This is a genomic window from Mycolicibacterium sichuanense (assembly GCF_033741125.1).
Taxonomy (GTDB): domain Bacteria; phylum Actinomycetota; class Actinomycetes; order Mycobacteriales; family Mycobacteriaceae; genus Mycobacterium.
Map to the genome: position 1 here is coordinate 339,253 of NZ_JAWQPU010000004.1, position 57,202 is coordinate 396,454.

55 protein-coding genes (2 of these 55 running past the window's edge) are annotated in these 57,202 nt (G+C 69.2%); 42 read left to right on the forward strand and 13 right to left on the reverse strand.

Annotated elements, in window-relative coordinates; genetic code table 11:
- The 7 genes from SBI80_RS14975 to SBI80_RS15005 all read right to left on the reverse strand — a co-directional run.
- Positions 1 to 236, reverse strand: partial view of an SDR family NAD(P)-dependent oxidoreductase gene (locus tag SBI80_RS14975; protein WP_318975565.1) — the start only. Its footprint begins 538 nt before the window's first position; 236 of the gene's 774 nt are visible here — the first part of the coding sequence; it begins with the start codon at positions 234 to 236; its stop codon lies beyond the left edge, outside the window.
- On the reverse strand, positions 236 to 1,333 hold the full coding sequence (locus SBI80_RS14980) for an ABC transporter ATP-binding protein (protein WP_318975566.1): 1,098 nt from the start codon (positions 1,331 to 1,333) through the stop codon (positions 236 to 238). The genes SBI80_RS14975 and SBI80_RS14980 overlap by 1 nt, the downstream gene beginning before the upstream one ends.
- A gap of 20 nt (positions 1,334 to 1,353) precedes the next feature.
- Entirely contained in the window at positions 1,354 to 2,169 is an 816-nt protein-coding gene (locus SBI80_RS14985) for a carbohydrate ABC transporter permease (RefSeq protein ID WP_318975567.1), read from the reverse strand.
- Positions 2,166 to 3,017, reverse strand: a complete 852-nt coding sequence (locus tag SBI80_RS14990; protein WP_318975568.1) for a carbohydrate ABC transporter permease — start codon at positions 3,015 to 3,017, stop codon at positions 2,166 to 2,168. Before SBI80_RS14990 ends, SBI80_RS14985 begins: the two co-directional genes overlap by 4 nt.
- A 63-nt stretch (positions 3,018 to 3,080) precedes the next feature.
- On the reverse strand, positions 3,081 to 4,415 hold the full coding sequence (locus tag SBI80_RS14995) for an ABC transporter substrate-binding protein (protein ID WP_318975569.1): 1,335 nt from the start codon (positions 4,413 to 4,415) through the stop codon (positions 3,081 to 3,083).
- Positions 4,416 to 4,431: 16 nt separating this feature from the next.
- On the reverse strand, positions 4,432 to 5,931 hold the full coding sequence (locus SBI80_RS15000) for an FGGY-family carbohydrate kinase (protein ID WP_318975570.1): 1,500 nt from the start codon (positions 5,929 to 5,931) through the stop codon (positions 4,432 to 4,434).
- Positions 5,928 to 6,734, reverse strand: a complete 807-nt coding sequence (locus SBI80_RS15005; RefSeq protein WP_318975773.1) for a DeoR/GlpR family DNA-binding transcription regulator — start codon at positions 6,732 to 6,734, stop codon at positions 5,928 to 5,930. The genes SBI80_RS15000 and SBI80_RS15005 overlap by 4 nt, the downstream gene beginning before the upstream one ends.
- A 220-nt stretch (positions 6,735 to 6,954) precedes the next feature.
- Here SBI80_RS15005 and SBI80_RS15010 point away from each other — a divergent pair, with 220 nt between their 5' ends.
- The 8 genes from SBI80_RS15010 (at position 6,955) to SBI80_RS15045 (ending at position 18,265) form a co-directional block, all read left to right on the forward strand.
- Complete coding sequence (locus tag SBI80_RS15010; protein WP_318975571.1) at positions 6,955 to 10,269, forward strand: transglutaminase family protein; 3,315 nt, start codon at positions 6,955 to 6,957, stop codon at positions 10,267 to 10,269.
- Complete coding sequence (locus SBI80_RS15015; RefSeq protein WP_318975774.1) at positions 10,269 to 12,950, forward strand: circularly permuted type 2 ATP-grasp protein; 2,682 nt, start codon at positions 10,269 to 10,271, stop codon at positions 12,948 to 12,950. The genes SBI80_RS15010 and SBI80_RS15015 overlap by 1 nt, the downstream gene beginning before the upstream one ends.
- Complete coding sequence (locus SBI80_RS15020; protein WP_318975572.1) at positions 12,947 to 13,873, forward strand: transglutaminase family protein; 927 nt, start codon at positions 12,947 to 12,949, stop codon at positions 13,871 to 13,873. The genes SBI80_RS15015 and SBI80_RS15020 overlap by 4 nt, the downstream gene beginning before the upstream one ends.
- Complete coding sequence (locus SBI80_RS15025; RefSeq protein WP_318975573.1) at positions 13,866 to 14,927, forward strand: zinc-binding metallopeptidase family protein; 1,062 nt, start codon at positions 13,866 to 13,868, stop codon at positions 14,925 to 14,927. The genes SBI80_RS15020 and SBI80_RS15025 overlap by 8 nt, the downstream gene beginning before the upstream one ends.
- Before the next feature lie 110 nt (positions 14,928 to 15,037).
- Positions 15,038 to 15,343: a DUF4333 domain-containing protein gene (locus SBI80_RS15030; RefSeq protein ID WP_318975574.1), complete on the forward strand. Its 306-nt coding sequence runs from the start codon at positions 15,038 to 15,040 to the stop codon at positions 15,341 to 15,343.
- 190 nt (positions 15,344 to 15,533) lie between these two features.
- On the forward strand, positions 15,534 to 16,370 hold the full coding sequence (locus SBI80_RS15035; RefSeq protein WP_318975575.1) for a DUF3097 domain-containing protein: 837 nt from the start codon (positions 15,534 to 15,536) through the stop codon (positions 16,368 to 16,370).
- 70 nt (positions 16,371 to 16,440) lie between these two features.
- Positions 16,441 to 16,896: a TM2 domain-containing protein gene (locus SBI80_RS15040; protein ID WP_318975576.1), complete on the forward strand. Its 456-nt coding sequence runs from the start codon at positions 16,441 to 16,443 to the stop codon at positions 16,894 to 16,896.
- A gap of 37 nt (positions 16,897 to 16,933) precedes the next feature.
- Positions 16,934 to 18,265: a replication-associated recombination protein A gene (locus SBI80_RS15045; RefSeq protein ID WP_318975577.1), complete on the forward strand. Its 1,332-nt coding sequence runs from the start codon at positions 16,934 to 16,936 to the stop codon at positions 18,263 to 18,265.
- 62 nt (positions 18,266 to 18,327) lie between these two features.
- On the opposite strand, the gene SBI80_RS15050 is transcribed toward SBI80_RS15045, so the two are convergent.
- On the reverse strand, positions 18,328 to 18,615 hold the full coding sequence (locus SBI80_RS15050) for a GlsB/YeaQ/YmgE family stress response membrane protein (protein WP_318975578.1): 288 nt from the start codon (positions 18,613 to 18,615) through the stop codon (positions 18,328 to 18,330).
- Between the two features lie 78 nt (positions 18,616 to 18,693).
- Here SBI80_RS15050 and SBI80_RS15055 point away from each other — a divergent pair, with 78 nt between their 5' ends.
- The 10 genes from SBI80_RS15055 (at position 18,694) to aroQ (ending at position 28,465) form a co-directional block, all read left to right on the forward strand.
- On the forward strand, positions 18,694 to 19,122 hold the full coding sequence (locus SBI80_RS15055; RefSeq protein WP_413232725.1) for a secondary thiamine-phosphate synthase enzyme YjbQ: 429 nt from the start codon (positions 18,694 to 18,696) through the stop codon (positions 19,120 to 19,122).
- 128 nt (positions 19,123 to 19,250) lie between these two features.
- Complete coding sequence (alaS, locus tag SBI80_RS15060; RefSeq protein WP_318975580.1) at positions 19,251 to 21,941, forward strand: alanine--tRNA ligase; 2,691 nt, start codon at positions 19,251 to 19,253, stop codon at positions 21,939 to 21,941.
- 5 nt (positions 21,942 to 21,946) lie between these two features.
- Positions 21,947 to 22,516: a Holliday junction resolvase RuvX gene (gene ruvX / locus SBI80_RS15065; RefSeq protein ID WP_318975581.1), complete on the forward strand. Its 570-nt coding sequence runs from the start codon at positions 21,947 to 21,949 to the stop codon at positions 22,514 to 22,516.
- Positions 22,509 to 23,762, forward strand: coding sequence for an endolytic transglycosylase MltG (locus SBI80_RS15070; protein WP_318975582.1), 1,254 nt, complete (start codon positions 22,509 to 22,511; stop codon positions 23,760 to 23,762). Before ruvX ends, SBI80_RS15070 begins: the two co-directional genes overlap by 8 nt.
- The gene (locus tag SBI80_RS15075) at positions 23,759 to 24,553 is read left to right on the forward strand and encodes a shikimate dehydrogenase (RefSeq protein ID WP_318975583.1); all 795 of its coding nucleotides are present in this window, start codon (positions 23,759 to 23,761) and stop codon (positions 24,551 to 24,553) included. The genes SBI80_RS15070 and SBI80_RS15075 overlap by 4 nt, the downstream gene beginning before the upstream one ends.
- A gap of 33 nt (positions 24,554 to 24,586) precedes the next feature.
- A complete protein-coding gene (locus SBI80_RS15080; protein ID WP_318975775.1) occupies positions 24,587 to 24,994 on the forward strand; it encodes a prepilin peptidase in 408 nt (135 codons plus the stop codon).
- Between the two features lie 124 nt (positions 24,995 to 25,118).
- On the forward strand, positions 25,119 to 26,324 hold the full coding sequence (gene aroC / locus SBI80_RS15085; RefSeq protein ID WP_318975584.1) for a chorismate synthase: 1,206 nt from the start codon (positions 25,119 to 25,121) through the stop codon (positions 26,322 to 26,324).
- Positions 26,324 to 26,968 carry a shikimate kinase gene (locus SBI80_RS15090; RefSeq protein ID WP_318975585.1) on the forward strand — a complete coding sequence of 215 codons (645 nt, stop codon included), beginning with the start codon at positions 26,324 to 26,326 and terminating at the stop codon, positions 26,966 to 26,968. Before aroC ends, SBI80_RS15090 begins: the two co-directional genes overlap by 1 nt.
- Positions 26,961 to 28,040: a 3-dehydroquinate synthase gene (gene aroB, locus SBI80_RS15095; RefSeq protein WP_318975586.1), complete on the forward strand. Its 1,080-nt coding sequence runs from the start codon at positions 26,961 to 26,963 to the stop codon at positions 28,038 to 28,040. Before SBI80_RS15090 ends, aroB begins: the two co-directional genes overlap by 8 nt.
- Positions 28,037 to 28,465: a type II 3-dehydroquinate dehydratase gene (gene aroQ / locus SBI80_RS15100; protein WP_318975587.1), complete on the forward strand. Its 429-nt coding sequence runs from the start codon at positions 28,037 to 28,039 to the stop codon at positions 28,463 to 28,465. Before aroB ends, aroQ begins: the two co-directional genes overlap by 4 nt.
- Before the next feature lie 12 nt (positions 28,466 to 28,477).
- On the opposite strand, the gene SBI80_RS15105 is transcribed toward aroQ, so the two are convergent.
- Positions 28,478 to 29,044, reverse strand: a complete 567-nt coding sequence (locus SBI80_RS15105) for a B-4DMT family transporter (protein ID WP_318975588.1) — start codon at positions 29,042 to 29,044, stop codon at positions 28,478 to 28,480.
- Positions 29,045 to 29,077: 33 nt separating this feature from the next.
- On the opposite strand from SBI80_RS15105, the gene SBI80_RS15110 reads away from it, so the two are divergent.
- The 4 genes from SBI80_RS15110 (at position 29,078) to SBI80_RS15125 (ending at position 31,672) form a co-directional block, all read left to right on the forward strand.
- Entirely contained in the window at positions 29,078 to 30,169 is a 1,092-nt protein-coding gene (locus SBI80_RS15110; protein WP_318975589.1) for an aminopeptidase P family protein, read from the forward strand.
- Between the two features lie 22 nt (positions 30,170 to 30,191).
- Positions 30,192 to 30,755 (forward strand): elongation factor P, encoded by a 564-nt coding sequence (gene efp, locus SBI80_RS15115; protein WP_318975590.1) that lies wholly within the window; start codon positions 30,192 to 30,194, stop codon positions 30,753 to 30,755.
- A gap of 32 nt (positions 30,756 to 30,787) precedes the next feature.
- Positions 30,788 to 31,270: a transcription antitermination factor NusB gene (gene nusB, locus SBI80_RS15120; RefSeq protein ID WP_318975591.1), complete on the forward strand. Its 483-nt coding sequence runs from the start codon at positions 30,788 to 30,790 to the stop codon at positions 31,268 to 31,270.
- 75 nt (positions 31,271 to 31,345) lie between these two features.
- The gene (locus tag SBI80_RS15125; protein WP_318975592.1) at positions 31,346 to 31,672 is read left to right on the forward strand and encodes an SDR family NAD(P)-dependent oxidoreductase; all 327 of its coding nucleotides are present in this window, start codon (positions 31,346 to 31,348) and stop codon (positions 31,670 to 31,672) included.
- A 1-nt stretch (position 31,673) separates the two neighbouring features.
- Here SBI80_RS15125 and SBI80_RS15130 read toward each other — a convergent pair whose 3' ends face one another.
- Positions 31,674 to 32,882, reverse strand: a complete 1,209-nt coding sequence (locus SBI80_RS15130) for a serine hydrolase domain-containing protein (RefSeq protein WP_318975593.1) — start codon at positions 32,880 to 32,882, stop codon at positions 31,674 to 31,676.
- 124 nt (positions 32,883 to 33,006) lie between these two features.
- Between SBI80_RS15130 and pyrR the strand changes: the two genes are divergently transcribed.
- The 7 genes from pyrR (at position 33,007) to pyrF (ending at position 41,723) form a co-directional block, all read left to right on the forward strand.
- The gene (pyrR, locus tag SBI80_RS15135; RefSeq protein ID WP_318975594.1) at positions 33,007 to 33,582 is read left to right on the forward strand and encodes a bifunctional pyr operon transcriptional regulator/uracil phosphoribosyltransferase PyrR; all 576 of its coding nucleotides are present in this window, start codon (positions 33,007 to 33,009) and stop codon (positions 33,580 to 33,582) included.
- Complete coding sequence (locus SBI80_RS15140) at positions 33,579 to 34,529, forward strand: aspartate carbamoyltransferase catalytic subunit (RefSeq protein ID WP_318975595.1); 951 nt, start codon at positions 33,579 to 33,581, stop codon at positions 34,527 to 34,529. Before pyrR ends, SBI80_RS15140 begins: the two co-directional genes overlap by 4 nt.
- The gene (locus tag SBI80_RS15145; protein ID WP_318975596.1) at positions 34,526 to 35,818 is read left to right on the forward strand and encodes a dihydroorotase; all 1,293 of its coding nucleotides are present in this window, start codon (positions 34,526 to 34,528) and stop codon (positions 35,816 to 35,818) included. The genes SBI80_RS15140 and SBI80_RS15145 overlap by 4 nt, the downstream gene beginning before the upstream one ends.
- A complete protein-coding gene (locus SBI80_RS15150; RefSeq protein WP_318975597.1) occupies positions 35,815 to 36,315 on the forward strand; it encodes a PH-like domain-containing protein in 501 nt (166 codons plus the stop codon). The genes SBI80_RS15145 and SBI80_RS15150 overlap by 4 nt, the downstream gene beginning before the upstream one ends.
- Positions 36,312 to 37,469, forward strand: a complete 1,158-nt coding sequence (carA, locus tag SBI80_RS15155) for a glutamine-hydrolyzing carbamoyl-phosphate synthase small subunit (protein ID WP_318975598.1) — start codon at positions 36,312 to 36,314, stop codon at positions 37,467 to 37,469. The genes SBI80_RS15150 and carA overlap by 4 nt, the downstream gene beginning before the upstream one ends.
- An 88-nt stretch (positions 37,470 to 37,557) precedes the next feature.
- Positions 37,558 to 40,911, forward strand: coding sequence for a carbamoyl-phosphate synthase large subunit (gene carB, locus SBI80_RS15160; protein ID WP_318975599.1), 3,354 nt, complete (start codon positions 37,558 to 37,560; stop codon positions 40,909 to 40,911).
- Positions 40,908 to 41,723, forward strand: a complete 816-nt coding sequence (pyrF, locus tag SBI80_RS15165) for an orotidine-5'-phosphate decarboxylase (protein ID WP_318975600.1) — start codon at positions 40,908 to 40,910, stop codon at positions 41,721 to 41,723. Before carB ends, pyrF begins: the two co-directional genes overlap by 4 nt.
- A 61-nt stretch (positions 41,724 to 41,784) precedes the next feature.
- On the opposite strand, the gene SBI80_RS15170 is transcribed toward pyrF, so the two are convergent.
- Positions 41,785 to 42,135, reverse strand: a complete 351-nt coding sequence (locus SBI80_RS15170; RefSeq protein WP_318975601.1) for a hypothetical protein — start codon at positions 42,133 to 42,135, stop codon at positions 41,785 to 41,787.
- Between the two features lie 668 nt (positions 42,136 to 42,803).
- Between SBI80_RS15170 and mihF the strand changes: the two genes are divergently transcribed.
- From mihF to SBI80_RS15210, 8 genes are all read left to right on the forward strand, one after another.
- Positions 42,804 to 43,127: an integration host factor, actinobacterial type gene (gene mihF / locus SBI80_RS15175; RefSeq protein ID WP_057165041.1), complete on the forward strand. Its 324-nt coding sequence runs from the start codon at positions 42,804 to 42,806 to the stop codon at positions 43,125 to 43,127.
- 29 nt (positions 43,128 to 43,156) lie between these two features.
- A complete protein-coding gene (gene gmk / locus SBI80_RS15180; protein ID WP_318975602.1) occupies positions 43,157 to 43,726 on the forward strand; it encodes a guanylate kinase in 570 nt (189 codons plus the stop codon).
- A 52-nt stretch (positions 43,727 to 43,778) separates the two neighbouring features.
- Positions 43,779 to 44,075, forward strand: a complete 297-nt coding sequence (gene rpoZ, locus SBI80_RS15185) for a DNA-directed RNA polymerase subunit omega (protein WP_149479183.1) — start codon at positions 43,779 to 43,781, stop codon at positions 44,073 to 44,075.
- Between the two features lie 14 nt (positions 44,076 to 44,089).
- Positions 44,090 to 45,346 carry a bifunctional phosphopantothenoylcysteine decarboxylase/phosphopantothenate--cysteine ligase CoaBC gene (gene coaBC / locus SBI80_RS15190; RefSeq protein WP_318975603.1) on the forward strand — a complete coding sequence of 419 codons (1,257 nt, stop codon included), beginning with the start codon at positions 44,090 to 44,092 and terminating at the stop codon, positions 45,344 to 45,346.
- Between the two features lie 118 nt (positions 45,347 to 45,464).
- The gene (metK, locus tag SBI80_RS15195) at positions 45,465 to 46,673 is read left to right on the forward strand and encodes a methionine adenosyltransferase (protein WP_318975604.1); all 1,209 of its coding nucleotides are present in this window, start codon (positions 45,465 to 45,467) and stop codon (positions 46,671 to 46,673) included.
- Positions 46,674 to 46,783: 110 nt separating this feature from the next.
- Entirely contained in the window at positions 46,784 to 47,797 is a 1,014-nt protein-coding gene (locus SBI80_RS15200; protein ID WP_318975605.1) for an acetamidase/formamidase family protein, read from the forward strand.
- 10 nt (positions 47,798 to 47,807) lie between these two features.
- Positions 47,808 to 48,545, forward strand: coding sequence for an SDR family NAD(P)-dependent oxidoreductase (locus SBI80_RS15205; RefSeq protein WP_318975606.1), 738 nt, complete (start codon positions 47,808 to 47,810; stop codon positions 48,543 to 48,545).
- Positions 48,546 to 48,834: 289 nt separating this feature from the next.
- The gene (locus SBI80_RS15210) at positions 48,835 to 49,302 is read left to right on the forward strand and encodes a cupin domain-containing protein (RefSeq protein ID WP_318975607.1); all 468 of its coding nucleotides are present in this window, start codon (positions 48,835 to 48,837) and stop codon (positions 49,300 to 49,302) included.
- A gap of 4 nt (positions 49,303 to 49,306) precedes the next feature.
- Here the strand turns inward: SBI80_RS15210 and SBI80_RS15215 are convergent, their stop codons facing one another.
- Both SBI80_RS15215 and SBI80_RS15220 read right to left on the reverse strand, forming a co-directional pair.
- The gene (locus SBI80_RS15215; protein WP_318975608.1) at positions 49,307 to 50,788 is read right to left on the reverse strand and encodes a flavin-containing monooxygenase; all 1,482 of its coding nucleotides are present in this window, start codon (positions 50,786 to 50,788) and stop codon (positions 49,307 to 49,309) included.
- A 76-nt stretch (positions 50,789 to 50,864) separates the two neighbouring features.
- Positions 50,865 to 51,824 (reverse strand): alpha/beta hydrolase, encoded by a 960-nt coding sequence (locus SBI80_RS15220; RefSeq protein WP_318975609.1) that lies wholly within the window; start codon positions 51,822 to 51,824, stop codon positions 50,865 to 50,867.
- Here SBI80_RS15220 and SBI80_RS15225 point away from each other — a divergent pair.
- The 5 genes in view from SBI80_RS15225 to fmt are tightly spaced (at most 28 nt apart) and all read left to right on the forward strand, a layout consistent with a single transcriptional unit that may run on beyond the window.
- Positions 51,778 to 52,554 (forward strand): lysoplasmalogenase, encoded by a 777-nt coding sequence (locus tag SBI80_RS15225; RefSeq protein ID WP_413232726.1) that lies wholly within the window; start codon positions 51,778 to 51,780, stop codon positions 52,552 to 52,554. The two genes, SBI80_RS15220 and SBI80_RS15225, sit on opposite strands and share 47 nt — an antisense overlap.
- Positions 52,551 to 54,548, forward strand: coding sequence for a primosomal protein N' (locus SBI80_RS15230; protein WP_318975611.1), 1,998 nt, complete (start codon positions 52,551 to 52,553; stop codon positions 54,546 to 54,548). The genes SBI80_RS15225 and SBI80_RS15230 overlap by 4 nt, the downstream gene beginning before the upstream one ends.
- 28 nt (positions 54,549 to 54,576) lie before the next feature.
- Positions 54,577 to 56,388: a DUF2207 domain-containing protein gene (locus tag SBI80_RS15235; RefSeq protein ID WP_318975612.1), complete on the forward strand. Its 1,812-nt coding sequence runs from the start codon at positions 54,577 to 54,579 to the stop codon at positions 56,386 to 56,388.
- A complete protein-coding gene (locus tag SBI80_RS15240; protein WP_318975613.1) occupies positions 56,382 to 56,918 on the forward strand; it encodes a LemA family protein in 537 nt (178 codons plus the stop codon). The genes SBI80_RS15235 and SBI80_RS15240 overlap by 7 nt, the downstream gene beginning before the upstream one ends.
- A 3-nt stretch (positions 56,919 to 56,921) precedes the next feature.
- Positions 56,922 to 57,202, forward strand: the 5' end (the start) of a protein-coding gene (fmt, locus tag SBI80_RS15245; RefSeq protein ID WP_318975614.1) for a methionyl-tRNA formyltransferase. The gene runs 646 nt beyond the window's last position; the window shows 281 of its 927 coding nt (coding positions 1–281); its start codon is at positions 56,922 to 56,924; the stop codon falls past the right edge of the window.

The window sequence follows — 57,202 nt, forward strand, 5'->3', positions numbered from 1 at the left end:
CCTAGCCGGTCGGTCACGTCGAAGGCAACCGTCGCCGCGTCGGTGGGTGAGCTCACGTTGAGCACCGCCGACTCGTGGCGGGCGCCACCCTCTTCGGGGAGCGAGGCCGCCACGCTGGCCGCGGCGTCGGCGTCGATGTCGGTGACCACGACCTGCCAGCACCGCTCGGCGAGGGTCGTCGCGATCGCGCGGCCAATACCGGAACCCGCACCGGTCACCACAACTGTCTTCGTCATCAGTGGACTCTGTTCCCGTCTGTCGTCTCGAACTGGTCGTCGCCGACGATGCGCCGGCCGGTCTTGGGGTCGAAGACGTGCACGGCACCGGGTCTGGCGGACAGCGACACCCGCACCCCCTCGGTGATGCCGACCATTCGCGAGGTCTCGACGACGCTGGTCAGTTCGGTACCGTGCGCGTCGAGCGTCACGATGGCTCGTGGCCCCAGCAGTTCGACGAGCTTCACGGTGGCGCCGGCACGATCGGTCGTGGTGAGCACCAGATCATCGGGCCGGACGCCGAGCGTCACCGGGCCGCGCGCGCTGGCTCCGCTCACGTCGATGGCGAAACCACTTGGCAGGGTGAAGGTCTCACCACTGAGCTCACCGTCGAGCAGGTTCATCTTCGGGCTGCCGACGAACGATGCGACGAAGGTGTCGACCGGTGTGTCATACACCTGCAGTGGAGTGCCGACCTGGGCGGGGCGGCCGTCGCGCATCACCACCATCCGGTCCGACAGCGTCATCGCCTCCTCCTGGTCGTGGGTGACGTAGAGGCAGGTGATGCCGAGCCGGCGCTGGATCTGCAACAGCTCCGTGCGGGTCTCCACGCGCAGCTTCGCGTCGAGGTTGCTCAGCGGTTCGTCGAAGAGGAACACCGAGGGTTCGCGGATGATGGCGCGCCCGATCGCGACGCGCTGCTGCTGCCCACCGCTGAGGTCCTTTGGCTTGCGGCCCAACAACTTCTCCAGGCCCAACGATTGCGCCACCTCGTCGGCCCGCTTCAGCGCGGCCGCGCGTGGCGTCTTGGACGCACGCAGCGGGAAGGCGATGTTCTCCCGCACGCTCAGATGCGGGTACAGCGCGTAGTTCTGGAAGACCATCGCCACGTCGCGGTCGCGTGGCTGCAGATCGGTGACGTCGCGGTCACCGATCATGATGGTGCCGGAGGTGACGGTCTCCAGCCCTGCGAGCATGCGCAGTGACGTCGACTTGCCGCACCCGGACGGGCCGACCAGGACGTTGAACGATCCGTCGGGCAACTCCAGGTCGAGATCGGTGACTACCGAGATCGACCCGTAGGCCTTGTTGACGCCTTGGAAGCGGACTGTTGCCATGAGCGGGGGAGACCTACCTTCTAGAACTTCACCGCGCCACCGCTGATGCCCTGCACCAGCCTGCGCTGGATGAAGAAGCTCGCGATGACGACGGGGACGACGGCGATCAGGATGGCGGCGCTCATCGAGCCGATCTGAACTCCGCGGAACGTGTTGAAGCCGGCGATGGCCACCGGCAGGATGGCCGCCTTGCCCGGCGCCAGGATCAGGCCGTAGAACAGGTCGTTCCACGACAGGGTGAAACCGAAGATGGCCGCGGCGCCCATGCCGGGGAACACCTGGGGCAGCACGACCAGGCGGAAGGCCTGGAACCTGGTGAAGCCGTCGACCTGGGCCTGCTCCTCCAGCGAGCGCGGCACCGCCTCGAAGAATCCGATCAGGAACCAGGTCACCACGGGCAGAACGAAACTCAGGTGCGCGAAGATCACCGGAATCAGGGTGTCATTGAGGCGAAGGGCGTAGGCCATGGTGAGGAACGGGAACACCAGCACGGCCGGCGGCAGCACCTGAGCGGCGAGCATGCCAAATCTGGTCGCCGTGCCGCCGGCGCGGAAGCGCGCGATGGCATATGCCCCCATGCTGCCGACCACCACGCTGATGCCGACGGTCACGATGGCGACGATGGCGCTGCGACCGGCTGCCTCGAGGATGCCCGACGACAACACGTTGCGCCACGCCGCCAGCGTTGGGGTGAACGACAGCAGGAACGGGTCGTTGAGTTGGTCGGGGCTCTTCACGCTCGCCAGCGCGATCCATGCCACCGGGAAGAGCACCGAGATCCCCGCAGCCCACAGCAGGGCCACCCGGCAGATGGTCAGTGCACGCGAGTTCCTCATGACTGCTTGGCCTTCTCCATCCGCCGGAACGCGATCACGATGATCGTCAGCACGACCAGCAGGACCACGAACGCCATCGACGACGCGGAGCCGAGGCGGAAGAACTGAATTCCGGTCTGGTACACGAAGTACTGCAGCGTCTGGGTCTCGGTGCCCGGGCCGCCGCGGGTGGTGGCGAAGACGTACTCGAACACCTTCATCGCGTCCAGGCACCGCAGCAGGATCGCCACGACCAAGACCGGGGCCAGCAGCGGCAGCGTCACCCGGCGCAGCACGTACCACCCGCTGGCACCGTCGACCCTGGCCGCCTCGAGCGGTTGCTTCGGGATCGACTCCAGACCGGCGAGCAGCAGGAGCACCATGAACGGCGTCCACTGCCAGACGTCGATGAAGGCCAGCGTGAAGATCGCTCGGCCCGGTCCGAAGAAGTCGTAGTCGAGGCCCACCGCGTGCAGCAGGTGCGGGATGGCGCCGATCTGGTCGTTGAGCAGGAAGCGGAAGATCAATCCCACCGCGATCGGGGTGATGAACATCGGCGCCAGCAACATGGACCGGGTGAGATCGCTTGCCCAGCGCTGCTTTTGGAGTGCCAGTGCGATGGCCAGACCGATCAGCAGCTCCAGCCCGACGGCCACCGCGACGAAGAGGGCGGTGGTGCCGAACGCCTGCCAGAACGCGGCGTCGCCGAAGGTGGCGACGTAGTTGTCGGCGCCGACGATCCTGGGCGTGCCGCGGCTGGTGAGCTTGTAGTCGGTGATGCTGAGGTAGAACGCGTAGGCGAGAGGGAAACCGACCACCCCGACGAACAGAGCGACCAGGGGGGTGACCATGCCGTGCTTGAACTTCACGGTTGGCGTCGCTCCCTTCGTGGGGTGGTCGGTTTCATGTGGGTTGGCCCGCAGGGGGTCGGGCTAGCCCTGGATCTTCTCGGCCGCGGCCTGTGCCGCGGCGAGAGCGTCGTCGACGCTCTTGGTGCCGGCGACCGCCTCGTTGAGCTCGGTGCCGACGGCCTGGATCATCTCCTCGCCGCTGGGGCCCTGGCTCAGCGGAGCGGCGTTGCCGAGCATCTGCTCGACGGTCTTGTAGTAATCGGCACCGAGCGGCCCGCTCAGCACGGCCGGATCCTGAAGCGTGCTCTGCCGGATCGCGGCGCCACCCTTCTCGACGCGCTGCACGTCGTGCGCCTTGGCGGTGAGCCAGGACGCGAACGCCCACGCGGCGTCCGGGGCACCGGAGTTGGCGGGGATCGACCAGCTCCACGAGCCGAGCACCTGCTTGCCGCCGGGGATCGGCGCCAGCTTGTACTTGCCCGCCGAGGGGCCCGAGCCGGGCGCGTTGAGTGCGGGCAGGTTCCAGTTGTAGCTGATCATCGAGGCGGCCTGGCCACTGGACACCGAGCGGAACGCCTCGTCGAAGGCCCAGTTCAGGCTGTTCGGCGGCGCGGCAGTCTTGTAGGTGTCGATGTAGGCGTTCAGCGCCTGCTTGGCCTGCGGGGTGTTCAGGGTTGGCTTGCCGTCGGGGCCGTAGATGGAACCGCCCGCGGCGAATAGCCAGTTGCCCCACTCCTCGAAGATCTTGTAGCCCCGCTGCGGCTGCATCGCGATGCCGGCACGGTCGCCGACCTTGAGCGCCTTGGAGGTGCTCACCAACTGGTCGAGGTTCGTGGGCACCTGCAACTTCGCCGTCGCGAGATCGTCGGAGTCGTATAGGTATCCCAGTGCGTAGTTGTAGAAGGGGACGCCGTAGCGCACGCCGTCGACCGTGGCGATGTCGGTCAGCGGCTTGAAGAAGTCGGCGTAGTCGTAGTCGGGCGTGCTGTCGATGCGAGAGTCCAAGGGCTGCAGGAACTTCGCCTTGGCGAAGTCGACCATCCACGGGTTGTCGACGATGATCAGGTCATAGGTCGGCGAGGAGGACTGGAAGGACGACACCAGCTTGTCGCGCATCTGGTCGTAGGTCAGGGTCTCGATGTCGACCTTGACGTTCGGATAGTCCTTGTTGAACTCGGGCACCATCGACTTGACGACGTCGGTGTCGGGGACGTTCTCCATCAGGATCCGGACGGTGCCGGAGACGTCCTTTGACACCTCGCCGGTGCCGGTTGCCTGCGGCTGTTCGGGGCCGCCGCTACCCGCACACGCGCTGACGAGCAACGCAAGCACGGCAAGGAGCGCGACGATGGGCGTGGCCGACGACCGCCGTCTGCGCCGTGGTGTCGGGGGTGTGGTGTCCTGCCTGGTGTTCATAGCGGCGTGGTTCCCTTCACTTGTCGGATCCTTCTCCTCGGGCACTTCTCGCCATCGCATGCGAGATCGGTGCCACTGCGGCGCCGAGGTCGCGCCAGTTGCGGTAGGCGTCGTCGTAGATCGCGTTCCGACCGGCGTCGGGGACGACCGGGGGGTCGAGGGTGATGAAGCGGGCGGTGTCGGACCAGCCGTCCAGCGCACCGACCCCGATCGCGGCGATCACCGCCGCACCGAGTGAGGCGCCGGGATGGCCTCGGACGGGGCGCATCTCGATGCCGAGCACGTCGGCGTGAATCTGCTTCCACAGCGTGGACTTCGAACCGCCGTTGGTGATCATCACCCGAGTCAAGGCGATGCCGATGTCGGTGAAGACGTCGACGTGATGCCGGAACCCGAAGGCGATGGCCTCGAGCACCGAGCGGTACATGTCGGCGCGGTCGTGCCCGAGGTGCAGCCCCGCGAACACGCCCCGCAGATCGGGATCGTGGATGGGGCTCTTCTCGCCGAGGAAGTACGGCAGGCACAGCACCTCGGCCGGTGCGGACGTGGTCGCCTCCGCGTCGAGTTCGGTCAGCTCGGTGCCGCCGACGAGTGCCTGGAACCAGCGGATCAGGCTGCCGCTGGTTGCCATGCAACCGTTGGGCAGCCAGTGCCCGGGCACCGGGTGGGCGTCGAGGTAGAGCCGCTCGTCGACCACGCGGGTGTCGCTGGCCACCAGGATGTCACCCGCACCGCCGAGCTTGACGAGCGCGTCGCCGGGGGCGTTCACTCCAGCAGCAAAGGCGGACAGGACGTGGTCGGCACCCCCGACTACGAGGGCGGTGCCCACCGGTAGGCCGGTCGATTGTGCTGCGGCCCTGCTGATTCCGCCGACCCGGGTGCCGGGGCGGTGCACCGGGGCCAGGATGCGCGGGTCGAGCCCCGCAGCGTCCAGTACCGGGGATGCGACGTCACCGTCGATGGTGAACAGCCCGGATTCCAGCGCCCAGTTCTGCTCGACGTGCACGTCGGCGCCGAGTGCGGTGAGCACCCAGTCGTAGGAGCCGACGTAGTGCTTCGCACGGTCGTAGACGTCGGGTTCGTTGGCGCGCAACCACGCCAGCGTCGGTGCGACCGACTGCTGCGTCAGCGCCGAGCCCGTCATCGAGACGAGGTCGACGTCGGCCAGCTTCAGCGCGAGCTCGGAGACCTCCCGATGCGCCCTGGCGTCGTTCTGAAGGATGGCCCGCCGCAACGGTTCTCGGTCGCCGTCGAGCGGCACTACCGCGGGCACCATGCCCGAGACGGCGACGGCCGCGACGGCATCGCCACCGATGCCGCTGGTGCTCAATACCTCTCGGATGGATTCGACGACGTTGCCGCGCCACTGGGCGGGGTCGGCCTCGGCGAATCCGGGTCCGGGGGAGTGTAGGGCCGTCTCGCGCGTGGCCTGGGCGACGATGCCCCGATCCGTGTCGAGCAGCACGGTCTTGGTTCCCGTGGTGCCGACGTCGACGCCGATCGTGTAGGCGCTCAACGGTCCGCCTCGAGTGCGCTGGCGGCGATGCCCGCCACGCAGATCACCTCGACGCCTGCTGCGCGCGCGGCGACGAGGGTGGGGTGCTGCGGATCGCCATCGGTGATGATCACGTGCACGTCTGCCAGCGCCGCGATGCTGGTGAACGTGACCCGGCCGAGCTTGCTCTGGTCCGCCGCCACGATCACGCGATCGGCACGCCGGGTCGCGGCCCGCTTCACCCGGCTGTCGGCCTGGTGGTAATCCGAGATGCCACGGTTGCCGTCGATGCCCGCCACGCCCATCACGAAGGTGTCGCAGTTGTAGTTGGCCAAGGTGTCCTCGGCCGCGGGGCCGATCAGGCTGAGCTCACCGGGGCGCAGTTCACCACCGGTCAGCACGACGGTGGTGTCTGCCTCGTCGACCAACTCGAGCGCGGCGAGCACGCTCGGGGTCAGGACGGTCAGGCCGAGTTGACGGCCGCGCAGGGACTGGGCGACCGCCAGGGCGGTGCTGCCGGAGTCGAGGATGACGGTCTCCGCCGGGCCGATGAGGTCGGCCACCGCGTCGGCGATGTGGCGCTTCTCCTCGGCGGCGTCGGCCACCCTCGTCGCGAACGACGGTTCGTTGTCCTTGCCCTTCATCGCGATTGCGCCGCCGACCACCCGCCGCACCACGCCGAGGGTCTCGAGGGCCTCCACGTCCCGCCGGATGGTCATCTCCGAGACGTCGAACTCCGCAGCGAGGTCGGCATAGCCGACTTCCCGCTCGATGCGGATGCGCTCTTCGATGAGATCTCGCCTGGTCTTGGCGTCCACGCTCAGAGCCCCGCCCGATGTGGAAAATTCACAGTCCTGAACTCCCGTTTCCGGTTAGATTGGCCATCGCAGTGAGGTGCGGTGTGAATTTACAACAGGTTTGTGTTGAGCGTCCACATTTAGCCGAAGATGTCGCCGACGAGTTCGTCGTGACCGCCTCCGCTGCGGGTGACCTGCGGCACGCGACTCGTGCGGTGGCGTGGTGCGTGTGGTGGGATCAACGCCTATGGGAATCAAGGTGGCGCTGGAGCACCGCACCAGTTACACGTTCGACCGGCTCGTCAAGGTGTATCCACACGTCGTCCGGCTGCGCCCCGCCCCGCATTCGCGCACCCCGATCGAGGCGTACTCGCTGCAGGTCGAACCGGCCGATCACTTCATCAACTGGCAGCAGGATGCGTTCGGAAACTTCCTGGCCCGGTTGGTCTTCCCCAACCGCACGCGCGAACTGACCATCACCGTCGGGCTGATCGCCGACCTCAAGGTGATCAACCCGTTCGACTTCTTCATCGAGGAGTTCGCGGAGACCTGGCCCTTCGAGTACCCGACCGCGCTACTGGAGGACCTCAAGCCGTACCTGCGTCCGGTCGACGAGGACGGCGAGGGTTCTGGGCCAGGCGAACTCACCAAGGACTGGGTCAAGAACTTCTCGGTGCGCCCGGGCACCCGCACCATCGACTTCCTGGTCGCGCTCAACGGCGCGATCAACGCCGACGTCGGCTACAGCGTGCGCATGGAGCCCGGGGTGCAGACTCCCGATCACACGCTGCGGACCGCCATCGGCTCCTGTCGCGATTCGGCGTGGCTGCTGGTGTCGGTGCTGCGTGAACTCGGTCTGGCCGCCCGGTTCGTCTCCGGGTACCTCGTCCAGCTCACCTCGGACGTCAAGGCGCTAGACGGTCCGTCGGGACCCGTGGCCGACTTCACCGACCTTCACGCCTGGACCGAGGTCTACATCCCTGGCGCAGGCTGGATCGGTCTGGATCCGACGTCGGCGCTGTTCGCCGGCGAGGGCCACATTCCGCTGTCGGCAACGCCACATCCGTCCTCGGCCGCGCCGATCACCGGCGCCACCGAGCCATGCGAGACGACGCTGGACTTCTCCAACGTCGTCACCCGGGTGCACGAGGATCCCCGGGTCACCCTTCCCTACACGCCTGCCGCGTGGGATTCGATCTGCGCGCTCGGCGCACGCATCGACGATCGACTGGCCACTGGTGACGTCCGCCTGACGATGGGCGGCGAACCGACGTTCGTCTCGATCGACAATCAGGTCGACCCCGAGTGGACCACCGACGCGGACGGCCCGCACAAGCGGGAACGCGCCTCGGCGCTCGCGGCCCGACTGAAGGCGTGCTGGGCGCCCCAGGGACTGGTCCAGCGCAGCCAAGGCAAGTGGTACCCCGGAGAACCGTTGCCCCGCTGGCAGATCGGACTCTTCTGGCGCACCGACGGTCAGCCGCTGTGGCGCGACGAGTCGCTGCTGGCCGATCCGTGGAGCGACCGGCCCCGCGACGAGACCCCGGCCGATGCCGCCCGCGCCGTGCTGGAGGCGATCGCCGACAGCCTGAGCCTGCCCGCGACGCAGGTGCGGCCCGCCTACGAGGACCCGCTCAGCCGCCTGTCCCACGCCGTGCGCCAGCCGGCTGGTCATCCCGTGGCGGCCGACGAGGACCTGGCCGACGACTCACGGGACGCCCGGGTGCAGTTGTTGGCCCGACTCGAGGAATCCGTCACGGCCCCGGCGGCTTACGTACTGCCGCTGCATCGCCGCGACGACGACACGGGCTGGGCCAGCGCCGACTGGCGACTACGCCGCGGCAGGATCGTGCTGCTGGACGGCGACTCGCCGGCCGGCCTGCGGCTGCCGCTGGACGCGATCAGCTGGGAACCACCGCCCCCGTCCCACGACGCCGACCCCCTGGCCCAGCGGGGCGTCCTCGCCACGCAGGCCGAGCCCGACGAGGCCGAGGTCGAGGCGGCCGCCGGCGTGCCGATCACCGCGATGGTGGCCGAGGTGCGTGACGGCATCCTGTACGTCTTCCTGCCGCCCACCGAGGAACTCGAGCACTTCGTCGACGTCATCGCGCGCCTCGAGGCAGCCGCTGCCAAGGTCGGCTGCCCGCTGGTGGTGGAGGGTTACGGTCCGCCGCCGGACGCGCGGCTGACGTCGATGTCCGTCACGCCCGACCCGGGTGTGATCGAGGTCAACGTCGCGCCGACGGCCAGCTTCGCCGAGCAGCGCGCCCAGCTCGAAACCCTCTACGAACAAGCCAGACTCGCGCGATTGTCCACGGAGTCCTTCGACGTCGACGGCACCCACGGCGGCACCGGCGGCGGCAACCACATCACCCTCGGCGGCATCAGCCCCGCGGAATCGCCGATGTTGCGCCGGCCCGATCTGCTGGTATCGATGCTGACGTACTGGCAGCGGCACCCGTCGCTGTCCTACCTCTTCTCCGGGCGGTTCATCGGCACCACCTCGCAGGCACCTCGCGTCGACGAGGGGCGCACCGAGTCGCTCTACGAGCTGGAGATCGCGTTCGCCGAGATCGACCGACTGACACGCGGTTCCAGCACCGCCGAGCCGTGGGTGACCGACCGGGCGCTGCGGCACCTGTTGACCGACATCACCGGCAACACCCACCGTGCCGAGTTCTGCATCGACAAGCTCTACAGCCCCGACAGCGCGCGGGGCCGGTTGGGCCTGCTCGAGCTGCGTGGTTTCGAGATGCCACCGCACTTCCAGATGGCGATGGTGCAGTCGCTACTGGTCCGGTCGCTGGTCGCCTGGTTCTGGGACGAGCCGCTGCACGCCCCGCTCATCCGGCACGGTGAGAATCTGCACGGCCGGTACCTGCTGCCGCACTTCATCATCCAGGACATCGCCGGCGTGGCTGCCGATCTGCGGGCCCACGGAATCGCGTTCGACACCAGCTGGCTGGATCCCTTCACCGAGTTCCGCTTCCCCCGCGTCGGCACCGCGGTGTTCGACGGCGTGGAGATCGAACTGCGCGGCGCCATCGAACCGTGGAACGTCCTCGGCGAGGAGTCGACCGCCGGCGGCACGGCCCGCTACGTCGATTCCTCGGTGGAGCGCCTGCAGGTCCGGTTGATCGGCGCCGACCGGCACCGCTACGTCGTCACCGCCAACGGCCATCCGATCCCACTGCTCGCCACCGACGGACCCGACGTGCAGGTCGGTGGCGTCCGCTACCGGGCGTGGCAGCCGCCGAGCGCGCTGCATCCCACCATCACCGTCGACACCCCGCTGCGCTTCGAACTCATCGATACCGCAACCGGGACGTCGCGCGGCGGATGCACCTATCACGTCAGCCATCCCGGTGGCCGGTCCTACGACAACCCGCCCGTCAACGCCGTCGAGGCCGAGTCCCGTCGGAGCAGGCGCTTCGAGGCAACCGGATTCACCGCGGGTCGGGTCGACATGTCCGACGTTCGCGAGAAGCAGGCGCGTCAAGCCACCGACGTGGGCGCGCCGGGCATCCTGGATCTGCGCAGGGTGCGTACCGTTCTGCGTTGATGGTCCTACGCGCCAGCGGCCCGCCGGAGCCCATTCCCGCCTTCACCGACACCGGCTCGACCGACTCGACCGGTGCCGACGACCTATTGGCCCAGTACCGGGCTGCCCGCGCCCAGCAGCCGCTGTTCGACGTGCGGGGCGAGGCCAGTGCCGGGTACGACGAGTTCGTCGACGCGGCGGGCCACGTCCGGCCGGCGTGGCAGGAGCTCGCCGATTGCGTGCAGGAGCGGGGCAAGTTCGGCCTCGAGCGACTGCGTTCGGTGGTGCGCAGCCTCGTCGACAACGACGGCATCACCTTCGTGCAGGTCGACCGCCAGGAGGATGCGGTCACCACCGGCGACGGAACCCAGGTGCCCGGGCCGTGGCAACTGGACCCGCTGCCGCTGCTGGTCTCCACCACGGACTGGGACACTCTGGAACACGGTCTGGTGCAACGATCCCGGGTGCTCGACGCGGTGCTCACCGATCTCTACGGCGAACGCCGGTCGATCACCAGCGGGGTGCTGCCGCCGCAGCTGCTGTTCTCCCACCCCGGGTATCTGCGCGCCGCCCGTGGGATCGAGGTGCCGGGCCGCCATCAACTGTTCATGCACGGATGCGACATCAGCCGGGATGCCTCCGGCGAGTTCCTGGTCAACGCCGACTGGACGCAGGCCCCATCGGGTGCCGGTTACGCGCTGGCCGACCGCAGGGTGGTCGCGCACGCGTTCCCGGATCTGTACGAGCGAATCGGCCCGCGGCCCGCCTCGCCGTGGGCGCAGGCCCTGCGGCTGGCGCTGATCGATGCGGCCCCGGAGTCGGCCGAGGAACCCGTCGTGGTGGTGCTCAGCCCCGGCATCCACTCCGAGACGGCGTTCGACCAGGCGTACCTGGCCAGCGTGCTGGGTTTCCCCCTCGTCGAGAGCGCGGACCTGGTGGTCCGCGACGGCAAGGTGTGGATGCGTTCGCTCGGCACGCTCAAGCGGGTCGACGTGGTGTTCCGCCGGGTGGACGCCGCCTATGCCGACCCGCTCGACCTGCGGGCCGACTCACGGCTGGGCGTCGTGGGTCTGGTCGAGGTGCTGCGCCGCGGGGCCGTTTCGGTCGTCAACACCCTTGGCAGCGGCATCCTGGAAAGTCCCGGTGTGCAACGGTTCCTGCCGGAGCTGGGGGAGCTGCTGCTCGGTGAGACCCCGCAGCTGGCCGCCGCGCCCATGTACTGGGGCGGCATCGACGTCGAACGGTCGCATCTGCTGGCCCACCTGTGCACGCTGCTCATCCGTCCGGTCACGGGCGGCGAGCCCATCGTCGGCCCGGAGCTGTCGAGCGCCGAACGCGAGACGCTGGCCGCCCGCATCGGTGCCAGCCCCTGGCAGTGGGTGGGCCAGGAACTGCCGCAGTTCGCCTCGGCGCCAACCGCTCGTGGCCCCGCCGGGTTGTCACCCGGCAGCACGGGGATGCGACTGTTCACCGTCGCCCAGCGCGGCGGCTACGCGCCGATGGTCGGCGGTCTTGGGTATCTGCTGGACGCCGGCAACGCCGCCCATCGGATGAACACCACTGCCGCCAAGGACATCTGGGTGCGCACGCCGACCAGGGTCACCGCCGAGCGGACGCCGGCACCCGTGCCCGACCTGCCCGCCATCACCCCGAGCCCGACGCGCTCGGTCAGCTCGCCGCGCGTGCTGTCGGACATGTTCTGGCTGGGCCGCTACTCCGAACGCGCGGAGAGCATGGCCAGGCTGCTCAACGTCACCCGCGAGCGGTACCACGAATTCCGGTACCGCCAGGACATGCCGGGCAGCGAGTGCGTGCCCGTGCTGCTGGCAGCGCTCGGGCGCATCACCGGTACCGACACCGGGTCGGCGGGGGACGATGCCGAGATGATCGCGATCGCGCCGACGACGTTGTGGGCGCTGACCGCCGACCGCTTCCGGGCCGGGTCGCTGGCCCAGTCCGTCGAGCGGCTGGGGCTGGCGGCGCGCTCGGTGCGCGACCAGATGTCCAACGACACCTGGATGGTGCTGGCGGCGGTCGACCGGGCGGTCAGCCATCCGTCCGGGTCGCCGCCGGAGTCGCACGCCGAGGGCGAGGGGTACCTGGCGGCCGCGCACAGCCAGACGCTGGCCGGCATGCTGGCGCTGTCCGGGGTCGCCGCCGAATCGATGGTGCACGACGTCGGCTGGACGATGATGGACATCGGCAAGCGCATCGAGCGGGGCATCTGGTTGGCCGCCCTGATGCGCGCGACGCTCACCAACGTCCGTCGCCGGGGTGCCGAGCAGACCATCACCGAGTCGACGCTCGTGGCGTGCGAGTCGTCGGTGATGTACCGCCGTCGCACACTGGGCAAGGTGAGCGTGGCCGCGGTGGCCGACCTGATGCTCTTCGACGAGGAGAACCCGCGGTCGCTGGCGTATCAATTCGAGCGGCTGCGCGTGAATCTCAAGGCGCTGCCGTCGTCGTCGGGTTCCACCCGTCCCGAACGGCTCATCGAAGAGGTCGCGGCGCGGTTGCGCCGGCTCGACACCGACGACCTGGAGGTCGTGACCGACGGTCGTCGCGCCGAGTTGGACGGCCTGCTGTCGGGCATCCACGCCGACCTGCGCGAGCTGTCGCGGGTCATCACCGCCACCCACCTGTCCCTGCCGGGCGGGATGCAACCGCTCTGGGGTCCCGACGAGAGGCGGGTGGTGCCATGACCGACGCGCCACCCAGTCCGGGTGCGGGCACCAGGTCCTACGAGATCACCCACCGGACGACCTATCACTACTCCGACGACGTGACCAGTTCCTACGGTCGCGGCTTCCTCACCCCGCGGGACTCCGACAGGCAACGCTGCACGTCGCACGAGCTGGTGATCGACCCGGAGGCCGCCGACAGGTCCACCAGCCGGGACGGCTACGGAAACGTCAGCTCCTACTTCCACGTCACCGAGCGCCACCGCAACCTCACCATCACCAGCCACTCGATCGTCGAGGTCGACCCGCCACCGGCGAGCCTCTACGCCAGCGGATCGGCGCTGGCACCGTGGGAGATCGCCCGGCCGGTCGGCACCGACGGCGCGCTTGCCGTCGAGTTCACCCTGGATCTGCAGCAACCGGAGATCACCGACGACGTGCGGGCCTACGCCGCGCCCACCTTTCAACCCGAGCGTCCACTCATCGAGGTGCTGCGGGATCTGAACTCCCGCATCAACCGCGACTTCACCTACCGCTCGGGTTCCACGACGGTGTCCACCCAGGTGAGTGAGGTTTTGGCGGCAGGCGAGGGGGTATGTCAGGACTTCGCACGGCTCGCGATCGCGTGCCTGCGCGCCAACGGTCTGGCCGCCAGCTACGTTTCGGGGTATCTGGCGACCGACCCACCTCCTGGAAGGGAACGCATGGTCGGGATCGACGCGACGCACGCCTGGGCATCGGTGTGGACGCCGCAAAGTCAATGGTTGGGTTTCGACCCCACCAACGATCAACTCGTCGACGAGCGTTACGTCGTGGTCGGTTTCGGCCGCGACTACGCCGACGTCCCCCCACTGCGCGGCATCATCTACACCGACTCGGAGAGCAGCAAGATCGAGGTGTCCGTCGACGTCGCCCCCCTGTCCGGAGGCGTGGTCCATGCGTGACTTCATCTGCCCCAACTGCGGCCAACACCTTGCGTTCGAGAACTCGGTGTGCCTGAACTGCAAGAGCAAACTGGGCTTCTCACTCGACGACATGGCCTTCCTGGTCATCGCGACCGGCGCGGAGAGCGAGCACGGTGGTGCCGTCGACGCCAGCGAGTATCAGCTGTGCGCGAATCTGCATGCAGCGGAGTGCAATTGGCTGGTGAAGGTGGCTCCGCAACGGCAGCTGTGCACGTCGTGCGCGCTGACCCGGATCCGTCCCAACGACGCAGACAAGCCCGCGATGGCGGCCTTCGCGGTCGCCGAGATGGCCAAGCGTCGGCTCATCGTCGAGCTCGTCGACCTCAAGCTGCCGATCGTCGGACGCAACGAGGACCCCAACTACGGCTTGGCCTTCGACCTGCTGTCCAGCGAGTTCGAAAAGGTCTTCACCGGCCACGAGAACGGTGTCATCACACTGGATCTGGCCGAGGGTGACGACGTGCATCGCGAGCAGCTGCGGGTCGCGATGGACGAGCCCTACCGCACCCTGCTCGGGCACTTCCGGCACGAGATCGGGCACTACTACTACTACCGGCTGGTCGGCGCCGACCCCAAGTACCAGGAGCGGGCGCGCGAACTGTTCGGCGACGCCGAGGCCGACTACCAGGCGGCCCTCGACCGGCACTACAGCGATGGCGCACCCCCCGGCTGGGAGCGTGATTACGTGTCGTCCTACGCCACGATGCACCCCGCCGAGGACTGGGCCGAGACCTTCGCGCACTACCTGCACATCCGGGACACGCTCGATACCGCCGCCGCCTTCAGCTTTGCCCCTGCATCGGCCACCTTCGAGCGAAGGAACCTGGGGCCCAGTGGGTTCGATTCCATCATCGACATGTGGCTGCCTCTGGCGTGGGCGCTGAACATGGTCAACCGGTCGATGGGCCACGACGACCTGTACCCCTTCGTGCTGCCGATGAAGGTGCTGGAGAAGATGCGTTTCATCCACACCGTCATCGACGAGGTGACCTCGGATCCGGAGAAGCTCGCGGCCGCCAGCGGCACGGTGTAGCCAGACCGTGCCTACCGTCTGACCGACCCGCGGTCGGGCAGGCTGCCAGCCGAGTCGAGGCCGACTGCTCGTGCTTGACCTGTGGCAAACCTTGGAGCACGATCACGCGCATGATCGGTTGGTACGGCGTCCGCGTCGGCGTCGCCCTGGTGATCGGAGCCGCCGTGCTCGGTGTCGGCGGCTGCGGCAAGGTGATCGACGCCGACAGCGCGCAGAAGTCGGTCACCGACTTCGTGAAGCAGAAGACGAAGTTCACCCCGAACGACGTCCGATGCCCGTCGGGCACCGATGCCAAGGTCGGCGTCGAATTCGACTGCACCTTCACCGGACCCGACGGCAACTACGTCGCGCACCTGAAGATCACCAAGGTCGACGGTTCCGACGTGCTCTACGACATCGAGACCAAGCTCGCCTAGCTCCCGTCCAGCGCGGCGATCCAGGGATGACCGGGATGTACTCTGCTCAGCCAGTCCCGTAGCCGGGCCGTCGCGAAACGATCCATGACTCCCATCCTCGCGCGTCACCCGGCGGTGTCGTGGTCACCGATCGGTCACGGACCCGGCGCGGCGCCGCACCGAGCGTGCCGGTCTTCCTAGGCTCGCTCGGGTGAAGGATCGATATGGCTCCGACGTCCTGGCCCGAAACCCGCACGCCGCCAAGCGCGTGCGGTCCACCGAGATGCCGGCCGACATCGGTCTGGTCGTAGAGGACGTCCAGACCGGCTACGTCGGCGCGATCGCCCGCGTCGAGTACGGCCGGATGGAACTGGAGGACTTCGACGGGCATCGGCGGCCGTTCCCGGTCGGCCCCGGATACCTGGTCGACGGCAAGCCGGTGATCCTCACTCCGCCGAAGGCCAAGGGCCCCACGGCACCGACGCGGACGGCGTCGGGATCGGTGGCCGTCGCCGGAACCCGGGCACGGACGGCGTTGGCCAGCCGCATCTACGTCGAGGGCCGCCACGACGCCGAACTGGTCGAACAGGTCTGGGGCGCCGATCTGCGGATCGAGGGCGTCGTGGTCGAATACCTGGGCGGCGTCGACGATCTCGCAGCCATCGTCGAGGACTTCGCCCCCGGTCCCAAACGCCGGCTCGGCGTCCTGGTCGACCACCTGGTCACCGGCTCGAAGGAGGCGCGCATCGCCGATGCGGTGTCCCGCGGCCCCGGCGGCAAGCACACCCTGGTGGTCGGGCACCCGTACGTCGACGTTTGGCAGGCGGTCAAGCCCGAACGCCTCGGCCTGAAGCAGTGGCCGGTGATCCCGCGCAACGTGGAATGGAAGCACGGCATCTGCGAGGCCCTCGGCTGGCCGCACGCCGACCAAGCCGACATCGCAACGGCCTGGCGTCGGATTCGGGGCAGGGTGCGTGACTGGAACGACCTCGAGCCGGCGTTGATCGGGCGCGTCGAGGAACTCATCGACTTCGTCACGACCGGCTGAGCGGCGCGGCATCGGGAGATTTCGGCGTTCGTGGTGGACGCGGACACGTCGATGCGTCATCATCCGTGGCATGTCAGTGCCTCCGCCGCCTGGATCGGATCCGTCGTACCCGCCGCCGCCCGGTCACGACCCCTCGCTGCCTCCTCCCATCGACGGCTACGCAAACGGTCATGCAAACGGGTACGGGTACGGCGCGCCGCCCCCACCGCCGCCAGGCCAGTACGGCGCACCCCCGCCCTACGGTGGCGGCTACCCCCCGCCGTATCCCGGCGGGTACCAGGCTGGCCCCTTCGGCGTCGACGCCTACGGCCGGCCGCTGTCGGACAAGAGCAAGCTCGTGGCGGGCTTGCTGCAGCTGTTCCTCGGCACGTTGGGAATCGGTCGCTTCTACCTGGGCTACACCGGGCTTGGCGTCGCGATGCTGCTGTTGTCCTGGCTGACCTGCGGCATCTGGCCGCTGATCGACGCCATCCTGATCTTGCTCGGCAAGGTGCCCGATTCGGAGGGCCGCACGCTGCGCGAGTGACCGCGAGCGCGCGCCGGTGACGTGGTAAGCCTGTGTCGTGGCCGATGGTCTGTTCGACGTGGCTGGAGATCCAGGTGACGGGGAGGGCATTCCCGGTGGCGGCCCGTCGTCGCCGCTGGCGGTGCGGATGCGTCCCACCGGCCTCGACGAAGTGGTCGGCCAGGATCATCTGTTGCGCGACGGTTCGCCGCTGCGGCGACTCGTCGACGGCTCGGGCGCGGCGTCGGTCATCCTCTACGGGCCGCCCGGCACCGGCAAGACCACCCTGGCATCGCTGATCTCGCAGGCCACGGGCCGTCGCTTCGAGGCGCTGTCGGCCCTATCGGCCGGCGTGAAGGACGTCCGCGCCGTCATCGACGTGGCCCGCCGCGCCGCAGTGCACGGCAAGCAGACCGTGCTGTTCATCGACGAGGTGCATCGGTTCTCCAAGACGCAGCAGGATGCCCTACTGGCCGCCGTCGAGAACCGCGTCGTGCTGCTGGTCGCGGCCACGACGGAGAACCCGTCCTTCTCGGTCGTCGCCCCGCTGCTGTCCCGGTCGCTGATCCTGCAGTTGCAACCCCTCGGTGCCGACGCAGTGCGGGCGGTCGTGGAGCGGGCCATCGCCGACCCGCGTGGACTGGACGGGTCGGTATCGGTGGATCCGGACGCCGTCGAGCTGCTGGTTAGGCTCGCCGCCGGTGACGCCCGCCGCGCGCTGACTGCACTCGAGGTGGCCGCCGAGGCGGGCGATCACGTGACCGTCGACGTCATCGAACAGTCCCTGGACAAGGCCGCGGTGCGTTACGACCGCGACGGCGACCAGCACTACGACGTCGTGAGCGCCTTCATAAAGTCGGTGCGCGGATCCGACGTCGACGCGGCGCTGCACTACCTGGCCCGGATGTTGACCGCGGGGGAGGACCCCCGCTTCATCGCGCGGCGGCTGAGCATCCTCGCCAGCGAGGACATCGGAATGGCCGACCCGACGTCGCTTCTGGTGGCCGTAGCCGCCGCGCAGACCGTGCAGCTGATCGGCATGCCGGAGGCGCAGCTCACCCTCGCGCACGCCACCGTGCACCTGGCCACGGCGCCGAAGTCGAATGCCGTCACTACGGCACTGGCCGCGGCGATGGGGGACATCAGGGCGGGCAAGGCCGGGTTGGTGCCACCGCACCTGCGCGACGGGCACTACTCCGGGGCCGCGGCGCTGGGCAATGCCCAGGGGTATTCCTACCCGCATGACGACCCGGATGGCATTGTGCCGCAACAGTATGCCCCCGACGAGCTGGTGGGTGCGGACTACTACCGGCCGACGACGCACGGCGCCGAGCGGGAGATCGCCGGCCGTCTCGACAAGCTCCGAGCGATCCTGCGTCGGCGGCGTTAGCCCAGAAAGCGCTCGGGGCTGCGATTCTCGTCGAATCGCAGCCCCGAGTGCATTCTCGGTGTCTAGCGGCGCAGGGCACCCGTGCGCCGGCGACCCATCACGCCGGCGACCAGGGCCACGCCGACGGCGGCGACGATGACCTGGACGAGCAACTCCATCCAGTCGATGCCGCTGGTGGCGGTGGGGATGCCGAGCTGGCGGGCCAGCCAGGTGCCGATCAGCGCCGACACGATGCCGACGAGGATCGTGACGAGCAGGCCGATGGGCTGCTTGCCCGGGAGGACGAGCCGGCCGAGGAGGCCGATGATCGCGCCGATGACGATCGCGGTGATGATGCCCGTGGGAGTCATTTCATGTCACTTTCATTCGAGGAGTGAGGTGAAGACGCAATACCCCGTCGTGCCAAGGAAATAAACGTCGACGTAGATATGCCGACCGGACGTAATCTCGGTTGCGTGAAGACCGAGCTGATCGCCGTGGATACCGCCCGACACCGTACGGTGGACCTCACCGACGCGGTCCGCGAGTTCTGTGCCTCCCGCGGCGACGGCTTGTGCAACGTCTTCGTGCCGCACGCCACCGCGGGCGTGGCCATCCTCGAGACCGGCGCCGGCTCGGACGCCGACCTGGTCGACGCGCTGGAACGGCTGCTGCCGCGCGACGATCGCTATCGCCACGCCCACGGTTCGCCGGGGCATGGCGCCGATCACGTATTGCCGGGCATCGTGTCGCCGTCGGTGACCATTCCGGTGGCGGCTGGTGAGCCGCTACTGGGCACCTGGCAGAGCGTCGTGCTGGTCGACCTAAACAGGGACAACCCGCGCCGGTCGGTGCGGTTGAGCTTCGTCGGCGGCTGACGCCACGCCCTGCCGGGGTGATCTTGCAGGGCGATCGGGACGGGCCGGTACTGTTGTGCGGTCGCGACGACACTCGTCACACCATTGATTCGTAGATCCGTGGCCCGAATAGTTAAGGACAGCAGCACGTGCAGACACACGAGATCAGGAAGCGCTTCCTCGATCACTTCGTGAACGCGGGCCACACCGAGGTGCCGAGCGCGTCGGTCATCCTCGACGATCCCAATCTGTTGTTCGTCAACGCTGGCATGGTGCAGTTCGTGCCCTACTTCCTCGGACAGCAGAAGCCGCCGTGGGACCGGGCGACCAGCGTGCAGAAGTGCATCCGCACCCCCGACATCGACGAAGTCGGCATCACCACTCGGCACAACACCTTCTTCCAGATGGCCGGCAACTTCTCGTTCGGCGATTACTTCAAGAAGGGCGCCATCGAGTTCGCCTGGACCCTGCTGACCAACCCGCAGGATCAGGGTGGTTACGGTTTCGATCCCGAAAGACTTTGGGCGACGGTCTATCTCGACGACGACGAGGCGATCTCACTGTGGCAGGAGGTCGCCGGGTTGCCGCCCGAGCGCATCCAGCGTCGCGGCATGGCCGACAACTACTGGTCGATGGGCATCCCCGGCCCAAGCGGTCCGTCCTCGGAGATCTACTACGACCGTGGGCCCGAATACGGCGTCGACGGTGGTCCCGAGGCCAACGAGGACCGCTACATCGAGATCTGGAATCTCGTCTTCATGCAGAACGAGCGGGGCGAGGGCACCGGCAAGGCCGACTTCGAGATCCTCGGCCCGCTGCCCCGCCAGAACATCGACACCGGCATGGGCGTCGAGCGGGTCGCGTGCCTGCTGCAGGGCGTGGACAACGTCTACGAGACCGACCTGGTGCGGCCGGTCATCGACCTGGTCGCCGGCATCGCGCCGCGGGGGTACGGCGCTGGCAACCACGACGACGACGTCCGCTACCGCATCATCGCCGACCACAGCCGCACCGCGGCGATCATCATCGGCGATGGTGTCAGCCCCGGCAACGACGGCCGCGGGTACGTGTTGCGCCGGTTGCTGCGCCGCGTCATCCGCTCGGCCAAGCTGCTCGGCATCGACACGCCGATCGTCGGCGAACTGATGGCGTGCGTCCGCGACGCGATGGGCCCGTCGTACCCCGACCTGGTCACCGACTTCGAGCGGATCAACCGCATCGCGGTGGCCGAGGAGACCGCGTTCAACCGGACGCTCGCGTCGGGTTCGCGGCTGTTCGAGGATGCAGCCAACGCCACCAGGGCATCCGGGGTGTCGGTGCTGTCGGGTACCGACGCATTCACGCTGCACGACACCTACGGTTTTCCGATCGAGCTGACCTTGGAGATGGCCGCGGAGTCCGGTCTCACCGTGGACGAGGAGGGCTTCCGCGGCCTGATGGCCGAGCAGCGGCAGCGCGCCAAGGCCGACGCGGCTGCCCGCAAGCACGCCCATGCCGACCTGTCGGCGTACCGCGAGCTGGTCGACGCCGGGGCGACCGAGTTCACCGGCTTCGACGAATTGACCTCCGAGGCGCGGATTCTCGGCATCTTCGTCGATGGCAAGCGGGTTCCCGTCGTTGCCCACGAAGGGATGGCCGCCGAGCGCGTCGAGCTGGTGCTCGACCGCACCCCGCTGTACGCCGAGTCCGGCGGTCAGATCGCCGACGTCGGCGCCATCACCGGCACGGGATCCAGCGGTGCCGCCAAGGCCGCCGTCACCGACGTGCAGAAGATCGCCAAGACACTGTTCGTGCACCGCGTCACCGTCGAGTCCGGTGAGTTCGTGGAGGGCGACATCGTGGTCGCCGCCGTCGATCCGCAGTGGCGCCGGGGTGCCACCCAGGGCCACTCGGGCACCCACATGGTGCACGCCGCGCTGCGACAGGTGCTGGGACCCAATGCCGTTCAGGCCGGATCGTTGAACCGCCCCGGCTACCTGCGCTTCGACTTCAATTGGCAGGGTGCGCTCACCGACGAGCAGCGCGAGCAGATCGAGGTGGTCACCAACGAGGCCGTCGAGGCCGACTACGCGGTCAACACCATGTACACCAAGCTCGAGAAGGCCAAGGCCATGGGTGCGATGGCGCTGTTCGGCGAGGCCTACCCCGAGGACGTCAGGCTGGTCGAGATCGGCGGACCGTTCTCGCTGGAGCTGTGTGGTGGTACGCACGTGCACAACTCGGCGCAGATCGGTCCGGTGACCATCCTCGGCGAGTCCTCGGTTGGTTCGGGCGTCCGCCGCGTCGAGGCCTACGTCGGACTCGACTCGTTCAAGTACCTGGCCAAGGAACGCGCTCTGATGGCCGGTCTGGCGTCGTCGCTGAAGGTGCCGTCCGAAGAGGTGCCCGCCCGAGTGGCCAACCTCGTCGAACGCCTCAAGGCAGCCGAGAAGGAACTCGACAGGGCCCGGCTCGCCAACGCCCGCGCGGCGGCGGCGAACGCGGCCGCGGGCGCCGAGCTGGTGGGTAGGGTCCGTGTCGTGGCGCAGCGGATGGCCGGTGGCATCTCGGCGGGGGATCTGCGCAGCCTCGTCGGCGACGTCAAGGGCAAGCTCGGCTCGGAGCCGGGAGTCGTGGCGCTGATCGCCGAGGGCGACGGCGGAACGGTGCCGTTCGTGGTGTCGGTGAATCCGGCCGCACAGGATCTCGGCTTGAGCGCGAACGACCTGGTGAAAGTGCTGGCTGGGCCCGTCGACGGCCGCGGGGGCGGCAAGGCCGACCTGGCCCAGGGATCGGGCACCACACCGTCGGGCATCGACGCGGCGCTCATGGCGTTGCTCGCCGAGATTGCCAGGAGTTGACCCGGTTGACCGACTCCGAGGACCGTCAGCCGGACCGGCCGGGCGGTGACGATCCCGGTCGCGGTCGACGGCTCGGAGTCGACGTCGGGACCGTCCGGATCGGAGTCGCGACCAGCGACCCCGACGGCATCCTCGCCACACCGGTCGAGACGGTGCCGAGAGACCGCAGAGACGTCAGGGGCAAGCACATTCGCCGGCTGGCGCAGCTCGCCGACGAGTACGCAGTCGTCGAGGTCGTCGTCGGACTGCCCCGGACCCTGGCTGATCGCACCGGGCCCTCCGCGCTGGACGCCATCGCGGTTGCCGACGCCCTCTCGGCGCGGATCGCGCCCGTTCCCGTGCGGCTCTCCGACGAGCGGCTAACGACGGTGTCGGCGCAGCGGTCACTGCGCGAGGCGGGCATCCGCGCCAAGGGGCAACGCTCGATGATCGACCAGGCGGCCGCCGTCGGCATCCTGCAGACCTGGCTGGACCAGCGGCGGGCCGCGTTGGCCACGGCGGGCGGAGACGAGGAGCACGTGAACACCAGCGGACGCGAGGAGCACGTGAATACCAGCGGAGCGGCCGATGGCTGAGGACTGGGGTCGTGAGCGCACCGAGCCCGAAGCGGTTGGCCGGCCACGCCGGACCATGAGCCGCACGCAACGCGCTCGCGCCAGGCGCAACCGTCGCCGCCGCCGCAACATCACCATCATGTCGGTGCTGGCATTGGTCGTCGTGCTCGTCGGGGCCGTCTTCCTCGGCTCGCGCATGTGGCACGGGATGTTCGGCAACACCAGCGACTACGAGGGCGACGGCGTCAAGGACGTCGTCGTGCAGGTCCGCAGCGGCGACTCCACCACCGCGATCGGCAAGACCCTTGTCGACGGTGGCGTGGTGGCCACCTCCCAGGCCTTCGTCGACGCGGCGGCCGGCAACGCGGCGATCTCCTCGATCCAGCCCGGCTTCTACAAGGTGCGCACCGAGATCCCCGCGGCCAACGCGGTGTCCCGGCTCGCCGACCCGCAGAACCGCGTCGGCAAGCTCGTCATTCCCGAGGGCCGCCAGCTCGACGACGTCGCCGACGTCAAGACCAACGTCGTGACGAAGGGCATCTTCTCGCTCGTCGCCGACGCCACCTGCGTCGACCTCGACGGCCAGCGCACGTGCGGGGTCACCGCCGACGACCTGAAGAAGGCCGCGGGAGCGGCGGACCCAGCGGCGCTGGCGATTCCGTCATGGGCGGCCGATCCCGTCAAGGCACTCGGCAACGACCACCGGCGGCTCGAGGGGCTCATCGCCCCCGGTACCTGGAACGTCGACCCGTCGGCGCCGGCGCCGGACATCCTGGCCACGCTGATCACCGCCAGCGCCCGGCAGTACGAACAGGACGGGCTGCTGCAGGCCGGCAACGCCGAGAACCTGTCGCCCTACCAGATCCTGGTGGTCGCCTCGCTGGTGCAGCGGGAATCCAAGCCGCAGGACTTCGCGAAGGTTGCCAGGGTGATCTACAACCGGTTGGTCGCTCCCGATCACCGCCGGCTGGAGTTCGACTCGACGGTCAACTACTCGCTGGACCGTCAGGAGGTCGCGACCACCGACGCCGACCGGGCCAGGGTCACGCCGTGGAACACCTATGCGCGCGACGGGCTGCCCGTCACGCCGATCTGCTCGCCGGGCCAGCCGGCGCTCGCGGCCGCCGAGGGCCCGGAGCCGGGTGACTGGCTGTACTTCGTCACCGTCGACATGCAGGGCACCACGCTGTTCACCCGCGACTACCAGCAACACCTGGCCAACATCGACCTGGCCCGACAAAACGGTGTGCTCGACAGCGCACGATGACGCCCCGCCGCGCGGCGGTCCTCGGTTCGCCCATCGCCCACTCCAGGTCCCCGCAGCTGCATCTCGCGGCCTACCGCGCCCTCGGGCTGGCTGACTGGACCTACGAGCGCATCGAGTGCACGGCCGAGGAACTGCCGGCGCTCGTCGGCGGACTCGGCCCGGAGTGGGTTGGACTCTCGGTCACGATGCCGGGCAAGTTCGCGGCGTTGCGCTTCGCCGACGAACGGACCGCGCGCGCCGAACTCCTCGGCTCGGCCAACACGCTCGTCAGGACGGCGTCGGGGTGGCGTGCCGACAACACCGACGTCGACGGCGTCGCGGGTGCACTCGCGGACGTGTGCGGTGGCGCCGGTTCGGCCGTCGTCCTCGGGGCGGGTGGGACGGCTCCCGCGGCCGTCGCCGGACTCGTCCAGCTCGGGGTGCACACGCTGCGGGTGGTCGCGCGCAGTCGCGAGAAGGCGGCCGTCCTGCTCGACCTCGGCACCCGGCTCGGCGCCGACACCCGGTGGGTCGAACTGGGCACCCCGGTGACCGGGGCCGACGTGGTCGTGAACACCATCCCGGCCGACGTCGCCGCGCAATACGCCGACACCGTGACGACCGCGCCGGTGCTGCTCGATGCGATCTACGACCCGTGGCCGACTCCGCTGGCGGCGGCGTTCACCGCCGCGGGCGGCCGCGTCGTCAGCGGACTGCAGATGCTGCTGAATCAGGCCTACGCCCAGGTCGAGCAGTTCACCGGAATGCCTGCGCCGAAAGAGGCGATGATCGCCGCCCTGTCTGGGCCCTAGGCTCTATCCGTGGGGGTGGGCGTGACGCTGGGGCTGGTCGCCGCCGCGACGTGGGCGACCGCCCTGTCGGTCTACGACGTGCTTCACCAGCGGCTGCCGAACGCACTGACGCTGCCGGGTGCGGCGGTCGTGCTCGGCGTCGCGACAGTCGCCGGGCGGGGTGCGGCCGCATTGCTCGGAGCGTTCGCGCTGGCGGCGCTCTACCTGGTGGTTCACCTGGTCGCTCCCGCCTCGATGGGGGCCGGTGACGTCAAGCTGGCACTCGGGCTCGGCGGCCTCACCGGAGCGTTCGGGGCCGACGCGTGGGTGCTGGCGGCGGTGGCTGCCCCGGTGCTGACGGCGCTTGCCGGCGTCGTCGTGTTGCGCGCGCGGGGGACGGTGCCGCACGGCCCGTCGATGTGCGTGGCTGCTCTCGGTGCGGTCGCCCTGGTCGCCCTCTAGCACTACCGTGTGAGCCCCGGGAAGGGGATCGCTCACCATGTCACCGCGGGCCGCCGGGAGGTGGTGGCGCAGCCCGCCGTGACGGATTACGTCAGGCCGCAGGCGTCATGGGAAGATGGGCCGCGTGTTGCGATGGACCACAGCTGGTGAATCACACGGCCGCGCGTTGGTGGCGATGGTCGAGGGGATGGTGGCCGGTGTCGAGGTCACCTCTGCCGACATCGCCGCCCAGTTGAGGCGCCGCCGGCTCGGCTACGGGCGCGGGGCCAGGATGAAGTTCGAGGCCGACGAGGTGACCGTGTTGGCCGGGGTGCGTCACGGCGTGACCCTCGGCGGTCCGATCGCCATCGAGATCGGCAATACCGAATGGCCCAAGTGGGAGACCGTGATGGCGGCCGACCCGGTGTCGCAAACCGATCTGGACGGGGCCCGCAACGCTCCGCTGACCCGACCCCGGCCCGGACACGCCGACTACGCGGGCATGCTCAAGTACGGCTTCGACGACGCCCGACCGGTGCTCGAGCGCGCCAGCGCCCGCGAGACCGCTGCCCGCGTCGCCGCCGGCACCATCGCCAGGGAGTTCCTGCGCCAGGCGCTCGGCGTCGAGGTGCTCTCGCACGTCGTCTCGATCGGCGCGTCCAAGCCCTACGACGGACCACCGCCGCGGCCGCAGGATCTGGCCCGCATCGATGACAGCCCGGTCCGCGCGTTCGACGAGACGGCCGAGCAGGCCATGATCGCCGAGATCGAGGCAGCCAAGAAGGACGGTGACACGCTCGGCGGCATCGTCGAGGTCGTCGTCGAGGGCCTCCCGATCGGCCTCGGATCGTTCACCAGCGGTGACAACCGTCTCGACAGCCAACTCGCCGCCGCGGTCATGGGCATCCAGGCCATCAAGGGCGTCGAGATCGGCGACGGCTTCGAGACCGCGCGCCGCCGCGGCAGCGTCGCGCACGACGAGATCTACCCCGGTCCCGACGGCGTGCTGCGCTCGACGAATCGCGCGGGCGGGCTCGAAGGTGGGATGACCAACGGCCAGACGCTGCGGGTCCGGGCCGCGATGAAGCCCATCTCGACGGTGCCGAGGGCACTGGCCACGGTCGACATGTCCACCGGGGAAGAGGCCGTCGCGATCCACCAGCGATCGGACGTGTGCGCGGTGCCCGCCGCGGGCGTGGTCGTCGAGACCATGGTGGCCCTGGTGCTCGCGCGCGCGGCGCTGGAGAAGTTCGGCGGCGACTCGCTGGCCGAGACCACGTCCAACGTCGCGAGCTACCTCGCGGCGGTGCGCACGCGGGAGCCGTCCCAGATCACCGAGGCGTCGGGCTGATGGCGCCAAGGGCCGTGCTGGTGGGCATGCCCGGATCGGGCAAGTCCACCATCGGCCGCCGCCTGGCGAAGGCGCTGGACGTACCGCTGCTGGACACCGACGCCAAGATCGTCGAGACCGCCGGCCGCAGCATCGCCGAGATCTTCGTCGAGGGCGAGCCGGAGTTCCGCCGCATCGAGGCCGACGTGGTGCGGGCCGCGCTGGCCGAACACGAGGGCGTGGTATCACTCGGCGGGGGCGCGATCACCACGCCGGAAGTCCGCGAGGCGTTGGCCGGGCACACCGTCATCTATCTGGAAATCAGTGCGGCCGAAGGCATTCGGCGCACCTCCGGAGGTGCGACCCGGCCGCTGCTGGCCGGCGGCGACCCGGGGGAGCGGTTCCGCGAGCTGATGACCCAGCGGGTCCCGCTCTACCGCGAGGTCGCGACGATGCGGATCAACACCAACCGCCGCAATCCCGGGGCGGTCGTGCGCACCATCGTGCACCGGCTGGAGAACGCCGGCACCGACCGTCAGCAGGCGCGGCGACGTCGCCGCCCGGCCTGGCGCAGGCTGCCCACCGTCCTGAACCCAGCACCCACCACAGAGGCGCCACCGAGTCCCGCGGCGCTGGCCCGAAAGGCAGAGGCGCGCAATGACTGAACCCGTGACCGTCGAGGTGCTCGTCGATCGGCCCTACCCGGTCGTCATCGGCACCGGGCTGCTCGACGATCTGGGCCGGGTGCTCGACGGTCGGCACCGGGTCGCCATCCTGCACCAGCCCGTTCTCAACCAGACCGCCGAGTCGATTCGAAGCCACCTGGCGGACAAGGGAATCGACGCGCACCGCATCGAGATCCCGGACGCCGAGGCAGGCAAGGAGCTGCCCGTCGTCGGCTTCATCTGGGATGTGTTGGGCCGCATCGGCATCGGTCGCCAGGATGCGATCGTCAGCCTTGGCGGTGGCGCGGCCACCGACGTCGCCGGTTTCGCGGCGGCCACCTGGTTGCGCGGGGTCGACGTCGTGCACGTGCCGACGACGCTGCTCGGCATGGTCGACGCCGCGGTCGGTGGCAAGACCGGCATCAACACCGACGCGGGCAAGAACCTCGTCGGCGCGTTTCACCAGCCGTTGGCCGTGCTGGTCGACCTGGCCACGCTGGAGAGCCTGCCGCGCAACGAGATCGTCGCGGGCATGGCCGAGATCGTGAAGGCCGGATTCATCGCCGACCCGGTGATCCTGGACATGATCGAGGCCGATCCCGAAGCCGCGCTCGACCCGTCCGGACCCGTGCTGCCGGAACTGATCCGGCGCGCCGTGGTGGTCAAGGCCGAAGTCGTCGCCGCCGACGAGAAGGAGTCGCAGCTGCGCGAGATCCTCAACTACGGGCACACCCTGGCGCATGCGATCGAGCGCCGGGAACGCTACCGCTGGCGTCACGGTGCCGCCGTGTCGGTGGGATTGGTGTTCGCCGCGGAGCTCGGCCGGTTGGCGGGTCGGCTCGACGACGAGACGGCCGACCGGCACCGCGCGGTGCTCACGGCGCTCGGCCTGCCCGTGACCTACGACGCCGACGCGCTGCCGCAGCTGCTGGAGTACATGGCCGGTGACAAGAAGACGCGTTCGGGGATCCTGCGATTCGTGGTGCTCGACGGTCTCGCCAAGCCGGGGCGTCTCGAGGGCCCGGACCCTGCGCTGCTGGTCGCGGCCTATTCCGAGATCGGAGTCAGATGACGATCAACGTGTTCAACGGCCCCAACCTCGGCAGGCTCGGCAAACGCCAGCCCGAGGTGTACGGCAGCACCACCCACGACGACCTGGTCGCGCTCATCGAGCGCGAGGCCGACGAACTCGGGCTGGAGGTCGTGGTGCGCCAAACCGACAGCGAGGCCGAGCTGCTGGGCTGGGTGCACGATGCCGCCGACGCCAAGGAACCCGTCGTGCTCAATGCCGGCGCGCTGACCCACACGTCGGTGGCGCTACGGGACGCCTGTGCCGAACTGACCGCACCGCTGATCGAGGTGCACATCTCGAATGTCCACCGCCGCGAGGAGTTTCGCCATCACTCGTACCTGAGCGGCGTCGCGACGGGCGTGATCGTCGGGCTCGGCGTGCAGGGTTATCTGGCGGCGCTGCGCTACCTGGCCAGCCTGGACTGAAGCCAGCCTGGACTAGGGCCGCTTCTCGGACTCGATGGTCTCTGCCTCCGAGCCGACGCCCGCCGGGACCGCGGCAGTGTCGTGCTCTTCGTCGCGGACGGCTTCGAACACGTCGGTGTCGGCCCGGTCGTCCTCGTGACCCTTGCGCTGGATCGGGGGAGCCTTGCGGTCGACGAGCCCGCGGCCCAGGGACACGCCAGCGATGGCGAAGACGAACATCAGCAGCGCCGTGAACGCGGCGAAGGTGGTCACCTCGTTCAGCAGGCCCTGGGCGTAGAGGTTCTCGTAGAACAGCGAGATGAACCAAGCGACGAAGCCGCTGACGATGCCGGCGAACAGGCCGCCCAGCAGCCAGGTCATTGCCAGGTCGCCGCGGCGGTCCGGATCGGGGTTGGCCCGTGCGTCGGCCCGGCCGTCCGTCATGCCCCAGACGAACGCCGCAATGGCGAACACCGCGACCAGCACGACGCTGATCACCAGCGCCTGGCCCTCCCAGACACTGATGAGTGCGCCCTGAAGCAACCGGACGACGACCATCAGCGTCGCGAACACCAATCCGCGCAGCAACCACTTGCTCATGAGGGCACAGCGTAGCGAGTACCGTCAGGCGCTGTGACGATTTCCCAGCGCAGGGCGCGCCTCCGTCGCAGACTCGCCGCCGCCGAGCTCGACGCGATGCTGGTGACCGACCTGGTCAACGTGCGTTATCTGGCCGGATTCACCGGGTCCAACGCCGCGTTGCTGATCCGCGTCGACGACGAAATCCCGGTCCTGGCGACCGACGGCCGGTACCGGACGCAGGCGGCGCAGGAGTCTCCCGACGCCGAGATCGTCATCGAGCGAGCGTGCGGCCCCCACCTGGCGGCCGCTGCGGCCCAGGCCGGTGTCCGACGGCTCGGCTTCGAGAGCCACGTCGTCACCGTGGACGGTCACGCCCTGTTGGTCGAGGCGGCCGACGGGGTCGAGCTCGTCAGGGCGGCCGGCGCGGTCGAGGCGCTGCGCGAGGTCAAGGACGCCGGGGAGATCGCGCTGCTGCGGTTGGCCTGCGAGGCCGCCGACGCCGCACTGGCCGACCTGGTGGCTGCCGGCGGGCTGCGGCCGGGCCGGACCGAACGCGAGGTCGGTCGCGACCTGGAGGCACGGATGCTCGACCACGGCGCCGACGGAGTGTCCTTCGAGACCATCGTGGCCGCCGGTGCGAACTCGGCGATCCCGCACCACCGGCCGACCGACGCGGTGCTCGCCGCCGGCGACTTCGTCAAGCTCGACTTCGGCGCGCTCGTCGCGGGGTACCACTCGGACATGACGCGCACGTTCGTGCTGTCCCCGGTGGCCCAGTGGCAGCGCGACCTGTACGGCCTGGTCGCCACCGCCCAGCGGGTCGGCAGGCAGGCGCTGGCCCCCGGGGTCTCGCTGTCCGGGGTGGATCGGGCATCGCGCCAGGTGATCGCCGACGCGGGCTTCGCCGAGAACTTCGGACACGGCCTCGGCCACGGGGTCGGGCTTCAGATCCACGAAGCGCCGGGAATCAGCGCGTCGTCCGCCGGTACACTGCTTGCTGGCTCCGCGGTCACCGTGGAGCCCGGTGTCTATCTGCCCGGCCGTGGCGGTGTCCGCATCGAGGACACCCTGGTCGTGGGCAGTGATGATGCACCCACACCCGAGTTGCTGACCCGGTTCCCCAAGGAACTGGCGATTCTCTAAAGAGGCTAGGAGTAGTACCGCCGTGGCATCGACCGCCGACTTCAAGAATGGGCTCGTCCTGCAGATCGATGGCCAGCTGTGGCAGATCACCGAGTTCCAGCACGTCAAGCCGGGCAAGGGCCCCGCGTTCGTGCGTACCAAGCTCAAGAACGTGCTGTCCGGCAAGGTCGTCGACAAGACCTACAACGCGGGCGTGAAGGTCGAGACCGCCACCGTGGACCGCCGCGACGCCACCTACCTGTACCGCGACGGCGCCGATTTCGTGTTCATGGACTCCGAGGACTACGAGCAGCACCCCCTGCCCGAGACGCTGGTCGGCAACAACGCCAACTACCTGCTCGAGAGCATGCCGGTGCAGATCGCCTTCCACGACGGGGCGCCGCTCTACCTGGAACTGCCGGTGTCGGTCGAGCTGCTCGTCGCGAACACCGAGCCCGGCCTGCAGGGCGATCGCTCCAGCGCGGGCACCAAGCCGGCCACCATGGAGACCGGCGCCGAGATCCAGGTGCCGCTGTTCATCAACACCGGTGACAAGCTCAAGGTCGACACGCGCGACGGAAGCTATCTGGGCCGAGTGAATGCCTAGTCTCGACGAGCTACGCACCGCGGAGCGTCGGGATGCCTGACCGGCGCGGTCCGGATCGTGGTCGCCACCAGGCCCGCAAGCGAGCCGTCGACCTGCTGTTCGAAGCCGAGGCCCGCGGCCTGACCCCGGCCGAGATCGCCGATGGCCGGACGAGTATGGCCCAGGGCGATTCCGAGATGTCCAGCCTGAACCCCTACACGGTGACGGTCGCGCGGGGCGTCACCGAGCACGCCGCTCACGTCGACGATCTCATCTCGGCGCATCTGCAGGGCTGGACCCTGGAACGGTTGCCCGCCGTCGACAGGGCCGTGCTGCGGGTCGCGGTATGGGAGCTGCTGTATGCCGACGACGTGCCCGAACCGGTGGCCGTCGACGAGGCCGTCGAGCTGGCCAAGAGCCTGTCCACCGACGAATCGCCGGCGTTCGTCAATGGAGTGCTCGGTCAGGTGATGCTGGTGACGCCGCAGATTCGCGCCGCCGCGGCGGCCGTGCGGGTCGACCCCGAGGGTTCCTGAACCCGAGCAACGGTTCTGGACCACTGCACATCCGGTCCACATCGGGGGCAAAGGTCTGCCGCGTTGACTGGTCTCATGACACGCGAGACCACTTCCACCACACGCGAGACCGCCACCGCGGCAGCCGATGTCGTCGTCGTGCTCGACGGTGACACCGACGCCGGCCATCGGCTGGCTCGCACCCTGCTGGCCGACGGGCGCCGCGTGGCGGTGATCGGTCACCATGCCGCCAGCCTGGTGCGCAGCATGCACGGCTACCCCGCCGAGCGGGTGCTCGCCATCGCGGGTGACGTCGGCGACCAACGGAATTGGGCTCGGATCGTGGAGCGGGTGACCGAACGGTTCGGCCGCATCGACCGCGTGGTCCGTGCCGAGGACGCCGCGTTGCGGGCCTCGGCCTGAGTCACGCCCCCAGCGCCTGATAGGTGCGGCGGACGAACCGGGGCTGTGCGGCCTGCAGCTTGGCCAGCGACGTGTTGCCCGCCACGGCGGCAGCCGCCGCGTCCGAGCTCAGATCCGGCAGATTCTGGATGAGGTAGAGGATGATCAGGTCGGCCGAGGGATCCGCCTGCCACCACGTGCCGTACGCGCCCGGCCAGCTGAACGTCCCGAGCCCGCCCGGCCCGTACAACTGCCGGGACTGCGCGGCGTCGGTCACCACCGAGAGGTTCAAACCGAAACCCCGGCCCCGCCAGAACGGCATCCCCAGGAACGGGAACGTCTTCTGCTCGGCGGTCAGCCGATCGGTGCGCATCGCCCGCACGGAATCCTGCGACAGCACCCGGACGCCGTCCACGGTGCCACCGCCGAGCAGCATGCGGGCGAAGGTCAGGTAGTCGTCGGCGGTCGACCACAGCCCCGCCCCGCCGGTGCAGAACGCCGGCAGCGTCACCGGCGCGGGGCCCATGACGTCGTCGCGCAGTGTGCCGTCGTCGTCGAGCTGGTACATCGTCGCCGCGCGCCGGCGACCCTGGTGGGTCACCGCGAAACCGGTGTCGGACATGCCCATCGGTTCGAGGATGCGTTCGGCCAGCACCTGCGCCAGCGGCTTGCCCTCGATGCGGGACAGCGCGATGCCCAGCACGTCGGTCGACTGACTGTAGGTCAGGCGTTCGCCCGGCTGGTGGGCCAGTGGCAGCTGCGCCAGCTCGGCCAGCCAGCGATCCTGGTCCTGGCGGAACATCAACCGGCCGTACGCCCGGCTCAGCGGTGGACCCACCGAGAACGCGTACGCCAGGCCGCTTCGGTGGGTCATCAAGTCGTCGAACGTGATTGGCCTGCGCAGGGGCACCGTCGCCTCCAGCGGGCCAGACGGGCTGGCCAGCACCCGGACGTCGGCCAATTCCGGCAGCCAGTGTGAGACGGGGTCGGTCAAGGCGAACATGCGCTGCTCGACCATCGACATCGCCGCCGCCACCGTCACCGGCTTGCTCATCGAGGCGATGCGGAAGATGGTGTCGCGCTGCATGGGTAGACCGGCGTGCACGTCGCGGTGGCCGAGTTCGTTGACCTGCAGGACCTCGCCCGCCTGCCACACCAGCGTCACGGCACCGGCGAGCAGGCCCGCGTCGATCGCCTCGAGGATGGACGCCTGGTTGCCGTCGAGATTCACCTGGTCAGCTTAGTCAGAGTTGGTCGGTGCGGGCCGGACCCCTAACGGGTGTTAAGCTGCCGGGCGAAGTTCGACGTCCTTTAACGATCCGTCCCGAGAGGCGGAGAAGGAGGTCCAGGTCATCTTGGCTGCCCCCAGCCCCGACCGGGAATTGATGTCCGCCGCAGACGTGAGCCGGACCATCTCCCGCATGGCTCATCAGATCATCGAGAAGACCGCGCTCGACGGCGCCGACGCGCCCCACGTGGTTCTGCTGGGCATTCCGACGCGCGGCGTCACACTGGCGGACCGCCTGGCCGCGAAGATTCACGAATTCTCCGGTGTCACCGTCCCGCGCGGCGCCCTCGACATCACGCTCTACCGCGACGATCTGGCGGGCAAACCGCCGCGTCCCATCGGGGCCACTTCGATCCCCGCGCGCGGCGTCGACGGTGCCCTGGTGATCCTGGTCGACGACGTGCTCTACACCGGGCGTTCCGTGCGTGCCGCACTGGATGCGCTGCGCGACATCGGACGGCCACGCGCGGTCCAACTCGCGGTGCTGGTCGACCGGGGCCACCGCGAGCTCCCACTGCGCGCGGACTACGCGGGCAAGAACGTGCCGACCTCCCGCAGCGAGAACGTCAAGGTGCGGCTCGCGGAGGACGACGGCGGCATCGACGGGGTGTCCATCGCCCCCTACGGAGGTCCGAAGCGATGACCAGGCACCTGCTGTCGGTGGCCGATCTGTCGCGTGACGAGGCGACCGCGATCCTCGACGACGCCGACCGGTTCAGCCAGGCGCTGCTGGGCAGGGAGGTCAAGAAGCTGCCCACCCTGCGTGGCCGCACGGTGATCACCATGTTCTACGAGAACTCGACGCGCACCAGGGTGTCGTTCGAGGTGGCCGGCAAGTGGATGAGCGCCGACGTGATCAACGTCAGCTCGTCGGGATCGTCGGTGGCCAAGGGGGAGTCCCTGCGCGACACCGCTCTGACGCTGCGCGCCACCGGAGCCGACGCCCTGATCATCCGACATCCGGCTTCCGGTGCAGCCCAACAACTCTCGGAGTGGACGGCCGAACCCAACGACGGTGGGCCGAGCGTGATCAACGCGGGTGACGGCACGCACGAACATCCCACGCAGGCGCTGCTCGACGCCCTGACCATCCGGCAGCGGCTTGGGTCCATCGAGGGCAAGCGCGTGGTGATCGTGGGTGACGTGCTGCACAGCCGCGTCGCGCGCTCCAACGTGCTGCTGCTGGCCACCCTCGGCGCGGAGGTGGTCCTCGTCGCACCGCCCACCCTGCTGCCGACCGGGGTGGCGGGCTGGCCGGTCACGGTTTCCCACGACCTCGACGCCGAGCTGCCCGGCGCCGACGCGGTGTTGATGCTGCGCGTGCAGGCCGAGCGGATGAACGGCGGATTCTTCCCGTCGGCGCGCGAGTACTCGGTGCTCTACGGGCTGTCCGACAAGCGGTCGGCCACCCTCTCGCCGCATGCGGTGGTCCTGCACCCCGGTCCGATGCTGCGCGGCATGGAGATCGCCTCGTCGGTCGCCGACTCGTCTCGATCGGCGGTGCTGCAACAGGTTTCCAATGGTGTTCACGTCAGGATGGCGGTGCTGTTCCATCTTCTCGTGGGGTCGGGCTCGGAGGTGACGGCATGAGCGTGGTGATCCGGGGTGTACGCCTCTACGGCGAGGGTGACGCGGTCGACGTGCTGGTCGACGACGCTCAGATCGCCGCGATCGGATCCGATCTCGAGGTCCCCGAGGACGCCGACGTCGTCGATGCCCGCGGCCAGATCTTGCTGCCCGGCTTCGTCGACCTGCATACCCATCTGCGCGAGCCAGGGCGCGAATACGCCGAGGACATCGAAACGGGCTCGGCCGCTGCCGCTCTCGGCGGTTACACGGCTGTGTTCGCGATGGCCAACACCAACCCGGTCGCCGACGGTCCCGTCGTCACCGACCACGTCTGGCATCGCGGTCAGCAGGTCGGACTGGTCGACGTGCATCCGGTCGGCGCCGTGACCGTGGGCCTCAAGGGCACCCAGCTCACCGAGATGGGGCTCATGGCCGCCGGGGTGGGCCAGGTGCGGATGTTCTCCGACGACGGCTCGTGCGTGCACGATCCGTTGGTGATGCGCCGGGCGCTGGAATACGCCAGCGGCATCGGGGTGCTCATCGCCCAGCACGCCGAGGAGCCGCGGCTGACGGTCGACGCCGTCGCTCACGAGGGCCCCAACGCCGCCCGGCTCGGCCTGGCCGGCTGGCCCCGGTCGGCGGAGGAGTCGATCGTTGCCCGCGACGCGATCCTGGCCCGTGACGCCGGAGCACGGGTGCACATCTGCCACGCCTCCACTTCCGGCACCGTCGAGTTGCTCAGATGGGCCAAGGGGCAAGGCATTTCGATCACCGCCGAGGTGACGCCACACCACCTGCTGCTCGACGACACCCGGCTGGACGGCTACGACGGCCGTAACCGCGTCAACCCGCCGCTGCGCGAAGCCGATGACGTGCTGGCCCTGCGCCAGGCCCTCGCCGATGGTGTCATCGACTGCGTCGCGACCGATCACGCGCCCCACGCAGAGCACGAGAAGATGTGCGAGTTCGCCACGGCCCGACCGGGCATGCTCGGATTGCAGACGGCGCTTTCGGTCGTCGTCGAGACCATGGTGCGCCCCGGTGCGCTGACGTGGCGCGACGTGGCACGAGTGATGAGCGAGGCACCGGCCCGGATCGTCGGCCTCCCCGACCAGGGCAGGCCACTGGAGGTGGGGGAGCCGGCCAACCTGACGGTCGTCGACCCCGACGCCACCTGGACGGTCAGCGGCGCCGACCTCGCCAGCCGGTCGGACAACACCCCGTTCGAGGCAATGACCCTGCCCGCCGTGGTGACGCTGACGTTGTTGCGCGGCAAGATCACCGCCAGGGGAGGCAAGAGTCCGGCATGAACACCCCCACGCTGATCGCGTTGCTGATCATCGCGGCGCTGCTGGCCCTGCTGATCGCATTCTTCATCCGGCAGATGCTGCGTGGTTGGGTGCACCGGGCCCAGCGGCAAGTCGAGATGATCGGTGCGCTGCCGCCCCTGCCCGACACCGTCGGCCCGGCCATCGTGCCGGCCACCAAGGGGCTCTACGTCGGCAGCACCATCGCTCCGAGCTGGCAGAACCGCATCGCCGTCGGAGACCTCGGCTTCCGCAGCAAGGCGGTGCTGACGCGCTATCCCGAGGGAATCATGTTGCAGCGCAACGGTGCCCGCCCGATCTGGATCCCCGACGAGTCGATCACCGCGATTCGAACCGAGCGTGGCATCGCGGGCAAGGCACTGACGCACGAGGGCATCCTGGCCATCCGCTGGAGGCTGCCGTCGGGCACCGAGATCGACACCGGGTTCCGCGGCGATGACCGTCGCGAACTGGCCAAATGGATGGAGGAGGCCGCATGAGTGAGCAGCGAAGCGGAGCGCGCGTCGGCGGCACCGGCTCGAAGGCCGTACTGGTCCTCGACGACGGACGGGTTTACACCGGCACCGCGTTCGGCGCGGTCGGGCAGACGCTCGGTGAGGCCGTGTTCTCGACCGGCATGTCCGGCTACCAGGAGACGCTGACCGACCCCAGCTACCACGGTCAGATCGTCGTGGCCACGGCGCCGCAGATCGGCAACACCGGCTGGAACGGTGAGGACGGCGAGAGCCGCAACGACGAGATCTGGGTGGCCGGATACGCCGTGCGCGATCCCTCGCCGCGCGCCTCGAACTGGCGCGCCACCGGAACCCTGGACGACGAGCTGGTCCGGCAGGGCATCGTCGGGATCGCGGGCATCGACACGCGCGCCGTGGTCCGGCACCTCCGCACGGCGGGATCGATGAAGGCGGGGATCTTCTCCGGAGACGCCCTGGCCGACCCCGACGAGCTGCTGTCCCGAGTGCGTTCGCAACCGTCGATGCTCGGTGCCGACCTGGCCGGCGAGGTCAGCACCGATTCCAGCTACGTCGTGGAAGCCGATGGCGCACATCGCTTCACGGTGGCTGCCCTGGACCTCGGCATCAAGACCAACACCCCGCGCAACTTCGCCAAGCGGGGGATCCGCAGTCACGTGCTGCCGTCGAGCACCACGTTCGCGGAGCTGGCCGAGCTGAAGCCCGACGGGGTGTTCCTGTCCAACGGTCCCGGTGACCCGGCCACCGCAGACCACGTGGTCGAGGTGACGCGGGAGGTGCTCGCTGCCGGCATTCCACTGCTCGGCATCTGCTTCGGCAACCAGATCTTGGGCCGCGCCCTTGGCCGGTCCACCTACAAGATGACCTTCGGTCACCGCGGCATCAACGTGCCAGTCATCGACCACACCACCGGCCGGGTGGCGATCACCGCGCAGAACCACGGCTTCGCCCTGGAAGGTGAGGCCGGCGAGGAGTTCGACACCCAGTTCGGTCGCGCCATCGTCAGCCACACCTGCGCGAACGACGGAGTGGTGGAGGGCATCAAACTCCTTGACGGAAGGGCATTCTCGGTGCAGTACCACCCCGAGTCGGCGGCGGGACCGCACGACGCCGAATACCTGTTCGACCAGTTCGTCGACTTGATGGCAGGCGAGAAGTGAGCCTGGTGGCGAACGTGCGTGGAGTGCCAAGGATGACCGGCGTGTCGGGTAGCGACACGCACGCTCGCGGAGAGTCGGGGGAGAGCTGATGCCACGTCGCGAAGACCTCAAGCACGTGCTGGTGATCGGGTCGGGCCCGATCGTGATCGGTCAGGCGTGCGAGTTCGACTACTCGGGCACGCAGGCCTGTCGGGTGCTGCGCGCCGAGGGGTTGGAGGTCAGCCTGGTCAACTCGAATCCGGCCACGATCATGACCGACCCCGAGTACGCCGACAACACCTACGTCGAGCCGATCACCGCGGAGTTCGTCGAGAAGGTGATCATCCAGCAGGCCCAGCGCGGCAACAAGATCGACGCGCTGCTGGCCACCCTCGGCGGGCAGACCGCGCTCAACACGGCGGTCGCGCTCTACGAGAACGGCGCACTGGAACGCCACGGAGTCGAGATGATCGGCGCGGACTTCGAAGCCATCCAGCGGGGCGAGGATCGGCAGAAGTTCAAGGACATCGTCGCCAAGGTCGGTGGCGAGTCGGCACGCTCGCGGGTCTGTTACACCATGGACGAGGTGCGCGAGACCGTCGCCGAACTCGGGCTCCCGGTCGTGGTCCGGCCGTCGTTCACCATGGGCGGCCTGGGATCCGGCATGGCGCACAGCGTCGAGGACGTCGACCGGATGGCCGGTGACGGGCTCGCCGCGTCACCGACGGCCAACGTGCTGATCGAGGAATCCATCTACGGCTGGAAGGAATTCGAGCTCGAGCTGATGCGCGACCATCGCGACAACGTGGTGGTGGTGTGCTCGATCGAGAACTTCGACCCGATGGGCGTGCACACCGGCGACTCGGTCACGGTGGCACCGGCGATGACCCTGACCGACCGCGAATATCAGCGGATGCGCGATCTGGGCATCGCGATCCTGCGCGAGGTCGGCGTGGATACCGGCGGTTGCAACATCCAGTTCGCGATCAATCCCACCGACGGCCGGCTCATCGTCATCGAGATGAACCCGCGGGTGTCGCGCTCGAGTGCCCTGGCGTCGAAGGCCACCGGCTTCCCGATCGCCAAGATCGCCGCCAAGCTCGCGATCGGCTACACCCTCGACGAGATCGTCAACGACATCACGAAGGAGACGCCAGCCTGCTTCGAGCCGACGCTGGACTACGTCGTGGTCAAGGCGCCCCGGTTCGCCTTCGAGAAGTTCCCCGGCGCCGATCCCACGCTGACGACGACGATGAAGTCGGTGGGTGAGGCGATGTCGTTGGGCCGCAACTTCATCGAGGCGCTGGGCAAGGTGATGCGGTCGCTGGAGACCCCCGGCCGGGGTGGCTTCTGGACCGGTGACGATCCCGAGCTCTCGGTCGACGAACTGCTCGAGCGCCTGCGGACGCCGAAGGACGGGCGGATGTACGACATCGAGCAGGCCCTGCGCCAGGGTGCCACGGTCGAGCAGGTGGCGGAGGCCTCCGGCGTCGACCCGTGGTTCGTCGACCAGATCGGCGGCCTGGTGACGCTGTGGGCCGAGCTGCGCGGCGCGCCGGTGCTCGACGAGCAGCTGCTGCGCACCGCCAAGCACAGCGGCCTGTCCGATCGCCAGATCGCGGCGCTGCGACCGGAGCTGGCTGGCGAGGACGGTGTCCGGGCGCTGCGTCGGCGGCTGGGCATCCACCCCGTCTACAAGACCGTGGACACCTGCGCCGCCGAGTTCGAGGCCAAGACCCCGTACCACTACAGCAGCTACGAATCCGATCCCGCGGCCGAGACCGAGGTGGCGCCGCAGACCGAGAAGCCGAAGGTGCTCATCCTGGGTTCCGGGCCCAACCGGATCGGTCAGGGCATCGAATTCGACTACAGCTGCGTGCACGCCGCGACCACGCTGAGCGAGGTCGGCTTCGAGACGGTGATGGTCAACTGCAACCCGGAGACGGTGTCTACCGACTACGACACCGCCGACCGGCTGTACTTCGAGCCGCTGACGTTCGAGGACGTGCTCGAGGTCTACTACGCCGAATCAGCCTCCGGGGCAGGCGGTCCCGGCGTCGTCGGGGTGATCGTCCAGCTCGGCGGGCAGACCCCGCTCGGCCTGGCGCAGCGCCTTGCCGACGCCGGCGTGCCGATCGTCGGCACCAGCCCCAAGGCGATCGACCTCGCCGAGGATCGCGGTGAATTCGGTGAGGTGCTAAAGAACGCCGGCCTGCCGGCGCCGCGGTTCGGCATGGCCACCAGCTTCGAGCAGGCCCGTCGCATCGCCGCCGACATCGGCTATCCGGTGCTGGTGCGTCCGTCCTACGTGCTCGGCGGGCGCGGCATGGAGATCGTCTACGACGACGAGACGTTGCGCGGGTACATCACCCGCGCGACCCAGCTCTCCCCGGAGCATCCGGTGCTGGTCGACCGGTTCCTCGAGGACGCCATCGAGATCGACGTCGACGCGCTGTGCGACGGTGCCGAGGTCTACATCGGCGGCGTGATGGAACACATCGAGGAGGCCGGCATCCACTCCGGTGACTCGGCCTGCGCGCTGCCCCCGGTGACGCTGGGCCGCCAGGACATCGCCGCGGTGCGCCACGCCACCGAGGCGATCGCACACGGCATCGGCGTGGTCGGCCTGCTCAACGTGCAGTACGCATTGAAGGACGACGTGCTCTACGTGCTGGAGGCCAACCCGCGGGCCAGCCGCACGGTCCCGTTCGTCTCCAAGGCCACCGCCGTACCGCTGGCCAAGGCGTGCGCGCGGATCATGCTGGGCGCCTCGATCGCCCAGCTGCGGGAGGAGGGCATCCTGGCCGCCTTCGGTGACGGCGCCAGCGTCTCGCCGAACGCACCCATCGCGGTCAAGGAGGCCGTGCTGCCGTTCAACCGGTTCCGCAAGACCGATGGCTCGCAGGTGGATTCGCTGCTCGGCCCCGAGATGAAGTCGACGGGCGAGGTGATGGGCATCGACCGCGACTTCGGCACGGCGTTCGCCAAGAGCCAGACCGCGGCCTATGGATCGCTGCCGGCCGAGGGCACGGTGTTCGTCTCGGTGGCCAACCGCGACAAGCGCTCGCTGGTGTTTCCCGTCAAGCGCCTCGCCGATCTCGGGTTCCGCGTGCTCGCCACCGAGGGCACCGCGGAGATGTTGCGCCGCAACGGCATTCCCTGCGACACGGTGCGAAAGCACTTCGAGGAGCCCAGCCCCGACCGGCCGGCGATGTCGGCGGTGGAGGCGATCCGCGCCGGCGACGTGGACATGGTGATCAACACGCCATACGGCAACTCCGGTCCGCGGATCGACGGGTACGAGATCCGCTCGGCGGCCGTCGCGATGAACATCCCCTGCGTGACGACCGTGCAGGGCGCGTCGGCGGCCGTGCAGGGCATCGAGGCGGGCATCCGCGGGGACATCGGGGTGATGTCGCTGCAGGAACTGCACAGCCGGCTGGGTGAGGGCGCGGCGACGTGACGGGCTTCGGCGCGCGGCTCGCCGCCGCCGTGGGCATGCGCGGGCCGCTGTGCCTCGGCATCGACCCCCATCCCGAGTTGATGCGGGCCTGGGGGTTGCCGGTCGACGTCGACGGACTGACGGCCTTCTGCGACGTCTGCATCGAGGCATTCACGGGGTTCGCGATCGTCAAGCCGCAGGTGGCGTTCTTCGAGAGTTACGGCGCCGCTGGATACTCCGTACTCGAGACGGCGATCGCCGAACTGCGTGACGCCGGTGTGCTGGTGGTCGCCGACGCCAAGCGCGGTGACATCGGCACGACCATGGCGGCCTATGCCACGGCGTGGCTGGGGCAGTCGCCACTGAGCTGCGATGCGGTCACCGCCTCGCCATACCTGGGCTTCGAATCGCTGCGTCCGCTGCTCGACACCGCCGCCGAGAATGGCCGCGGCGTGTTCGTGCTGGCCGCGACGTCCAACCCGGAGGGTGCAACGGTCCAGCGGGCGGTTGCCGGTGGCTCGACGGTGGCTCAGTCGGTCGTCGACGCCGTCGGGTCGGAGAATCGTGGCAGCGCGGCGGGCTCGGTTGGGGTGGTGGTTGGTGCCACCCTGACCGAGGTGCCCGATCTCGGCGCGCTGGGTGGACCCGTGCTGGTGCCGGGGGTCGGCGCGCAGGGCGGCCGCCCCGAGGCGTTGCGGGGGCTCGGGGGAGCCGTGCCGGGAACGCTGCTGCCCGCGGTGTCACGGGAAGTGCTACGGGCGGGTCCGGACGTTGCCGAGGTTCGGGCGGCGGCCGAACGCATGCGCGACGCGGTGGCGTACCTGGCTGGTTAGTCGATCCAGACGAGCGGCGGGCCACCAAGATCGGTGACCCGCCGCGTCGAGTTGGCCCGACCTACAGCGGAATCCAGACGGGACCGAACCAGAAGCCCCAGCCCTGTCCGTTGCCCGCGGGTAGCGGGGTGACCTGCTGGCCGTTCCAGTTGAACGGCTGGTGATCCTGGCGACCCTGGTCGACGCCGCGGTTCTGCCAATCCATCGGGGCGGGGTTGCCGGGTCCGTTGTTGCCGGGTCCGTTGCGGCCGGGGCCGTCGTCGTGCTGGTTCTGTCCGCACTGTGGCTGGTTGGGTGCGTTGCACGGCTGGCCAGGATCAGCCGATGCCGTGCCAAGGCCGGCGCCGAACAAGCCGGCGAGTCCGACTCCGGCGGCCAGCGTCGATGCGTAAAGGGCTCGCTTGATGCTCATCGGGGGTATCTCCACTCAATTGTCTTCGCGTGGCGCGAATTCGCCTCGCGGACCCGACGCTATGAGGCAGACCTAGGTCTGCTCGATGCCCAGCGTTGGCGCCAACTGTGCGTTCGACAACGGAACGGTGTCCGTTCGCTTTCGGTGCAGTCACGCGCGTCGGACGCGAGGCGGGGAGCACCGGGTCGAGCCCCGACAGTGCGCGCCCGGTGGTCCGTGGGGCGGTCGAGGCGATTGCCGCGGGTGCGTGGCGTCCGTGACGGATGCAACGGGAGTGTCTGGCGTGCCAGGAAGGCCGTGCTGCGCGCGTCGCCGACACGCCCGACACGCCATGACCAGCGAAATTCTCATCAAATGCGTGGTCTGGGATCGCGACTCCCCGGCTCGACCCGCGACCCCACCGGCTCGACGACGGTTGCAAACCCGCCAAAACCACCGCTAAGCAGGCACGACGCCGAAATGTCCGGCCGTCGACCGCGACGGGCCCGACAGGCGCCGTTTTGCGCTGGATTGCCCTACACGCTGCGCTTTTGACCCCTCAACTCGGGGGGTGGGGTTAGCTTTCGTCAGCGGCCGTGGGTACGGTCGTCGTCGCTGGCTGGTTCCCCAACCAGTCGAGACAAAAGTAATGATGGCCAGTACGAAGATGGCGAGAGACGGAGGAACCCGTGGCCCTTCCCCAGTTGACCGACGAACAGCGCGCGGCAGCGTTGGAGAAGGCTGCTGCCGCACGTCGAGCGCGAGCCGAACTGAAGGATCGACTCAAGCGCGGCGGCACCAACCTCAAGCAGGTCCTCAAGGACGCTGAGAGCGACGAGGTCTTGGGCAAGATGAAGGTTTCCGCGTTGCTGGAGGCGTTGCCGAAGGTTGGCAAGGTCAAGGCGCAGGAAATCATGACCGAGCTCGAGATCGCCCCGACGCGCCGCCTGCGCGGTCTGGGTGATCGTCAGCGCAAGGCCCTGTTGGAAAAGTTCGACTTCACGGCAGATTAGTGCCGACGGGGGATCGGACGGCGGAAGCGATGAGTCGAATTGTCGTGCTGTCCGGTCCCTCGGCCGTCGGCAAGTCGACGGTCGTCCGCTGTCTGCGCGATCGGGTTCCGGACCTGCACTTCAGTGTGTCCGCAACCACCAGGGCGCCCCGACCCGGTGAGGTCGACGGCGTCGACTACACGTTCGTCAGCGCCGAGCGGTTCCAGCAGTTGATCGATGACGGCGCTCTGCTCGAGTGGGCCGAGATCCACCGCGGTCTGCACCGCTCCGGCACCCCCGCGGCACCGGTGCGGGCCGCTGCCAGCGCTGGACGGCCCGTCCTCATCGAGGTCGATCTGGCCGGCGCGCGGGCCGTCAAGGCCGCCATGCCCGAGGCCGTCACCGTGTTCCTCGCTCCGCCGAGCTGGGAGGCACTGGAGGCCCGTCTGGTGGGCCGCGGTACCGAGAGCCCCGAGGTGCGGGCCCGCCGACTGGCCACCGCACGGGACGAATTGGCCGCCCAGGACGACTTCGACGTCGTCGTCGTAAACGGGCAATTGGAACTTGCCTGTTCAGAATTGGTATCCTTGCTGATGGGCACTACGCCGCATCCGGCGTGAACCGACTAATCAGTTAGCTAGCCCGCAAGCGAAAACGCCAGGAGACAACTTCGTGACCACCCCTGTCGAGAGCACCGACTCCGACGCAGCCAACGCCTACGACACCCCGCTGGGCATCACCAACCCGCCCATCGACGAGTTGCTGTCGCGGGCATCCAGCAAGTACGCGCTGGTGATCTACGCCGCCAAGCGCGCACGTCAGATCAACGACTACTACAACCAGCTCGGTGACGGCATCCTCGAATACGTCGGTCCGCTGGTCGAGCCTGGTCTGCAGGAGAAGCCGCTGTCGATCGCGATGCGCGAGATCCACGGCGACCTCCTCGAGCACACCGAGGGCGAGCACTAACCCCCGGCTTCGACATGAGCGAGCGGAAGCGGATCGTCGTCGGCGTCGCGGGTGGCATCGCCGCCTACAAGGCGTGCTCCGTGGTCCGGCAACTCGCCGAGGCCGGTCACTCGGTCCGCGTCGTCCCCACCGAATCGGCACTCCGGTTCGTGGGTGCGGCGACGTTCGAGGCGCTGTCCGGCCATCCCGTCCGCACCGGTGTCTTCACCGACGTGGACCAGGTACCGCATGTTCGCATCGGCCAGGAGGCCGACTTGGTGGTGGTGGCTCCGGCGACTGCCGACCTGCTCGCCAGGGCGGTGGCCGGGCGCGCCGACGACCTGCTCACCGCAACGCTGCTGACGGCCCGATGTCCCGTGCTGTTCGCGCCCGCGATGCACACCGAGATGTGGTACCACCCGGCCACCGTGGCGAACGTCGAGACCCTCCGGCGGCGCGGGAACGTGGTGCTCGAGCCGGCGTCGGGCCGGCTCACCGGCTCCGACAGCGGCGCGGGCCGGCTGCCCGAGCCCGAGGAGATCACCACGCTGGCGCAGCTGCTGCTCGACCGGGCCGATGCCCTGCCGCACGACCTGACCGGGGTCAAGGTGCTGGTCACCGCCGGTGGGACGCGTGAGCCGCTGGATCCGGTCCGGTTCATCGGCAACCGCAGTTCGGGCAAGCAGGGCTACGCCATGGCCCGCGTCGCCGCTCAACGCGGCGCCGAGGTCACCCTGATCGCGGGCAACACCTCAGGTCTCGTCGACCCGGCGGGCGTCGAGGTCGTGCACATCGGATCGGCCACCCAGCTGCAGGGCGCGGTGTCCAAGCATGCCCCGGACGCCCACGTGCTGGTGATGGCGGCCGCAGTAGCGGACTTCCGGCCCACCCACGTCGCGACCAGCAAGATCAAGAAATCCCACGACCCGGGCGCCGCGGCGGCGCCGCTCATCGAACTCACCCGCACCGACGACGTGCTCGCCGGCGCGGTCCGGGCGCGTGCCGACGGCCAGCTGCCCAACATGCGGGCCATCGTCGGGTTCGCCGCGGAGACCGGTGATGCCAACGGCGACGTCCTCTTCCACGCCCGGTCGAAACTGCAGCGAAAGGGCTGCGATCTGCTGGTGGTCAACGCCGTCGGTGAGGGTCGCGCGTTCGAGGTCGACAACAACGACGGGTGGCTACTGGCCGCCGATGGCACCGAGGTCGCCCTGGAGCACGGTTCGAAGACGCTGATGTCGAGCCGTATCGTGGACGCGATCGTGGCCTTCCTCGGAAACCGTGACACGTGACGGGTTCGGTGACGGCTCGCTGCGCTTAAGTGTTGCGCCCCCGCCGGGCGCACGCTTGGCTGCAGCAGGGCATCTGTATGGTTCGCACAACTAAGTTTTTCTCGAAGGGATTGACACCGTGAGCAAAGGTCGGCTGTTTACCAGTGAGTCGGTAACGGAGGGACACCCCGACAAGATCTGCGACGCGATCAGCGACTCGGTACTCGACGCGCTGCTCGCACAGGACCCGAAGTCACGCGTCGCGGTCGAGACCTTGGTGACCACCGGACAGGTGCACGTCGTCGGCGAGGTCACCACGACGGCCAAGGAAGCATTCGCCGACATCCCGAACACGGTGCGAGAGCGCATCCTCGAGATCGGCTACGACTCGTCCGAGAAGGGATTCGACGGCGAGACCTGCGGTGTGAACATCGGCATTGGCCGTCAGTCGCCCGACATCGCGCAGGGCGTCGACACCGCGCACGAGACGCGTGTCGAGGGCACGGGCGATCCGCTCGACGCCCAGGGCGCCGGTGACCAGGGCCTGATGTTCGGCTACGCCATCAAGGACACCCCGGAGCTGATGCCGCTGCCGATCGCGCTGGCACACCGCCTGGCTCGCCGGCTGACCGAGGTCCGCAAGAGCGGCGTGCTGGACTACCTGCGTCCCGACGGCAAGACCCAGGTCACCGTGCAGTACGACGGCACCACCCCGGTCCGGCTGGACACCGTGGTGCTGTCCACCCAGCACGCCGACGGCATCGACCTGGAATCCGGCCTTACCCCCGACATCCGGGAGAAGGTCGTCAACACCGTCCTGGCCGATCTGAACCACGATTCCTTGGACACCTCCGACTACCGCCTGCTGGTCAACCCGACCGGCAAGTTCGTCCTCGGTGGCCCGATGGGCGACGCGGGACTGACCGGCCGCAAGATCATCGTCGACACCTACGGCGGCTGGGCCCGCCATGGTGGCGGCGCGTTCTCCGGCAAGGATCCGTCGAAGGTCGACCGCTCGGCCGCGTACGCGATGCGCTGGGTGGCCAAGAACGTCGTCGCGGCCGGTCTGGCCGAGCGCGTCGAGGTCCAGGTCGCCTACGCCATCGGCAAGGCGGCCCCGGTCGGACTGTTCGTCGAGACCTTCGGTTCGGAGACCGTCGACCCGGCTCGCATCGAGAAGGCCATCACCTCGGTCTTCGACCTGCGTCCCGGAGCCATCGTCCGTGACCTCGACCTGTTGCGCCCCATCTACGCGCCGACCGCCGCGTACGGCCACTTCGGCCGCACCGACGTCGACCTGCCGTGGGAGCGCACCAACAAGGTCGAAGAGCTCAAGGCCTCGGTGTAGTTCCGCGAGCAGTCCCAAAGGGCCCTGAATCCGTGCGATTCAGGGCCCTTTGCGGCTGTTCGCGCGGGTCGGGCGCGCACGGGGCAACGGATTCCAGCAGGATGGTCCCCATGGACCACGTGACCTTCGTCCCCACCGTCGACCAACTGGCCTACACCTTCGGTGGCGTCGCGCCCGTGATGCGGATCAAGCCTGGGACGGCCCTGACGCTGTGGACCGAGGACGCCTACGGCGGACGCATCACCAGTGCCGCGGACGTCGCCACCACCGCGCTGGACACGGAGGACCTCAACCCCCAGACCGGTCCATTCTGGATCGACGGTGCCGAGCCCGGTGACACGCTGGCGATCCACCTCGCCGACCTGACCCCGGCGCGCACGTGGGGCGCCTCGACGCTGATCCCATTCTTCGGCGGTCTCACCAGCATTCCCGCCAGCCCGACGCTGCAGGACCCACTGCCCGAGCGCACCTATGTCTACGACTACGACGCGGGTACCGAAACGCTCGGGTTCTCCGCCCTGGCGAGTGACTTCCAGGTGCGCCTGCCGGCGAACCCGATGCTTGGCACCGTCGGGGTGGCCCCCGCCCGCCGCGAGGTACGGACTTCGCTGGTGCCCGACTACTTCGGCGGGAACATGGACAGCCCCGAAATGGCTGCTGGCGCAACGTGTTATCTGAGGGTGAACGTCGAGGGCGCGCTGTTCTCCCTCGGCGACGGTCACTATCGGCAGGGTGAGGGGGAGTCGTGCGGCACGGCCGTGGAGGGCGCCATGCACGTCACCGCGATCGTGGACCTGATCAAGGGCGGTGGACCCGCCTGGCCGCGGATCGAGACCGACACCCACCTGATGTGCATCGGGTCGGGACGCCCGCTGGAGGAAGCCTGGCGGGCCGGTCAGGTCGAAATGGTCGGCTGGCTCGGCGAGTTGTACGGACTGGACCGCCTCGACGCCTACCAGCTGCTCAGCCAGATCTCCGAGGTGCCGATCGCCAACGTGGTCGACACCAACTACAGCGCGGTGACGAAAGTGGACAAGCGGCTGCTACCCGGCACTGTGTCCTATGGCGGCATGCACGGTGAGATGCGCAGGGCGGCAACCACACTCGGTTCGATATCGTACTGAAGGGACGCAGATGGAACTGGGATTGACGGGCAAGCGGTTTCTGGTCACCGGGGGTACCCGCGGGATCGGCAGGGCGGTGGTCGACGGCCTGCTCGCCGAGGGGGCGGAGGTGGCCTACTGCGCGCGCACGGTCGAGGAGGCGTCGGGCGTGAGCGGGGCGACCGGAACGGCTGTCGACGTGGGCGACGCCGAGGCGCTGCAGCAGTGGGTGACCGACGCCGCCGCGGCACTTGGTGGCATCGACGGGGTGGTCGCCAACGTCAGCGCACTGGCCATTCCCGCCACCCGGGAGAACTGGCGCACCAGCTTCGAGGTCGATCTGATGGGCACGATCGGGCTGGTGGACGCCGCGCTACCGCACCTGCTGACCTCGGAGGCCGCCTCGATCGTCACCATCTCGAGCGTCTCGGGCCGCGAGATCGACTTCGCCGCCGGACCGTACGGCACGATGAAGGCCGCAATCATCCACTACACCCAGGGGCTGGCCTACGACTTGGCCGGCAAGGGAGTACGGGCCAACACGGTCAGCCCCGGCAACACCTACTTCCCCGGTGGGGTGTGGCCGTCGATCGAGGAGAACGACCCGGAGTTGTTCGCCACCGCGCTCGGCCTCAATCCGACGGGCCGGATGGCCACGCCGCAGGAGGTCGCCAACGCGGTGGTGTTCCTGAGCAGTTCGGCGGCCAGCTTCATCACCGGCACCAACCTGGTGGTCGACGGGGCGTTGACGCGCGGCGTGCAATTCTGACCGAGGGATGGACATCGCCCTCGGTATGGCCAGAAAAGCCGTTTCGCCGCCCTCCTGTCATGCGATCGTGCTCTAAGACGTTCCGGACGGCGACGCCACGGAAGGTCGCGAACGCCGTTGTCTTCCTGAGCAGTTCGGCACCGAACTTCGTCACCGGCACCAACCTGGTGGTCGACGGCGCACCTACCCGCGGCGTGAAATTTTGACCGAGGGATGCGTTGCAATCACTGGGTGCCGGATCTACGCTAACGCCTAAGCGGAACCAATCATCCGTTTGAGGGGATGAATCATGAGCGTTGCCTATCTCGCACAGCCTGAAAAGCAGCAGCAACTCGAGTGGCTCGACGGGGGCACGCTGGCGATCCTGCTCGACGGCAAGGCCACCGACGGTCAACTGATGATCGGCAGGTTCGACGTGAGCGAAGGCGAAGCGCCGCCCTACCATCGCCACACCCACGAGGACGAAGTCTTCATGCTCATCGAGGGCACGGCCTTGGTGTGGGTCGACGACGAGGAGATGGAACTCGCCGAGGGTGGAATCGTGTTCCTGCCCAAGATGATTCCGCATGCCTACCGGATCACGTCGAAACGGGCGGATCTGCTGATGATCAACACGCCAGCCGGCATCGAGGGCATGTTCCGGCACGCGGGCCGCGACAAGTCGACGCCCCGACCCGACGGTTTCGAGATATCGCCCGCGCTGCTGGCCGAGGCCTCCGAGAAGTACGACAGCATCATTGTCGGGCCGCCGCGCTGACCGGCTATCCGCTGAATTCGTAGTCCGACAGCGGAAAGCGACGGCTTCGTACGATCGCCTCGGCGGTGGTGGTGGGCCGCAGCGGCACGTCGCCGTTCTGGTCGAAGTAGTAGCTGTTGGCCAGCGCGCAGCTGTCCTGCCAGAAGATCTGGCGGTGCCGCTTGCGCATCATCTCCGCGAAGAACCGGTCGTTGGCCGCACTCGACACCTCGACCCGGGTGGCCGCCTCGGCCGCGGCCTTCTTCAGACACCGGACGATGTGGTGGGTCTGCGTCTCGATCAGGGCGAAGTAGGACGAGCCGACGTACCCGTAGGGCCCCATCACGGTGAAGAAGTTCGGGAAGCCGGGAACGCTCACGCCCTCGTAGGCCTGCAGGCGATGCTCGGTCCAGAACCGGGCCAGCGAGCGGCCGCCGGCGCCGGTGACGGGGAACGTCGGGAGGCTGTCGACGTCCATCACCTTGAATCCGGTGGCCAGGATCAGCACGTCGACGTCGCGGGTGGTCCCGTCGGCGGTGGCCACGCCCGTCCCGGTCACCTCGTCGATCGGTTCGGTCACCAGCTCGACGTTGTCGCGGTTGTAGGTGGCCAGGTAGGAGTTGTGGAAGCCGGGCCGCTTGCAGCCGACGGCGTAGCGCGGGGTCAGCTTGTCGCGGACCTCGGGATCGTGGACCTGGCGCTTCAGGTACGCCCGTCCCATCTTCTCGGCGCGGCGGGCCAGCGGAAACACGGTGTAGTACTGCGCGGAGATCGTGAACGTCAGCTCGACGTAGGCCTGGCTGAGCAGCCGCTGGATCGCCTTGCCACCGGGGATGCGCATCGCCCACCGCGCGGCGGCCGGCAGCGGCACGTCCAGCTTTGGCATGCACCAGATCGGCGTTCGCTGAAAGACCGTGAGTCGTTCGACGATCGGGGCGATCTCGGGGATCACCTGCACGGCCGAGGCTCCGGTGCCGATGATCGCGACCCGCTTGCCGGCGAGGTCCTGGGAGTGGTCCCACCGCGCGGTGTGCATGGTGATGCCCGCGAAATCCTCCACCCCGTCGATGTCGGGCAGGTTCGGCACCGTGAGCACCCCGCTGGCGTTGACCAGGAAGCGCGCGGTCAGCGTCTCGCCGGAATCGAGATCGATTCGCCAGCAATGGGATTCGTCATCGAAGGCGGCGCCGGTGACCAGGGTGTCGAAGCGGATCCGCGAGCGCAGGCCGTACTTGTCGACGCATCGGTCGGCGTAACCCTTGAGCTCGCTGCCGGGTGCGTAGGTGCGCGACCAGTCTGCGCTCTGCTCGAAGGAGAACTGGTAGGAGAACGAGGGGATGTCCACGGCGATGCCCGGATAGGTGTTCCAGTACCAAGTTCCGCCGGGCTCGGCGCCCGCCTCGACGACCAGGTAGTCGCCGAGACCCGCCCGGTCGAGCTGGATCGCGGTTCCGATGCCGGAGAACCCGGCGCCGACGATGATCGTGTGAAAGTCCGGTTCGTCCACGTGCTGCCTCCGTTCGTCGACTTGGGGCAGAGGCTACGCCGGTGACGGTACCGCGGGTACCGTTTGGCAACGGCGGCTACACGGGGTGCAGGGCCGCCTTCAGTGCCGCCAGTCCCCGATCGACGGCGTCGGTGGCAGCGGGCACCACTCCCGCGTAGGCCAGATAGCCGTGCACCAGCGTCGGCGCGACGTGCACGTCGACCGCAACGTTCGCACCGGCGAGCAAATCGCCGTATTGGATCCCATCGTCGCGCAGCGGGTCGTGCCCGGCGACGGCGATGTAGGCGGGAGGCAGGCCGGAGAACGTCGCCGCTCGGCCCGGGACCAGCGTCGCGGGCGGATTGCGCAGATCCTGGCCGCGGGCGTACCAGCGGGAGAACTCGCCAATCGCAGCGATCGCCAGGATCGGGGCGTCGGCGTTCTCGGCGAACGAGGGCAGCGAGGTGTCCCAGGTCGTCGCGGGATACCACAGCAACTGCATGGCGATGTCGGGTCCACCGGCGTCGCGGGCCAGCAGCGTCACCGCCGCGGCGAGGTTGCCCCCCGCCGAGTCCCCGGCGACCGCGAGGCGCCCCGGATCGGCACCGAGGTCGGCACCGTGCTCGGCCACCCACCGGGTCGCGGCCCAGGCGTCCTCGACCGCCGCGGGATAGGGGTGCTCGGGTGCCAGCCGGTATTCCACCGAGACCACCAGTGCGCCGGACCCGACGGCGTGCCGGCGGGCGTCACCGTCGTAGCTGTCGAGATCGCCGACCACCCAGCCGCCGCCGTGCAGGAACAGCACCACCGGGACCGGTCCGGTGTCGGCCTCCGGTGGCCAGTACAGCCGGACCGGGACGGGCCCCGCGGGACCCGGGATCGTTCGATCCTCGACGCGCAGGTCCTGGTGAACGGGGCGGCGGGGCAGGTCGCGGAACCGCTGGCGGGCCGCCTCGGGACCTCCGTCGACCGTCAGCTGGAACGGCACGGCGTCCAGTACCTTCTGCAGGATGGGATCCAGACCGGGCTTGTCGCCTGCGGCATCGGTGACGGGCACCGGTCCACCGTACGCAACGCACGTGACGAGGACGTGCTGGGTCGCGGCGGCGCTCGTCGGCGCGGCCTATGGAGTCTTTCTGCTAGTGACGGCGCTGCGGCTGCCCGCGGGCGCGGAGCTGACCGGCCAGTTCGGCGCGCAACCCGCGGTCAAGGCGCTCGCCGCGGTGCTCCTGGCCGTCGCCGCACTGCGCCACCCCGTACGACGCGAACGCCGCTGGCTGGTACCCGCCCTGGTGTTCTCCGCGGCGGGTGACTTCCTGCTCGCCATGCCGTGGTGGGCGCCGTCGTTCGTCCTTGGCCTCGCGGCCTTCCTGCTCGCGCACCTGTGCTTCCTGACCGCGCTGTGGCCGCTGGCCGCCCGCACTCCGGGGCGGCTGGCGGCGGCGATCGTGGTGTGGATCGCCTGCGTGGCGCTGCTGGTGTGGTTCTGGCCCCGGCTGGTCGCCGACGGCATGGCCCCGCCCGTGATCGTCTACATGGCGGTGCTCGCCGCGATGGTCGGGGCCGCGCTGCTCGCCCGGTTACCGACGCCGTGGACCGCACTCGGCGCGGTGTGCTTCGCCGTTTCCGACGGGATGATCGGCATCGGCCGGTTCGTGCTGCGATCAGAGGCGCTCGCCGTGCCGATCTGGTGGGCCTATGCGGCGTCGCTGCTGTTGATCACCGCGGGATTCTTCTTCGGGCGGAGTGGGTCGTCGTCGGACCGGTCTGCTACACCACCTCCGTGACCGACATCAGACAGGCGGCCGAGCACGAGCCCATCGCCCGGGTGCTCCCCATGCTGTCGGTGCCACACCTCGACCGCGAGTTCGACTATCTGGTCACCGCCGAGCAGTCCGACGATGCACAGCCCGGCGTCCGGGCGCGGGTGCGCTTCCACGGCCGGCTCGTCGATGCGTTCATCCTCGAACGCCGTTCCGAGACCGACCACGCCGGCAAGCTGGGCTGGCTGGATCGGGTGATCTCCAGCGAGCGGGTGCTGACCCAGGACGTCCGCCGGCTGGCCGACGCCGTGGCCGCGCGCTACGCCGGCACCAGGGCCGACGTGATCCGCCTCGCGGTGCCGCCGCGCCACGCGCGGGTCGAGAAGGAGACCGTCCCCGAGGCGCCCGCGGCCAAGGTGCAACCGGTCGATCCGGCCGCCTGGGGCGCCTACGGCCGGGGCACGCACTTCCTGGACGCCCTCGCCGAGGGTCGGGCGGCGCGGGCCGTCTGGCAGGCCCTGCCGGGGGAGCGATGGCAGGACCGCCTGGCCGAGGCCGCCGCGGTCGTCGTCGGCGGCGGTCGTTCGGCGCTCGCCGTCGTGCCCGACCAGCGCGACGTCGACACGCTGTTCGCCGCCGCAGTGCGCCACGTCGACGAGGGTGCGGTCGTGGCGCTGTCCGCGGGGCTCGGCCCGGCACAGCGCTACCGGCGCTGGCTATCGGTGTTGCGCGGGCATGCGCGGTTCGTCATCGGCACCCGCAGCGCGGTCTTCGCGCCGGTCGCCGACCTCGGGTTGGTGATGGTGTGGGACGACGGCGACGACACCCTCGTCGAACCGCGGGCGCCCTATCCGCACGCCCGCGAGGTCGCGATGCTGCGGGCCCACCAACTGCGGTGCGCGGGTCTGATCGCCGGGTACGCCCGCACCGCCGAAGCGCAGGCGCTGGTCGCCACCAAGTGGGCGCATGACCTGGTGGCCACCCGGCCGGTAGTGCGATCGCGCACGCCACGGGTGGTCGCGCTGGACGATAGCGGCTTCGCCCAGGAGCGCGACGCCGCCGCCCACACCGCGCGGCTACCGACCATCGCCCTGGACGCGGCCCGCGCCGCGCTGCGGTCGGAGCGCCCGGTGCTGGTGCAGGTGCCGCGACGGGGATACGTGCCGGCGCTGGCCTGCGGCAAGTGCCGCACCATCGCCCGGTGCCGGGTCTGCACGGGACCGATGTCGCTGCCGGACCGCGGGGCCGGGGCACTCTGCCGGTGGTGCGGGCGAACCGAGTCCGCGTTGCGTTGCGCGCGTTGCGGTTCCGACGCCGTGCGGGCCGTCGTCGTCGGGGCCCGTCGGACGGCCGAGGAACTGGGCCGGGCCTTCCCCGGCACCGCGGTGGTCACCTCCGCCGGTGATGCGGTGCTCTCCGAGGTGGCGGCCAACCCGGCACTGGTGGTGGCCACCCCAGGGGCCGAGCCCGCGACGCCCGGCGGCTATGGCGCGGCGCTGCTGCTCGACGGCTGGGCACTGCTGGGCCGTCAGGACCTCCGGGCCTTCGAGGACACGTTGCGCCGCTGGATGGCCGCCGCCGCACTGGTACGCCACCGCGGCGACGGTGGCGTGGTGGTCGTGGTCGCCGAAGCCGCTGCTCCGACCGTGCAGGCGCTGATCCGCTGGGATCCCGTCGGGCACGCCGAGCTGGAGCTGGCGCAGCGGACCGAGGTCGGTCTGCCGCCCGCGGTCCACATGGCCGCCGTCGACGGAGTCCGCGCGGCGGTCACGGCGCTCCTGGAGGCGACCGAGCTGCCGGGCACCGCCGACGTGCTCGGTCCGGTCGAGCTTCCGCCCGGCGCGCGGCGACCATCGGGGATGGAGCGCGACGCGGAGGTCAGCCGGATGCTCGTCCGGGTACCCCGCGACGCCGGACTGGGGTTGGCCTCGGCGCTGCGCCGCGCCAGCGGGGTGTTCAGCGCCCGCCACGATCAACCGCCAGTTCGCGTCCAGATCGACCCCCTGCACATAGGGTGAGGCGAACACGACGCGGGCGGGAGGTGTCATGAAGCGGATTCTCGGCTGGCTGATCCTGTTGGCATTCATCGCCGTTGGCTTGTTCTGGCCCGTGCTGTTCGACGGTGGCGCCCAGTCCCGCGGTGCCGTCGACGACCCCGTCGTGATCAGCGACTACCGCGCCGACTACTCCGTCGGCGCCGACGGCACCCTCAACGCCGTGGAGACCATCCAGGGCGAGTTCCCGTCCGGGCGCCACGGAATCTTCCGCTACTGGGACGTCGCCAACCAGAACGACGCCCACGTGCGTCAGGAGCCGACGATCACGTCGATCACGCTCGACGGCGGCGCCGTGCCCTTCGACCTGCTCTGGGACTCGGGAGACCGGTTCCGGGTCGCCAAGATCGGAGACCCCGACTCCACCCTGCCGCCAGGCCGGCACACCTACGAGCTGCGCTACACCATCCCCGGCGTCCTCGATCGGGGCAGCACCGGCCGCGACCGGAAGTTCGCCACCACGATCGGCAATCCCGAGGCGACTTCGGTGTTCTTCTGGAACGTCATCGCGCCGTCGTGGAACAACGTGATCGAACGGGTCGGCGTGCGCGTCACGCTCCCGGCCGACGTCGTCGGCGCCGAATGCTCGGTCGGCTTCGGCACGGGACGTGCCTGCGACGGGTTGACGACCTCCGGCAACACCGTGTCGTTCGGGGCGCGCGATCTTCCGCCCCGGACCCCCGTCACCCTGCGGGCGGGGGTCGACGTGCCGACGCCAGCGCGGGTCAGCCTGCCGTGGTCGCACGAATGGGACCGGGTCCTGGGTCGGTCACTCGGGGGTGTGGTGTGGGTCGCCGGGCTGACGGTGGCGGGCGCCCTGGTGGCCTTGCTCTGGTACCGCACGACGGTGGAACCAGAACCCGGCTTTCCGGTGCAATACGGTCCACCGGAGGGCCTCGGGCCGGTGCAGACCGAGTACGTCCGTACCGAGGCCGTCCCCAAGAACGGGTTGACCGCAACGCTGCTCTACCTCGCCGAGCGCAGGCTGATCACGCTGACCGAGGTCGGTGACGAGCGGTGGAGGATCCGCGGCGTCGCTCAGGCGGGGGCGTGGGCGGACGTCGACCCGGTCTCGGTGGCCGTCGGCTCGGCGCTCAAGGTCACCAGCTCCGGCAGCGAGTTCGAGGCCAAGAAGACGGTCTCGGCGGGCAAGAAGCTCAACGCCGCGAAGACCGACATGACCGCGGCGGTTCAGAAGTGGGCGATCGACGACGGTCTGATGGTCAAGCGCCGCAAGGAGCTGTGGGTGCGGGTCGCGAATGCGCTCGCCCTGGTGCTGGCCCTGTGTGCCTTCTTCCGTTGGGGATTTCCCACCACCATGTGGGGCCTGCCGTTCATTGCCTTCTTCGTCTTCTCCAGGCGTGCGTGGGGTGACGGCGTTGGTACGCGTCGCACCCCCGCCGGACGCGAACTGTGGTCGCGGGCAGGCGGATTCCATCGGCTGCTGTCCACGGAATCGGCCGAGACTCGGTTCGACTTCGCCGCGCGCAAGGACCTGTACACGGCCTACATCCCGTTCGCCGTGGCAGCGGGTTGCGCGGCGCTGTGGGCCAAGAAGTACCGGGACGCCATGGGAGCCGTTGCTCCGCAACCGGATTGGTACACTACCTCGTCGACGTCCAGCGGTTGGGGCGTCAGCAGCGGTTCCGGTAGCCCCAATTTCGACGGTTTCGAATCGGCGTTGTCGTCGTCGATCGGCGCCTACACCGCATCGCAGTCCTCGTCGTCCTCGTCGTCGAGTGGCGGCTTCAGCGGTGGTGGCGGTGGCGGTGGCGGCGGTGGAGGAGGTGGTGGCTCGTGGTGACTCTCGTGTTGATCCTGGTGGTCATCCTGCTGGTGCTCGTCCTCGTTGGTTTCGTCATGGGCTACAACAAGATTCGCTCGGCTGACGTCCGCGTGTCGGAGGCGCTGTCGGGCATCGACGTCGAGCTGACCCGCCGTGCGTCGCTCATCCCCAGCCTGGTGCAGACGGTGCAGACCTTTGCCGCGCACGAGAAGGGCGTCCTCGACCACGTGACCGACGCCCGCGCCGCGCTGACCTCGGCGACCGCTGGAAGGTCGGTCGCCGAACGCAGCGCGGCGGAACATCAGCTCGACACCGCGCTGGGGCCGCTGCTGGCGCTCGGGCAGACCTACCCTCAGCTGAACTCGTCCAGCAACTTCCTCAACTTGCAGGACAATCTCGCCGACACCGAGAACAAGCTCGCGTTCGCCCGCCAGTACTACAACGACGCGGTTGCCACGCTGAACAAGGCAGTCACCACCATCCCGTGGATGTTCGTCGCGCCGCTGACCGGCGTCTCCGAACGCGAGTACTACCAGATACCCAGGTAACACGTGCGCATCGTCTTCGCGGGCACCCCCGAGCCCGCTCTCCCTTCGCTTCGGCGACTCCTCGACTCGCCGCACCACGAGGTGGTGGCAGTACTGACCCGGCCGGACGCCGTGTCGGGGCGGCGCGGCCGGCCGTCGCCGTCCCCGGTGGCGCAGCTGGCGCTCGACGCCGGCGTCCCGGTACTGCGTCCGCAGCTGCCCAACGGCACGGAGTTCGTCGGTGAGCTCGCCGAGCTGGCCCCCGATTGCTGCGCCGTGGTCGCATACGGCGCGCTCCTGCGCGA

Excerpts from the sequence above, each read along its gene's own strand:
- SBI80_RS14980 (WP_318975566.1), bottom strand. The coding sequence starts at position 1,333 with ATGGCAACAGTCCGCTTCCAAGGCGTCAACAAGGCCTACGGGTCGATC.
- SBI80_RS14985 (WP_318975567.1), bottom strand. The coding sequence starts at position 2,169 with ATGAGGAACTCGCGTGCACTGACCATCTGCCGGGTGGCCCTGCTGTGG.
- SBI80_RS14995 (WP_318975569.1), bottom strand. The coding sequence starts at position 4,415 with ATGAACACCAGGCAGGACACCACACCCCCGACACCACGGCGCAGACGG.
- SBI80_RS15010 (WP_318975571.1), top strand. The coding sequence starts at position 6,955 with ATGGGAATCAAGGTGGCGCTGGAGCACCGCACCAGTTACACGTTCGAC.
- SBI80_RS15015 (WP_318975774.1), top strand. The coding sequence starts at position 10,269 with ATGGTCCTACGCGCCAGCGGCCCGCCGGAGCCCATTCCCGCCTTCACC.
- SBI80_RS15020 (WP_318975572.1), top strand. The coding sequence starts at position 12,947 with ATGACCGACGCGCCACCCAGTCCGGGTGCGGGCACCAGGTCCTACGAG.
- SBI80_RS15025 (WP_318975573.1), top strand. The coding sequence starts at position 13,866 with ATGCGTGACTTCATCTGCCCCAACTGCGGCCAACACCTTGCGTTCGAG.
- SBI80_RS15030 (WP_318975574.1), top strand. The coding sequence starts at position 15,038 with ATGATCGGTTGGTACGGCGTCCGCGTCGGCGTCGCCCTGGTGATCGGA.
- SBI80_RS15040 (WP_318975576.1), top strand. The coding sequence starts at position 16,441 with ATGTCAGTGCCTCCGCCGCCTGGATCGGATCCGTCGTACCCGCCGCCG.
- SBI80_RS15050 (WP_318975578.1), bottom strand. The coding sequence starts at position 18,615 with ATGACTCCCACGGGCATCATCACCGCGATCGTCATCGGCGCGATCATC.
- SBI80_RS15055 (WP_413232725.1), top strand. The coding sequence starts at position 18,694 with ATGCCGACCGGACGTAATCTCGGTTGCGTGAAGACCGAGCTGATCGCC.
- SBI80_RS15070 (WP_318975582.1), top strand. The coding sequence starts at position 22,509 with ATGGCTGAGGACTGGGGTCGTGAGCGCACCGAGCCCGAAGCGGTTGGC.
- SBI80_RS15075 (WP_318975583.1), top strand. The coding sequence starts at position 23,759 with ATGACGCCCCGCCGCGCGGCGGTCCTCGGTTCGCCCATCGCCCACTCC.
- SBI80_RS15090 (WP_318975585.1), top strand. The coding sequence starts at position 26,324 with ATGGCGCCAAGGGCCGTGCTGGTGGGCATGCCCGGATCGGGCAAGTCC.
- aroB (WP_318975586.1), top strand. The coding sequence starts at position 26,961 with ATGACTGAACCCGTGACCGTCGAGGTGCTCGTCGATCGGCCCTACCCG.
- aroQ (WP_318975587.1), top strand. The coding sequence starts at position 28,037 with ATGACGATCAACGTGTTCAACGGCCCCAACCTCGGCAGGCTCGGCAAA.
- SBI80_RS15105 (WP_318975588.1), bottom strand. The coding sequence starts at position 29,044 with ATGAGCAAGTGGTTGCTGCGCGGATTGGTGTTCGCGACGCTGATGGTC.
- nusB (WP_318975591.1), top strand. The coding sequence starts at position 30,788 with ATGCCTGACCGGCGCGGTCCGGATCGTGGTCGCCACCAGGCCCGCAAG.
- SBI80_RS15125 (WP_318975592.1), top strand. The coding sequence starts at position 31,346 with ATGACACGCGAGACCACTTCCACCACACGCGAGACCGCCACCGCGGCA.
- SBI80_RS15140 (WP_318975595.1), top strand. The coding sequence starts at position 33,579 with ATGACCAGGCACCTGCTGTCGGTGGCCGATCTGTCGCGTGACGAGGCG.
- SBI80_RS15145 (WP_318975596.1), top strand. The coding sequence starts at position 34,526 with ATGAGCGTGGTGATCCGGGGTGTACGCCTCTACGGCGAGGGTGACGCG.
- SBI80_RS15150 (WP_318975597.1), top strand. The coding sequence starts at position 35,815 with ATGAACACCCCCACGCTGATCGCGTTGCTGATCATCGCGGCGCTGCTG.
- carA (WP_318975598.1), top strand. The coding sequence starts at position 36,312 with ATGAGTGAGCAGCGAAGCGGAGCGCGCGTCGGCGGCACCGGCTCGAAG.
- carB (WP_318975599.1), top strand. The coding sequence starts at position 37,558 with ATGCCACGTCGCGAAGACCTCAAGCACGTGCTGGTGATCGGGTCGGGC.
- SBI80_RS15170 (WP_318975601.1), bottom strand. The coding sequence starts at position 42,135 with ATGAGCATCAAGCGAGCCCTTTACGCATCGACGCTGGCCGCCGGAGTC.
- gmk (WP_318975602.1), top strand. The coding sequence starts at position 43,157 with ATGAGTCGAATTGTCGTGCTGTCCGGTCCCTCGGCCGTCGGCAAGTCG.
- coaBC (WP_318975603.1), top strand. The coding sequence starts at position 44,090 with ATGAGCGAGCGGAAGCGGATCGTCGTCGGCGTCGCGGGTGGCATCGCC.
- SBI80_RS15200 (WP_318975605.1), top strand. The coding sequence starts at position 46,784 with ATGGACCACGTGACCTTCGTCCCCACCGTCGACCAACTGGCCTACACC.
- SBI80_RS15205 (WP_318975606.1), top strand. The coding sequence starts at position 47,808 with ATGGAACTGGGATTGACGGGCAAGCGGTTTCTGGTCACCGGGGGTACC.
- SBI80_RS15210 (WP_318975607.1), top strand. The coding sequence starts at position 48,835 with ATGAGCGTTGCCTATCTCGCACAGCCTGAAAAGCAGCAGCAACTCGAG.
- SBI80_RS15225 (WP_413232726.1), top strand. The coding sequence starts at position 51,778 with ATGGGATCCAGACCGGGCTTGTCGCCTGCGGCATCGGTGACGGGCACC.
- SBI80_RS15235 (WP_318975612.1), top strand. The coding sequence starts at position 54,577 with ATGAAGCGGATTCTCGGCTGGCTGATCCTGTTGGCATTCATCGCCGTT.